Source organism: Neorhizobium vignae (assembly GCF_000732195.1).
GTDB classification, from domain to species: Bacteria; Pseudomonadota; Alphaproteobacteria; order Rhizobiales; family Rhizobiaceae; genus Neorhizobium; species Neorhizobium vignae.
Window position 1 is genome coordinate 284,242 of the sequence record NZ_JNNU01000006.1, and the last position, 56,438, is coordinate 340,679.

Here is a 56,438-nt window from a genome sequence, read left to right on the forward strand (position 1 = left end):
CAACACGATGAAGTTCGGCTCCCTCTGCGCGCTCGGCGGGTTTACGCCCTATCCGGTGATGAGTGCGATGAACCATTTCCCGGAGGATTTTTCTCCGGCACCCCTTATCGAAGCGGCGGAGTAACATCATGTCCCTCGTTCATGAAATCGACTACGGCACACCGGCCTCGCGTTCCGAAGCCCAGGTAACGCTTACCATCGACGGCCGCGCCATCACCGTGCCGGAGGGTACCTCGATCATGCGCGCCTCGATGGAGGCCGGCATCAAGGTACCAAAACTCTGCGCCACCGACATGGTCGACGCCTTCGGCTCCTGCCGCCTCTGTCTCGTCGAGATCGAGGGGCGCAACGGAACGCCGGCCTCATGCACCACGCCGGTCATGCCGGGCATGGTCGTGCACACCCAGACCGGGCGGCTGAAGGACATCCGCCGGGGCGTGATGGAGCTCTATATCTCCGACCACCCGCTCGACTGTCTCACCTGCGCCGCCAACGGGGATTGCGAATTGCAGGACATGGCGGGTGCCGTGGGCCTTCGCGACGTGCGTTACGGCTATGAGGGCGACAACCATGTCAGAGCCCGCAACGATGGCGCGATCAACGCCAAGTGGATGCCGAAGGACGAGTCGAACCCCTACTTCACCTACGATCCATCAAAATGCATCGTCTGCTCCCGTTGCGTGCGCGCCTGCGAAGAAGTGCAGGGCACGTTCGCGCTGACGATCGAGGGTCGCGGCTTCGGCAGCCGGGTCTCGCCCGGTGCCCACGAACTTTTCCTTGATTCCGAATGCGTTTCCTGCGGCGCCTGCGTGCAGGCCTGTCCGACCGCGACACTCACCGAAAAGTCGGTCATCGCGATCGGCCAGCCGGAACATTCGGAAGTCACCACCTGCGCCTATTGCGGCGTCGGCTGCTCCTTCAAGGCGGAAATGCGCGGCGAGGAGCTCGTGCGCATGGTGCCGTGGAAGGACGGCCAGGCAAACCGTGGCCATTCCTGCGTCAAGGGGCGTTTCGCCTATGGCTACGCGACCCACAAGGACCGCATCCTCAACCCGATGATCCGCGAGAATATCTCCGATCCGTGGCGGGAAGTGACCTGGGAAGAGGCCTTTTCGCACGTGGCTTCCGAGTTCCGCCGCATCCAGTATCAGTACGGTCGTGAATCGATCGGCGGCATCACCTCGTCGCGCTGCACCAACGAGGAGACTTTCCTCGTCCAGAAGCTGATCCGCGCCGGCTTCGGCAACAACAATGTCGATACCTGCGCCCGCGTCTGTCATTCGCCGACCGGCTACGGCCTCGGCCAGGCCTTCGGCACGTCTGCCGGCACACAGAATTTCGACTCGGTCGAGCATACCGACGTCGTCATCGTCATCGGCGCCAACCCGACCGATGGCCATCCGGTGTTCGGCTCGCGCCTCAAGAAGCGGCTGCGCCAGGGCGCAAAGCTGATCGTCATCGATCCGCGCCGCATCGATCTGGTGCGCACGCCGCATGTGGAGGCAGATTATCACCTGCCGCTGCAGCCCGGCACCAACGTCGCCGTGCTGACGGCGCTTGCGCATGTCATCGTCACGGAAGGCCTGTTCGACGAGAAGTTCATCCGCGAACGTTGCGATTGGTCTGAATTCGAGGACTGGGCCGGTTTCGTTTCGGAAGACGCACACAGCCCGGAAGCGACCGAGAAATATACCGGCGTACCTGCGGATCTCGTTCGCGGCGCGGCCCGGCTTTATGCCAAGGGCGGTAATGGCGCGATCTATTACGGCCTCGGTGTCACCGAGCACAGCCAGGGTTCGACGACCGTCATGGCGATCGCCAACCTGGCCATGGTCACCGGCAATATCGGTCGTCCGGGCGTCGGCGTGAACCCGCTGCGTGGCCAGAACAATGTCCAGGGCTCCTGCGACATGGGGTCCTTCCCGCACGAACTGCCGGGCTATCGTCACATTTCGGACGACGCGACCCGCGACACGTTCGAAAAACTGTGGGGCGTGACGCTCAACAACGAACCGGGCCTGCGCATTCCGAACATGCTGGATGCGGCCGTCGAAGGCACGTTCAAGGGCATCTACATCCAGGGCGAAGACATCCTGCAATCCGACCCGGACACCAAGCACGTTTCGGCCGGTCTCGCCGCGATGGAATGCGTCGTCGTCCATGACCTCTTTTTGAACGAGACCGCCAATTACGCGCATGTCTTCCTGCCGGGTTCGACCTTCCTCGAAAAGGACGGCACGTTCACCAATGCCGAGCGCCGCATCAACCGGGTTCGCAAGGTGATGAGCCCGAAGAACGGTTATGCCGACTGGGAAGTCACCCAGAAGCTGGCGCAGGCCATGGGATTGAACTGGAACTACGCGCATCCGTCTCAGATCATGGACGAGATCGCCGTGTCGACGCCGAGCTTCGCGCTTGTTTCCTACGACTATCTCGACAAGATGGGCTCGGTTCAGTGGCCGTGCAACGAGGCGCATCCGGTCGGCTCGCCGATCATGCACGTCGATGGTTTCGTGCGCGGCAAGGGCAAGTTCATCCGCACCGAATATGTGGCGACCGACGAACGCACCGGTCCCCGCTTCCCGCTGCTGCTCACCACCGGCCGCATCCTCTCCCAGTACAATGTCGGTGCCCAGACGCGGCGTACCGAAAACGTCACCTGGCATGCGGAAGACCGGCTGGAGATCCATCCGCACGATGCCGAACAGCGCGGCATCAAGGAAGGCGACTGGATCAAGCTCGCCAGCCGTTCGGGCGATACGACGCTCAGGGCACTGATCACCGATCGCGTCGCGCCGGGCGTGGTCTATACGACGTTCCATCACCCGAACACGCAGGCGAACGTCATCACCACCGACTTCTCCGACTGGGCGACCAACTGCCCGGAATACAAGGTGACGGCGGTGCAGGTGTCGCCCTCCAACGGCCCGACCGAGTGGCAGGAGGATTACGACGAACTGTCGCGGCGGTCTCGGCGGATTGCGGGGAAGCTGGAGGCTGCTGAGTGATGGAAATGCCGGGCGTGCTCCGCGGTACCCCCCTCTGCCTGCCGGCATCTCCCCCACAAGGGGGGAGATCAGCAAGACGAGCCGTCGGCATTCTTCAGCATTGGGCACAAGTTTGCTCATTCGTCCCCGTCAATGGCGGGCGAGGCGTCGCTACATCCAATCTCCCCCCTTGTGGGGGAGATGCCCGGCAGGGCAGAGGGGGGTATTCCTGCCCCGACGTCCGATGACCTCCTTCAAAACCACCGCCACCGCCCCCGAGATCACCCGCCGTAACGGCGTGACCCGCGCCGGCTCGCGGGTGGTGCCGGAGGAGGTGCCGATCGCCTTTTCCTATGGCGGGTCGACCCATGCGGTGATGATGGGTTCTCCCGCTGACCTTGAGGATTTCGCGGTCGGCTTCAGTCTTACCGAGGGCATCATCACGTCGATGGCGGAGATCGAGAGCATTTCCGTGGTCGAGGAAGGTGCCGGTCTCGATGTCCAGGTGACGCTTGCCGAGGATAAGGAAGACGCGCTGCGCGCCCGCCGGCGGCATATGGCAGGGCCGGTCGGTTGCGGGCTTTGCGGTATTGAATCGATCGAGCAGGCCATGCGTCCGGTGCCGGATGTTTCCGCAGTGACCATGGTGCTCAGTGCCAAAGAAGTGAGTGAAGCTGTCGCGGCGCTCAACAGTGCGCAGCCGCTGCATCGGCAAACCCATGCGGTTCACGGCGCCGGCTTCGTCGTACCGGGCAAGGGACTGGTTGCCGTCCGCGAGGATGTCGGCCGCCACAATGCGCTCGACAAGCTTGCCGGAGCGGTCATCCGCGAGGGCGTCAAAGGATCAGATGGCGTCGTGGTCGTTACCAGCCGGATCTCGGTCGAGATGGTGCAGAAGACGGCGATCCTCGGAAGTGCCGTTCTGATCGCCATTTCCGCGCCGACCGCGCTCGCCATCCGCACGGCGGAAGCAGCGGGCATGACGCTGATCGCGCTGACCCGCGGCGAGGATTTCGAGATTTTCACGCGTACCGATCGCATAGTCACTGGAGTTGTCGCCGATGTCGCATGACCAAAGCCCCGAGCAACTGGTGCTCGACAAACTGGTCCGAATGGCCAACCAGATCGCCACCTTCTTCCTCTCGCAGCCGGAAAAGGTGCGCGCCGAGGGCGTCGCGACGCATATCAACAAGTTCTGGGAGCCCCGCATGCGGCGTCACCTCTTCGAGCATCTCGACAAGGGCGGGGCGGGGCTGCTGCCGCTCGTCGTCGAGGCCTCGACGCTGATCCGCCGGCCGGAAACCAAGGTCGGATCCGGCGTCGGGGTCGGCCAGGATGCGGCGGAAGGTGCACCGGGCGGCAAGGGGCCCGCCGAAGGAGAATCGCTTTCCGAACCAAGCATTCCGGAGAGCGCCGCATGAATTCATCCATCCGGCAGGTGAGGGGCCGGAGGGGGGATAGAGCCTAGCCATCATCCGAGGAGGATATTTTAAATGGCAATTGCAGGAACGACGGACGAGGGCCTGACAGGCAATGTCGGGCTCCTCGACAGGGAACGTATTATCGCAAAACCAGGTTTCAATCGCTGGCTCGTGCCGCCGGCAGCTTTGGCCATTCATCTTTGCATCGGCATGGCTTACGGCTTCAGCGTCTTCTGGCTGCCGCTCTCCCGCGCCTTGGGTACCGCGCAGGACCCGTCCTGCACCAGCCTCAACCTCATCTCGGCCCTGTTCACGACAAGCTGCAACTGGCGTGTCGCAGACCTCGGCTGGATCTACACGCTGTTCTTCGTCCTGCTCGGTTGCTCAGCGGCGATCTGGGGCGGCTGGCTGGAACGGGTCGGCCCGCGCAAGGCCGGTTTCGTCTCGGCCTGCTGCTGGTGCGGCGGCATTATCGTCGCCGCGATCGGCGTCATGACCCACCAGCTGTGGCTGATGTGGGTTGGCGCCGGCGTGATCGGCGGTGTCGGCCTCGGCCTCGGTTATATTTCGCCGGTATCGACGCTGATCAAGTGGTTCCCAGACCGTCGCGGCATGGCGACGGGCATGGCGATCATGGGCTTCGGCGGCGGTGCGATGATCGGTGCTCCGCTTGCCAACCTCTTGATGAACTATTTCAAGACCGATGTTTCGGTCGGCGTCTGGCAGACCTTCATCTGCATGGCGGTGATCTATTTCTGCTTCATGATGGGCGGGGCCTTCGGCTATCGCATCCCGCCGGCCGGCTGGCGTCCGGAAGGCTGGACGCCTCCGGTCTCCAAGACGACGATGATCACCACCAAGCACGTCCACCTGCGCGATGCGCACAAGACCAAGCAGTTCTGGCTGATCTGGGCAGTGCTTTGCCTGAACGTTTCGGCCGGTATCGGGGTTATCGGCATGGCGTCGCCGATGCTGCAGGAAATCTTCGCCGGATCGCTGATCGGTCTGCCGAACCTGACCTTCTCCCAGCTCGATGCGAGCCAGAAGGCACAGATCGCAACGATCGCCGCCGGCTTTGCGGGTCTCCTGTCGCTGTTCAATATCGGCGGGCGCTTCTTCTGGGCGTCGCTCTCCGACAAGATCGGCCGCAAGAACACATATTATACGTTCTTCGTGCTGGGCATCGTGCTTTATGCACTCGCTCCGACGCTTGCAGACATGGGCAACAAGGCACTCTTCGTGCTCGCCTTCGGCATCATACTGTCCATGTATGGCGGTGGTTTTGCGACCATCCCCGCCTATCTCGCGGATATCTTCGGCACCCAGTTCGTCGGCGCCATCCACGGCCGCCTGCTGACGGCCTGGGCGACCGCCGGCATTCTCGGTCCCGTCGTCGTCAACTATATCCGTGAAGCGCAGCTCACCGCAGGCGTGCCGGCCGGGCCGACGCTCTATACCGGCACGATGTACATTCTCGCAGGCATGCTGGTGCTGGGCCTGGTCGCCAACGCGCTGGTCCGTCCGCTTGCCGACAAATGGTTCATGTCTGACCACGAAGTCGCTTCGCTGCAGGCAAAGACCGCTGCCGCGAATGCGGGTCCGACCGGCTCATTCGGCATCGGCACCGGTGGTCTGGATGCCAAGGCGGCGATCGCCTGGGCCGTGGTCGGCATTCCGCTTCTCTGGGGTGTCTGGGTGACGCTGCGGAGCAGTCTGGTTCTGTTCGGGTGACATTCGTCGGCAGGAATGACCAAGGGAGGGCGGCCTATGCCGCCCTTTTTTGTTTCGCACGGAAATGTGAGGATAAAAACGGAGGCGGCTCCGATTGACGCGGTGGGAATTCGGACTAGATTGCGTTCCGGAGCCCGACGCCCCTTTTTCTTACGGGCAGCACGCGCCCGCGTGCGTATCCGGCTCCGAATGACTGCATATATCGCTTCATATCTTCAGTGCACACGGGAGCTCTCCATGCGCTACAATCAATTGGGCAATACCGGTCTTTTCGTCTCTGAACTCTGCCTCGGCACGATGACCTTCGGCGAAAACCAGACAGGCGCCGTCTGGAGTGCCGTCGCCGGTCTCGATCAGGACGCCGCCGACAAGATCGTCGAGCGCTCGCTGGCTGCCGGCGTCAACTTCATCGACACGGCGAATGTCTATTCTGAGGGCCGGTCAGAGATCATCCTCGGCCAGGCGATCAAAAACCTCGGCGTGCCGCGCAAGGACGTGGTCATCGCCACGAAATTCTATGGCCAGATGGGCGACAAGCCCAACGATCGCGGCGCCTCCCGCGGCCACATCATGGATTCGGTGGAGCAGAGCCTCGAACGGCTGCAGATGAACCATATCGATCTCTACCAGATCCATGGCACCGACACGGTAACGCCGATCGACGAGACGCTGCGGGCGCTCGACGATCTCGTATCGCGCGGCCTCGTGCGTTATATCGGGCTCTCCAACTGGGCTGCCTGGCGGATGGCGAAAGCGCTCGGTATTTCCGAACGCAAGGGTTATGCCCGTTTCGAGACGGTGCAGGCCTATTATTCCATCGCCGGCCGCGACCTGGAGCGCGATATCGTGCCGCTGATGCAGGAAGAGAAGCTCGGCCTGATGGTCTGGTCGCCGCTCGCCGGCGGGCTGCTCTCCGGCAAATACGGTCCGGGTGCTCCGGGCAACGGGGAAGGCCGCCGCGCCAACTTCGATTTCCCCCCGGTCGACAAGGATCGCGCCTGGGCTTGCGTCGCAGCCATGCGTGAGGTCGCCGCCCGGCACGGCGCGAGTGTCGCGGAAGTCGCGCTGGCCTATATCCTGGCCAAACCCTTCGTGACGAGCGTCATCATCGGCGCCAAGAGGTTGGAGCAGCTCGAGGAAAACTTGAAGGCCGTAAAGCTGAAGCTGGATGCGGAGGATATGGCAAAGCTCGACGAGGTCAGCGCGCTTGCTCCGGAATATCCGGGCTGGATGCTGGCCCGCCAGGGTGCCGGACGCCGTCCGGCGCCGTTCGAGCCGAAGGAATAGTCATGAAAAAAGCCCGCGGCGGTTCAACGCTGCGGGCTTCATAATCTTATAGCGGCTTAGAGGTCTTTCCAGCCAACCGCCTTGGCCTTGAGGTCGAATGCGCAGCCCTTTCCAGGCCCCGCTATCGCAATCAGGCAGCCAGATCTTCGGCTTCGGTGCCCTTGAACATCTTGGCGAGGTTCAGGAAGCAGATCATGCCGTTCTCGTTGGCGATGATGCCTTCGGAGAAAGACTTGTCGAAGGAGGCGGAGATTTCCGGAACCGGCTGAACCTGGCTCGATGGGATCGTCAGGATGTCCGAGACGCGGTCGACGAGCATGCCGATGACCATGTTGTGGACTTCGGCGACGACGATGGCGCTGCGCTCGTTGGCAACCGTGCTCTTCATGCCGAGCTTGTAGGCAAGGTCGATGATCGGGATTACGGAGCCGCGAAGGTTCATGACGCCGATGACGTCAGCCGGAGCGTGCGGGATCGGCGTCGAAGGCGCCCATCCGCGGATTTCGCGGATCGTCGTCGTCTTGACGCAGAACTCCTGGTCATGGAGACGAAAGGCGATGATTTCCAGCGTTTCGCCGCTGTAGCTTGTGGAGTTGATCGTCGTAGCCATCAGAATTCTTCCCAACTATCCGTTGCCTGAGCGGCAGCGGCGGCACCCGTTGTGGTCCGCGCGACCGTTGCCATGAGTTTGCGTGCCGGCGATGCAACGGGTCGTGCATCAGGTCGCGCTATCGCAATCTTATGCGAAGAATGTTGCGCAAATCTAAATCGTGACAGGAGATCGCGCAGTGTTTCGGCTTCGCGCGCCAGACTATGGCTGGCAGCGGTTGTTTCCTCGACCATGGCAGCATTCTGCTGCGTGTTCTGGTCCATGGAGTTCACGGCCTTGCTGATCTCCTTGATGCCCGTGGACTGTTCGCGGGCAGCCTCCACGATTGCGGAGACATTGCCGTTGATCTCGTCCACCTGGGACATGATCTCATCGAGGGCCTTGCCGGTTTCGCCGACGAGCGCGACGCCACGCTTGACCTGTTCGGAGGAGGTCGAGATCAGCGTCTTGATTTCCTTGGCGGCACTCGCGGAACGTTGAGCCAGTTCGCGGACTTCCTGGGCAACGACCGCAAAGCCCTTGCCCGCTTCGCCTGCGCGTGCCGCCTCGACACCCGCATTCAGCGCCAGCAGGTTTGTCTGGAAGGCGATCTCGTCGATCACGCCGATGATATTGGAGATTTCCCGGGACGAGGTCTCGATCTGGCCCATCGCGTTCACCGCGTTGCGTACCACGGCGCCGGAATGTTCGGCGCTTTTTTTGGCATGCGAGACCAGGCCGCCAGCTTCTTCCGCGCGCTTGGCGCTGTCGATGACGGTGCGGCTGATTTCTTCAAGCGCCGCGGCGGTCTCCTCGACTGCCGCCGCCTGTTGCTCGGTGCGTTTGGCAAGGCTGTCGGAAGCCTGGCGGATTTCGCTGGAACCTCCCGCGATCCCCTCGGCGTTCTCGCCGACGGTGCGCATGGCCTCCGCCAGTTTTCCGATGGCTTCGTTGAAATCGACGCGGATCTGTTCGAGCGTCGAAATGAAGGGTTTTTCGATCCGGAACGTCAGGTCGCCGTTTGAGAGAGACGTCAGGCCGACGGCGATGTCATCGACGGCGCGGACACGTTCGGTGATGTCGGTTGCAAACTTGACCACCTTGAAGACGCGGCCGTCGGCGTCGAAGATCGGATTGTAGGACGCCTGTATCCAGACCGCCTTGCCGCCCTTGCCGATACGCTTGAACTCGGCGGCAATCGCTTCGCCGCCGGCAAGCTTCTTCCAGAATTGCGGGTATTCGGCGCTGTCACGGAACGACGGCTCGCAGAACATGCTGTGATGTTTGCCGGTGATTTCCGAAAGCTGGTAGCCGACACAGGCGAGGAAATTTTCGTTGGCGGTCAGTATCTCTCCGGTAGAAGTGAACTCGATGATGGCCTGGGTCCGCGAGATGGCGTTGATCTTGCCTTCGTCCTCGGCGGATTTGAGCTTCGCGGCGGTGATATCGGTCGCGAACTTGACCACCTTGTAAGGCTTGCCGCCCGAGGTCACCGGATTGTAGGAGGCCTGGATCCAGATCTCGCGGCCACCCTTGCCGATGCGCTTGTAGGCGGCGGCATCAAACCTGCCGTTGCCGAGGTTCGCCCAAAAATCCTTGTAGGCCTGCGATTTCACGTAATCCGGTTCGCAGAACATGCTGTGATGCTTGCCGACGATTTCGGAAAGTGTGTAGCCAAGCGTCTTGCAGAAGTTCTCGTTGGCCGTGAGAACCTTTCCGGACAAATCAAATTCGATAATGGCCTGCGACTTGCTGAGGGCAGCAAGTACTGCCTTCGCGTCTGCGCCTGGAAGTGAAAGTATGGACATCTGGTTGTCTGCCCCCGTCTGTAGGTTCCCAAACTGGCTCAATTTGCCAGCAGCCTAACGAGATAACCATCTCGCCGCCGGGATACTGAGTCATGTAAAAAATAGCATTGATGAATTAACGGAAGGTCAATAGTTCCGTTTTCGCGAAATTGTGGAAAATACGTACCCACTTGTCTATCGTCAAATTTCTTAATGGGAGGTATAGATTAAGTACTATTTATAACCAGGAATTTGTATTGTAGTTTTTTGCGGAGAGCCGCAATCTTTATTTAAGATATGAGTTTTTGCCTCTGGTTATGCAGAGCGGGTTGGACGATCAAGAACGCGCCGGCCGAAAAGACTTGCCGCCAGCTCCACCATGATCCGGGCGCTCTTGCCGCGATCGTCGAGGAACGGATTGAGCTCGACGAGATCGAGTGACGCGACGAGCCCCGTATCGTGGAGCATCTCCATGATCAGGTGGGCCTCGCGGAAGGTCGCGCCTCCCGGCACGGTGGTACCGACGCCCGGCGCTATGTCCGGATCCAGGAAATCGACGTCCAGGCTGACATGCAGGAGGCCATTGGCGTCGTTCACTGCCGCGATCACCTGGCGCATGATCGCGGCAATCCCGTGCTCGTCGATGGCGCGCATGTCGAAGACGTTGACGCCATGATCGGCGATAAGTTTCCGCTCGATTTCATCGACGGATCGGATGCCGATCTGGAAGACGTTTTTGGGATCGACCTTGGGCCGGGTGCTGTCGAGAATCGGTGCAAATTCCGCCTGGCCGGTAAAGAAGGCGACCGGCATGCCATGGATGTTGCCGGAGGGCGATGTCTCGGGCGTGTTGAAATCCGTATGGGCATCGAGCCAGAGAACGAAAAGCGGCCGGCCGATCTCGGAAGCGTAACGCGCCATGCCCGGCACGCTGCCCATGGAAAGGGCATGGTCGCCGCCCATGATCACCGGAATGGTGCCGGCCCTGGCCATTTCATAGGTCCGGGTCTCGAGCGCGCGCGTGAACGCAGCGACGATCGGCAGGTTCTTCGCGTCTTTTCTCTCCGGCAGATCGGTTGCCGGTTCCGGACGCAGGTCGCCATTGTCGACTACCCGGAAGCCGAGGCCCTCCAGCGCCTTGACGATGCCGGCAAGCCTGAAGGCCGCAGGCCCCATGGCGCAGCCGCCGCGACCGGAGCCCTCTTCCAGAGGAACGCCGATCAATGTGATGTCTTTGGAGGTCATGCTTTTCTCCCAGCAAGCAGGAATGAAACGAAATATGCGAAATCAGTATTCGCGCTCATAAAAGATGCCGGCCTTGCCGCCTTCGGTGCCGGCGCCGGCCTTGAGCTTGACACCCCGGCCGACATCGAGATTGATCGTCGCTTCCGCGCCGCTCTCGCCGCCCTGCTCGACCTGGATATAGGTGCGGTTGTTGATGTAGCGGCCGACCGACACGGTGGTCTGGCCGGTTGCATCCGTGTTGATGTCGAGATCGTCGACGCCGAGATTGCTACGCAACGTTTCCAGCAGCGATGTGGAGCCACCGCCGGCAAGCTGGGTGACGGCGTCGGCCAGCTGGGCGATCTGCAGCGGCGACAGCCGCGACATCGACTGGCCGAAGATCAGGCGCGCCAGAACCTCGTCCTGGGGCAGGGCGGGCGAGGAGGAGAAGGCGATCGTCGGATCGTTGGCGACGCCGGTGACTTTCACCGTGATCGTCGTCGAGGCGGAGGTGGTGTTCGCCTCCATGTTGAGAACCGGGATCAGGCCGCCGCCGAAGGTTATGTCGCCATCGGTGAAATCCATCCGTTTGGCGAGGATCACGATACGGCCGCGGCGCATCTCGAAGCCGCCGGCGACGACCGGTGCGATCGCCGTGCCCGTCACGGTCAGCTCGCCGCCGAGTTCCGCGTCGATGCCGCGTCCGCGAACGAAGATGCCGTTTGGTGCGCTGATCTGAAGATTGAGCGCGATCGGGTTCGAGCTGCCGCTGGCGCTCTTTGGCCGCAGCTTTTCCATCTGCCGCAGCACGTCGGGCGGCGCGTTGCGGTGGCGGATGTCGATGGCGGAAAGCGAGGTCGGCAGGCGGGCTGGCACGGTGATCGCAGCCTTGGTCAGTGTCAGGCGGCCTCCGAGGACGGGGCCCGAGGTCAGAGGGCCGGTGATGGTCAGGGCGCCGTCGGCGGTAGCTGCAAAAAGCGCGCCATCGGCGTAGGATGCCTTAGCCAGAGTGATCCTGAGGTCTGCCGGGAAGCCGGAGCCCGGCGTGATGCCGACCGAGCCCTGGACCGAAACCGTGCCGCCACCCGAGAGCTTACCCGTGAGGCTGGAGATATTGGCGCTTTTGCCATCGAAGGCGATATTGGCGGCTAGATCCGTCAGGGCGAGATTACGCCGGACATCCACCAGCCTTGCGCCGGACGAGGATGCCGTGCCGGTGATCGCCGGCGCCGGAGCCGTGCCGGCGATCGCGAGGTCGACATTGCCGGTGCCTTCCAGGACGAAGCCTTGCGCCGCCATCTGTCCGGCGAGAATCGAGAAGGGCAGTTTCCCGCTGAATTTCAGATTGAGTGGCTTTTCGCCTGCAAGCGAGACGGTGCCGCCGCCCGATAGCGCGACGCCGCCGCCGCCCGAAAGGCGGGTGTCGAGGGTGACGGTGCCGTTCTGGAACGTGCCGCCGGCGGTGATGTTGAAAGCCGCGACCCCGGCGGATGTGGTCTGCGCAACGCCGGCATCGGCCCAGCGCAGATCATAACGGACGGCGGGGGCTTGTGGCGTCCCCGTCGCGGTAACCGTGCCGGAAATCGTGCCGCGGGCGCCGAGGCTCGGCGCAAACGCGTTGATCAGGCTGGCGGGCACGGCATTTGCGCGGGCGTTGATGTCGAGTGCGGGAATGCCGTCCTTCAGGATGACCTTGCCGGCAGCCGAGAGATCGAGGCCGCCGGAGCCCGTCAGGCGGGTCTTGTCTAACGTGACTGTTCCGTTGGCGAAGCTGCCGCTTGCTTGGACTCGAAACGGACTGATGCCAGCATCGCGCGACTGGCGAAGCTGTGCATCACTCCATTCTAAATCGTAACGTATGGCAGGGGCAGACGCGGCGCCGGTGGCGTTGATCGTGCCGGAAATCGTGCCGGCAGCGTTGATCGCGGGGACGAACGCGTTGATGAGATTGGCGGGCAGCGCCTTGATATTGGCGGTGAGGTCCAGCGCCGAGCCAGCCGTGCCGTTGACGGTGACGCTGCCCGACCCGGTTGCGATGGTGAGGTCGGCAAGACGCGCACCGCCGTTGGCGACCGCGACGCGGGTCGGGGCAGCAAGCCGGACCGGGATGCTGCGCGGCGCCGCTGCGAAGCTCTCGATGCCGACCGAGATATCGGCGCCGGTCTGGATATCGCCGACCGCGGTGAGGGGCGCGTTGTCATACTGGGCGGCGAGGTTGAAGTTGGTCCGGTTGCCGCCCTGGCTGACGCCGAGGTTGACGTCGTTGATGCCGACCGAGCCTGCGCCGATGCGCGTGGCGCGGACCGTGCCCTCGGCTGCAATCGCCTTGATGTCGGCAATGGCGAGATCGATATTCGGCTGGGCGATCTCGATCGTGCCGCGGCGAAGCGCCTTGCCGGAAGCGCGGATCACCGCGCCGGCCTTGCCGCCGGTATTGCTGAACATCACGGTTCCCTTCAGGTCGCCCTGGGCCTGCTGGGCCGCAAGTGCCGCAAGCAGGGAGACATCCGGGAAATCGAACGTGAGCTGGCCTTCCGGCAGGAACGCGGGGGAGAAGTTCAAGGCGCCGGTCAGCTTGTTCGGACCGATCTCGGCAGTGATTGCCGGCGCGCTGGTGCGGCCCTGGACGGACGCGAGGTCGGCATTGACGCGGATCGGCTGGCCGTCGAGCGAACCCGTGCCGGTCAGCTTGCCCTTGGGTGCGTTCGGATCCGCGGTGCCTTCCAGGATGAAGCTCATGTCCTGGAGCTTGCGGCCGACCAACCGGGCGTCGGCGGAATTGACCACCGCCCTGACGCCCATCGCGTTCAACGGCCCCTTGGCCGAGATGTCGAAACCGGCAGCCCCCTCGGCTTCCGGCAGCCAACGCTTCAGATCCGGGACGCGGCCGGCCAGGCGCCCGGTGACAGTCCGATTGTCGAGCAGCATATTGCCGTGCGCTTCGATGGCGTTCGAGCGCATCACGAAGTTCTCGAGGCTGACGCGACCGCCGTTCACCACATTGACGTAGCCCTCGGCGGAAAGCTTGCCCTCGAACTTCGAAACCAGTCCCGGCGGCAGGACGGCAGGATTGGCGAAAACCCGGAAATTGCCGGTGACCGCCTGTTTCGACATGTCATAGGCGCCGGAAAGCGTACCGTTCACGTTGGCGCTGTCGAAGGTCGCCGCATCCAGGCCGATCGCCGGTGGTGCGAGCCTGAGCGGCGCATCCAGTGTCACCGGCCCGCGGATCACCCGGTCGAGATCGTCGTTGGTGAAATCCGTGCGGGCGACAGTGAAGCGGCTGCGGATGCTGCCCGAACGGCTGATGAGGTTGAGGTCCTCGCTTTCCGCCTGCAGGCGGATCTGGCCGAAGCGGCCCTGCGGCAGCTCGGCGGCGCTGAGTGCAGCCGTCGCGTTGAAGCGGGCCGAGGCCGCCGCTCCGGTCAGCGTGAAATTGATGCTTTCGAAGGAGAAGCGGCTCTCCTGTCCGCTGATCGGCCAGACGAAATCGACCGGGCCCCTCACGCCGTTGAGGCTGGCGGTGAGGCTGTTGTCGCCCGTCGGGTCCCAGGCTCCCTTGGCGGAGATCTTCACAGCGCCGGAGGTGAGATCGCCGCGTTCGATATCCACCCGGCCAGAGGGCGCATAGATCGCGGCGATGTTGATATCGGTCGTGCCGCCGAACAGCGGACGAAAGGCGGGCGGAAGAAGCGTCGACAGCTGCCCGCCACCGGTCACCTCCACCCTGTGCCTGCCGTTTTCGACCAGCACATGTTTGCCGTCGACCGCGATGACGGGAGTACCGCCGACGCTGCCCTGCAGCTTGCCGGCCCAGTCGGAAAGGGGGCCTTCGCCATCGAGCGCCAGTTCGACTGCCGGGGTGCCGGGCAGACGCAGAAGGCGGGCGAGCAGGCCGCCCTGCGGCTCGGACACGGCCGCCTTGAGGGTCAGACGGTTTTCGGACGGCGCGTAGACCACGTCGGCAGATGCCCTGGCATCCGGCTCGTCCTTGCGGGTCGCCTGCAGGTCAAGCGAAATGTCAGGCCCGGTCGCGTCGATAGACCCCTTCACCGAAAGGGAGAAGTCCCGGCCCGAAAATGCCTGGGAAAGATTGATATCCGGCAGGTCGATCTGCGCAACGCGGATGCCGACCGGCAAGGGTGATCCGGAGGAGCCCGTCGATGTCGCTTGTGTCGCGGCGGCGACCTTCTGTGGCCGCGGCGCACGGATGAAATTGACAGTGTCGGCCGAAATGTGCTCGGCGCGGAAGACCCCGGTCACCAGGGATGTCGGCGACCAGTCGATCTTGATGCCGCCGATCTGGGCATAGGGCCCCATATCGTCGGACAGCGTAAGGGCATCGATACGCAGGTCGCCGGTCAGAAGGCCTTCCGGGCGCGTGAAGGAGATGCTGCGGTCAGGCGTGGAGACGATGGCGGAAATGCGGTCCGCGGCGACGCGCCCGCCGACCGGGGTGAGAGCGACGAAAAGGACGACACCCAGGGCCATGACGAACAGGATCGCGACCACGCCAAGCGCAGCCTTCAAGACCCATTTCAACAGGCGTATCATCAGCATCATGCCTTAAAAGCTACCCTTTACTGCCTTTCAGAATGCCTGTCCTATGCCCGCATAGATACCGTACTGGCTGCCGCCGTCATAGCGCTGCAAGGGAATTGCAACGTCCAATCTCAGCGGTCCAAAAGGCGTGGCATATCTCACGCCGATCCCTGCGCCAGCACGTATATCAGAAAAATCAGGCACGATTCCGGTCGATACCGTACCAATGTCGACAAAAGGTACAATGCCTATGTTTTCTGACAGTTTTACCCTCACTTCGAAAGAACCCAGCGTATAGGATCGCCCGCCCGTGGCGTCATCGGCGCTGTTATAGGGCGAAATTTCGCGGTAGGTGTAACCGCGCACCGATCCGCCGCCGCCGGCGAAGAATCTGCGTGTCGCGGGAATTCTTTCAAGGTCGCTTCCGCCGACCAGTGTTCCGGCCGCAAGACGGGCCGCCAGCACGACCTTGTCCTCCTGCCCGAGGCCGAGATAACCCGAGATCGAGCCCTCGAAGGACGAGAAGATCGTGCCGTCCATCAGCTCGTAGCTCGGCTTTGCGGAGAGCGTCGCGTAATAGCCCTTGGTCGGATCGAGCTTGTTGTCCCGCGCGTCGCGCTCGAAGCCGATCGGCAGGCTGAGGGTGAGATACTGGTTGTTGCCGAAGGCATCGTCGGCGTCGATATAGGCGATCTCGCCGCCGCCCTTGAGCTTGTCGGTATCGTTCAGCTCGTAGGTAATGCCGGCCGAGTAGATGATGGTCTGCGCCTCGTAGACGTCGGGCGTTTCGCTCTTGGCTTCCAGGCGGGATTCGAAGGTCGCTTCGGGCACGAAAGCACCAGGCTTCGTGAAGATGATGCCCGCGGAATAGTCGAAGGTGGTGACGTCGGTGGTGGCGCCGATACCGGACACCTTGCCCTCGATGCGAAGCGATTCGGCTTCCCCGAAGAGGTTGCGGTGGCCCCAGTATCCCTCAAGGCCGGCGCCGTCGATCGAGGAATATTCGGCGCCGACGCCGAAATAACGATGCTTGCCTTCCGACACCTCTATCGTCAGCGGCAACGAACCGTCCGGCGCCAGCTTGTCCGCCTCGTGGATCGTCACGCTCGAGAAGACGCCGAGCTCGCGCAGGCGGTCGTTGGCCTTCTTCAATTGCACGGGAGAATACTGCCCGTGTTTGTCGAGCCGCGAATACCGGCTGATGAAGGCGGCATCGACGGTGCGCGATCCCTTGACCGCTACGGCTCCGAACGGGGCAACAGGGCCGCTGATCGCACCGAGCACCACGTTGATCGTGTTGGTGCGGTGATCGGCCGTCACCTGCCGTTCCGTCAGCTTCGCGAGCGGGCGGCCCTCGTCCTTCAAATCGACGAGAAGCTGCTCGCCGGCCTTGAGGATCAGGCGCGAACCCGCCGCGCCGCCAGGAATAAGATCGTATTTTTCCGGATCGTGGCCGACGGCGTCCCCCTCGAAGCGGACCGAGCCAAGCTTGAAGACCGGGCCTGGATCGACGCGGACCGTGACCGGCACGGGGGCCGCGTGGTCGAATGCAGGGTTGGGCGGCAGGCGGTCGATATCGGTTCCGGCGACGGAGATATGCACCGTGCCGCCGTAACGGGCCTCTTCGTAGAGTACGGCGATGAGCCGGTCGCGGTCTTCGCGCGCCTTGATGATGACGCCGAGGTCCCCGGAGACCGGCTGCTTTTCGTCGGTAATCAGGGAGGCGGCCGATTCGAGGCGCTTCTTGAGGTTCTTGTCGGCGTTGCCGGCTTCGAGCGTCGCGTCGTAACGGACGGGGTCGATCACCTCGACCGTGTCGTCATTGTCGCCGAACAGCGTGATGCCGAAGAGTTTGAACGCGTAGGCGTTGCCGGAAAGCGGCGGGGAAACGAGCAGGGCAGCGGCGAGCATCGCGGCGGTGCCTGCTCCCCTCAGCTTCCGTTTTTCTGTCCGCCCAGTGTTTTCGTTCCGCATACGCAAACTGACTGTGGATTCCCCCGGCTGGAAGCCCTCATAGCATCCGACGAAGCGAACTATCTAACTGCAAAAGGTGAAGCCGGGTACCCCTTGGCAATGATTTCATGAAAGAAAAAGCCCCGGAGTGTGCTCCGGGGCCACAGTTTTTCCTGCAATCCACGCGTTAATCAGTAACGGCGCGGGCAGCTGTCGATATAGCGGCGGCCATAACGGTCGCGGTAGTAGCACTGTCCCGGCTGTTCGGCGACGGAGCCGATCAAGGCGCCGGAAACGCCGCCGATCGCAGCGCCAACGGCCGCGCCGCGGACGTTGCCGGTAGCCAGACCGCCGATCACGGCGCCGGATGCTGCGCCGATGCCGGCGCCCTGTTCAGTTGCCGTGCAGCTCGCGAGCGAGGCGCCGACCATCAAAAGCACCAAGGCTTTCTTCATGAGATCCTCCTGTTTTTTCTTCATTTTGCCCGGCCGCCTCGGACTCCGAGGGTTTCCGCGGGTCAATTCAAGCAGCCATCACAGGGAACAATAGGTCGCGGGGTTAAAGAGTCCATATGACCTCAATATTTTGCGCACCGATTTTTGTTTTGGTTGCGGATAGTTACTCCGCATTGACGGAAGCGAAGGGCGGTTCGCCCGTCAGGCCGCCGACCAAAATATTGCCGTTTCCGTAGAAAGTAGCGGTTGATCCCTTAGGTAAAAAAGCAAATGATGCCGGGCGTGTCCGGGAGGGACACGAGGAGGACACTATGACGAAAGTGACGCTGACCGTGAACGGGCGCGCGATGAGCGGCGAGTGTGAGGATCGCACCCTGCTCGTGCATTTTATCCGCGAAAAACTTGGTCTGACCGGAACGCATGTGGGCTGCGACACGACTCAGTGCGGCGCCTGCGTCGTTCATATGGACGGCCATTCGGTGAAGAGCTGTTCGATCCTGGCTGTGCAGGCATCCGGCTCGACGATCACGACGATCGAGGGCCTCGCCGGCCAGGGCGAATTGCATCCGGTTCAAGCCGCTTTCAAGGAGCATCATGGCCTGCAATGCGGCTTCTGCACGCCCGGCATGGTGATGACAGCGGTCGACCTGATCAACCGGGAAGGCGGGACGCTCACCGAAGAGACGGTCCGCGCCGGGCTCGAAGGCAATATCTGTCGTTGCACCGGCTACCACAACATCGTCAAGGCGATCCTTGCCGCCGATGCCGAAATGGCAACGGGCCGGCAGGCCGCCGAGTGAGGGGCGGGTAGTCGGTAGTGAGCAGCGGTTCAGGCGGCGTTTCCGCTCTTGAACCCCTCGCTACCAGCTAATTCCTGCTCGCGAACCAAAACCAATCACCATCTCGGGAGGAGATGAACATGGGTGTTGAAGGAATCGGTGCACGCGTTACCCGCAAGGAAGACAAGCGTTTTCTGACCGGCAAGGGCCGCTATACGGACGATATGACCGTCCCGGGCATGAAATATGCCTATTTCGTCCGCAGTCCCTACGGGCATGCGAAGATCAGAAACATCGACGCGACCGCAGCGAAAGCCATGCCTGGTGTCATCGACGTGCTCGACGGCAAGCAGCTGCAGGCGGACGGCATCGGCAATCTCATCTGCGGCTGGATGATCCATTCGAAGGATGGAACGCCTATGAAGATGGGCGCATGGCATCCGCTCGCCGTCGATACCGTGCGCTATGTGGGCGACGCGATCGCGATCGTGGTAGCCGATAGCTCCGGCGAAGCCCGCGATGCTGCGGAAGCCGTGGTCATCGACTACGAGCAGTTGCCGACAGTGGTCGAGGCTGTTGCAGCACTTGCCCCCGGTGCGCCGCAGATCCATCCGGAAGCGCCGGGCAATCTGATCTTCGACTGGCAGATCGGCGAGTCCGATGCGGTCGACAAGGCGATTGCGGCAGCGGCGCATGTCACCGAGATCGAGATCCTCAACAACCGCCTGTCGCCGAACCCGATGGAGCCGCGCGCCACGCTCGGCATCTACGACACGGCGGAGGATCACTACACCTGCTATACGACCAGCCAGAACCCGCATGTGGCGCGGCTGGTGATGAGCGCCTTCTACAATGTGGCGCCGGAAAACAAGCTGCGCGTCATCGCGCCGGATGTCGGCGGCGGTTTCGGCTCGAAGATCTATATCTACCCGGAAGAGATCATCTGTCTCTGGGCGTCCAAGAAGACCGGCGTGCCGGTGAAATGGACCTCGGATCGCACCGAGGCCTTCCTGACCGACGCGCATGGCCGCGATCACGTCTCGAAGGTAAAGATGGCCTTCGATGCCAACAACCGGATCACGGCGCTGAAGGTCGATACGATCGCCAATCTCGGCGCCTATATGTCGCTGTTCTCCTCGGCCGTGCCGACCTATCTCTATGCGACGCTGCTTTCCGGCCAGTATGCAATCCCGGCGATCCACGCCAATGTCCGCACCGTCTATACCAATACGGTGCCGGTCGATGCCTATCGCGGCGCCGGCCGCCCGGAAGCGACCTATCTGCTCGAACGGACCATGGAGACGGCGGCCCGCGAACTCGGTGTCTCGCCCGCGGAACTGCGCCGGACGAACTTCATCCGAACCTTCCCCTACCAGACGCCTGTCATCATGAACTATGACGCGGGCGACTACGAAGCCTCGCTGAATGCGGCGATGCAGGCCGCCGACTGGAACGGTTTTGCCGCCCGCCGCACACAATCCGAAGCGAAGGGCAAGAAGCGCGGCATCGGCATGAGTTGCTATATCGAGGCCTGCGGCATTGCGCCGTCCGCCGCGGTCGGATCGCTCGGTGCCGGCGTGGGTCTGTGGGAATCGGCGGAAGTGCGGGTCAATGCGGTCGGCACGATCGAGGTGCTGACCGGCTCGCATAGCCACGGCCAGGGCCATGAAACCACCTTTGCGCAGCTGGTCGCCGGCCGTCTCGGCGTGCCGATCGAGAGCATCAACATCGTCCATGGCGATACCGACAAGGTGCAGATGGGCATGGGCACTTACGGCTCGCGTTCAGGCGCGGTCGGCATGTCGGCGGTCGTCAAGGCGCTCGACAAGGTCGAGGCCAAGGCGAAGAAGATCGCCGCGCATCTGATGGAAGCGTCCGAAGAGGATATCGTCATCGAGAACGGCGAACTGAAGGTCGCAGGCACCGACAAGTCGGTGCCGTGGTTCCAGGTGGCGCTCGCCTCCTATACCGCCCACAACCTGCCTTCGGGCATGGAGCCGGGCTTGAAGGAAACCGCCTTCTACGACCCTTCCAACTTCACTTTCCCGGCCGGCTGCTACATTGCCGAGGTAGAAATCGATCCGGATACCGGCGAGACGGATATCGTCCAGTTCGTCGCGGCCGACGATTTCGGCAATATCATCAACCCGATGATCGTCGAGGGCCAGGTGCATGGCGGCATTGCCCAGGGTGTCGGCCAGGCGCTGCTCGAGAACGTGCAGTATGACGCGAACGGCCAGCTTCTGACGGCAAGTTATATGGACTATGCCATGCCGCGCGCCGACGACCTGCCGTCGTTCACGTTGTCGCACCAGAACACGCCTTGCCCGAGCAATCCGCTCGGCATCAAGGGCTGCGGCGAGGCGGGTGCGATCGGTTCGCCGCCGGCGCTCATCAACGCCATCACCGATGCGATCGGCCACAACAAGCTCACCATGCCGGCGACCCCGATGAAGGTCTGGCAGGCATTGCAGACGGCTCACTGAGGAGAACAGATATGTACGCTACCAGCTACCATCGTGCATCCTCGGTGGAAGATGCCGTCAGGCTCAAGTCCGCCAATGAGGAGGGCAAATACCTGTCCGGCGGCATGACGCTGATTTCGACCATGAAACAGCGGCTCGCCGCGCCGAGCGACCTGATCGACCTTCGCCATATCCCGACGCTTCGCGGGATTTCGATCGATGGCCGCAAGGTGACGATCGGCGCCGCCACCCCGCATGCGGACGTGGCCGCTTCGCGGGAGCTTGCTGCCATCTGTCCGGCGATCTGCAAGCTTGCCGGCCATATCGGCGATCCGCATGTGCGCCACATGGGCACGATCGGCGGTTCGATCGCCAACAACGATCCGGCGGCGGATTATCCCGCCGGCCTGCTCGGGCTTGGCGCGACCATCGTCACCGACCGTCGCTCGCTCTCGGCCGACGATTTCTTCACTGGTCTTTTCGAGACCGCGCTGGAGGAGGGCGAGATGGTGACGTCCGTCACCTTCGAGGCGCCGGAAAAGGCGGGTTACGCGAAGTTCAACAACCCGGCCTCGCGTTTTGCGATGACCGGCGTGTTCGCGGCGAAAACCGCCGGCGGCATCCGCGTTGCGGTTACCGGCGCCGGCGCATCCGGAGTCTTCCGTCATCCGGGCTTCGAACAGGCGCTGGCGTCCAACTGGTCGGCGGACGCGCTGAGCAATGTGGCGGTCGACGCCTCCAACCTGATGGCGGACATGCACGCGAACGCGGAATACCGCGCCAACCTGGTGAAGGTCATGGCGAAAAGGGCGGTGGCGTCTGCCGGTTGAGGCGAATCGAGAGCAGCGTTAAAAGCCTGGAAGAGCGGGGAGCGCCGCTCTTCTTTTTGCTGCTTGACGTGGATCAATTCTCACATTTTCGAAATCGCTTACCTTTTTATTGGAATAATTCAAAAAAAGCGGGCCTTTTGCCGCAGGTTGGTTCTATTCGCGCGGTGCGGGGTTGACGAAAAGCGCGGCTGAAACCAAAACCGAGGCAGGTTCTGGAGTGTGAGCATGGACTTCGAGGCATTTTTCAAGAGCGAACTGGACGGCCTTCACGGGGAAGGCCGTTACCGTGTGTTCGCCGATCTGGAGAGGCACCGCGGCAATTTTCCCCGCGCCACGCGCCATACTCCCGATGGCCCGAAGGAAGTGACCGTCTGGTGTTCCAACGATTATCTCGGCATGGGCCAGCACCCCGCCGTGATCGAGGCGATGAAGGAAGCCATCGATCACTGTGGCGCGGGTGCGGGAGGCACCCGGAATATTTCTGGCACCACGCACTACCACGTCATGCTCGAGCGTGAACTGGCGGATCTGCACGGCAAGGAAGCCGGGCTGATCTTCAATTCCGGTTATATGTCGAACTGGGCGACGCTCGGCACGCTCGGCCAGAAGATCCCCGGCCTGATCATTTTCTCCGATGCGCTGAACCACGCCTCGATGATCGAAGGCATCCGTTACGCCAAGTGCGAACGGGTGATCTGGAAGCACAACGATCTCAACGATCTCGAAGCCAAGCTGGCGGCCGCCGATCCGAACGCGCCGAAGCTGATCGCCTTCGAAAGCGTCTATTCGATGGACGGCGATATCTCGCCGATCAAGGAAATCTGCGATCTTGCCGACAAGTACGGCGCGATGACCTATCTCGACGAAGTGCATGCGGTCGGCATGTACGGTCCGCGCGGCGGCGGCATTGCCGAACGCGAAGGCCTGATGGACCGCCTGACGGTCATCGAAGGCACGCTCGGCAAGGCTTTTGGCGTGATGGGCGGTTATATCGCCGCCTCTACCGCGCTCTGCGACTTCATCCGGTCCTTCGCTTCGGGCTTCATCTTCACGACGGCGCTGCCGCCGACGCTGGCAGCCGGGGCGATCGCCTCGATCCGGCATCTGAAGGCAAGCCCGTTCGAACGCGTCCGCCATCAGGACCGCGTCAAGAAGCTACGCACGATGCTCGATCAGCAGGGCATTCCGCACATGCACAACCCCAGCCATATCGTGCCGGTCATCGTCGGCGATGCGGCCAAGTGCAAGTGGATCTCGGATATCCTGCTCGACACCTGCAACGTCTATGTGCAGCCGATCAACTATCCGACCGTGCCGCGCAAGACCGAACGCCTGCGCATCACCCCGACGCCGCTGCACAGCGATGCGGATATCGAGCACCTGGTCGGCTCGCTGCACCAGCTCTGGTCGCGCTGCGCGCTTGCGCGGCACGTGGCTTGAACGATCGACAAAGATCCGGATCACGAATGGCCGCTCACGCGGCCATTTCTTTTTGCGCGATGATCTCGCCAGCGCGGCGTCGTGCTTCGGCGTCTGACGCAAACACTTCGTCCATCGTCGTCGCGGCGCCATAGCCCGCCATGTCGTCCATCACCTGCTCGGCGATATCCGCCATGTTGAGGAAGCCGATGCGGCCGGCGCAGAAGGCGTGAAAGGCGATTTCCTCCGCGGCGTTCATCACCGCGCCCTGCACGCCGCCGCGTTCAAGCGCCGTGCGTGCCAGCCGGAGCGCCGGGAAACGGACCTCGTCCGGCGCTTCGAAATCGAGCCTTGCGAGCTTGGCGAAATCCAGGCGTTCGACATCGAGCCTGGTGCGGTTGGGGTAGGTCAGCGCATAACCGATCGCGGTGCGCATGTCCGGACAGCCGAGCTGGGCCAGCACCGAGCCGTCGGCATAACCGACCATGGAATGGATGACCGACTGGGGATGAACTATCACCTCGATCTGGTCCGGGCGCAGATCGAAGAGATGTTTCGCTTCGATCATCTCCAGCGCCTTGTTGAACATCGAGGCGCTGCCGATCGAGATTTTCAGGCCCATCGACCAGTTGGGGTGGGCGCGAGCGATATCCGCGGTGACGCCCGCCATCTGCTCGCGCGTCCAGGTGCGGAAGGGGCCGCCGGAGGCGGTGAGCACGATGCGTTCGACTGCGTGGTGCTGGTCGTCTTCGAGCGACTGGAAGATGGCGCTGTGCTCGCTGTCGACCGGGATCAGCCGTCCGCCGCCTTCCGCGACCGCCCTGACGAACAGTTCGCCGGCGGAGACGAGGCATTCCTTGTTGGCGAGCGCGATATCAGCGCCGCGCTCTGCGGCAGCCAGCGTCGGTGCAAGGCCGGCCGTGCCGACGATTGCCGCCATCACCCAGTCGGACGGGCGCGCGCCCGCCTCGATCAGCGCCTCGCGGCCGGCGGCGACCTCTATACTGGTGCCAGCGAGCGCATCCTTCAGCGCCGCATACTGACGGTCGTCGGCCGTCACGGCCAGTTCGGCACCACATGCCTTTGCCTGGTTTGCCAGCAGGGTAATATTGCTGTTGCCGGTAATTGCCACGACCTCGAAGGTCTCGCGGCCACCAAGCTGGTTCACCACATCCAACGTATTGACGCCGATCGAGCCGGTGGAACCGAGGATGCTGATGCGGCGCTTGCCGGTGTCGGCCATGCTGTCTTCCATTTCCTAAAGCTGCCTTCGGTCTACAAGCGAAAGCCGCGGCTCACAAGAGCGGGCTTGAATTCGGCCCGCCTGCGACCAAGTGCAGCTTGCACAAAGGGTGCTCTTGGCGCGAAGTGGGATGATGAGCGAACACAGTGAAATCCAGACGACTTGCGTAATCGCCGGCGCCGGTCCAGCAGGCCTGATGCTCGGCCTCCTGCTGGCGCGGGCCGGCGTCGATGTCACGGTGGTCGAAAAGCACGCGGATTTCCTGCGCGATTTTCGCGGCGATACGATCCATCCCTCGACGCTGGAGGTGATCCACGAGCTCGGCCTGATCGACGAATTTTTGCAGTTGCAGCACACGCGGGCGCCAAAATTGTCCGCAGAGATGGGCGGGAAGACGATCACGATCGCGGATTTTTCGCGGCTGCCGGTCAGGAACCGCTTCATCGCCTTCATGCCGCAATGGGACTTTTTGAGTTTTCTCGCCGCCAAGGCACGGGGCTATCCGAATTTCCGGCTGATCATGCAGGCGAAGGTGGCGGACGTGCTGGAGGAGCAGGGGGCGATCTCCGGCCTTATCCTGGAGACGCCCGAAGGAGAGCTCACCATCCGCTCGGCGCTCGTCGTCGGTGCCGACGGTCGCAATTCGGTCGTCCGCGAAAAGGCTGGCCTCGATGTGGAGAGTTTCGGCATTCCGAGCGAGGTCGTCTGGATGAAGCTGTCGAAGCAGAAGGACGATCCGAACGAGGTGATGGGTCATGCCGGCCCGCGCCAGGGTTTCGTGCTGATCGACCGCGGCGACTATTGGCAGTGCGGGTATGTGATCCGCCGCACCACATTTGCGGAGATCCGCGAGAAGGGCATCGAGGCCTTCCGGCGGATGGTCGCCGATGTCTCGCCTCTGCCGACCGAGCGGATGCAGGAAATCCGCAGTTTCGAGGATACCAGCCTGCTGACGGTGCGCATCGACCGTCTGAAGCAATGGTGGCGGACCGGGCTGATCTGCATCGGCGACGCGGCGCATGCGATGTCGCCGATCGGCGGCGTGGGGGTCAACCTGGCGATCCAGGATGCGGTGGCGGCCGCCAATATCCTGGCTGCCCCTTTGCGCGAAAACCGTCTCGCCGATGCCGATCTCGCCGCCGTCGAAAAGCGGCGCAGTTTCCCGACCAGGGCGACGCAGAAGCTGCAGTTGATGATGAGGAGCAGTCGGCGAACGGATCAGGTGGACGATCGCAAAAGCAAGGGTCCGCCGGCCTTCATCCGGGGCATCGCCCGCTTTCCGCTGCTCGCCCATCTCGCCGGCCGGCTGATCGGCCTCGGCTTCCGCATGGAGCATGTGCGGGTGAAACAAGGCAACCTTTGACCCTCCCGCGCCGTTGATCGGCAAAACAACCGAGGTTTTGCCATGCTCATGCTCGGAAGAATGCTCACGATGGCGATGGCGCTGCTGGGCGGAATCTTTTTCTCGCAGGCGCCGGAATTCGCGCAGCAATACCGCCAGCGGATCGGCGGGGCGCTCGACGAGTTGAAGATCCTGATCTCGGAATTCGACGCCCAGGCCAATCACAACGGCCTCGACCGCCAGGAGGCGCTCAACATCTATTCCGTCTCGCCGCAGACCTTCCTGCGCAATCAGGGCGAAGCGATGCGGCGCACTTTTTCGCGTTATGAGATGCTTGCCGAGCAGCAGAAAGAGCTGACCCTGGCGCCCCCTTTCACCAAGCCGTTCGTCGTGATGCGCAATCCTGATTCGACGACGTTTGCGAATGCCTGGCGCGATTTCGTGCCCGGCGTGCCGGTGGATTTCGCGGGCCTCACCTGGGCGGCGGGCGGGTTTTTCTGCGGCTGGCTGATTGCAGCCCTGCTGGGCGCTGCCCGTCGCGGCGTCGTTCGCTCGGTAAGGCGGCCGAAACGGATGGACCAGACGCCGACGATTGCCCGATAAACGGAAGTGGTGATCCCAGATGGATTCGAACCATCGGCCTCAGGATTAGGAATCCTGCGCTCTATCCTGCTGAGCTATGGGACCACATGAGGAATTCCATACAAAAGGCGAGGCGTTTAGCCAAGCCTTTTGTCTCGTCATTCCGTCAACCGCTGTTCGGCCAGCCGAACCCAGTAGGAAATGCCGTAGGAAATCGCCTCGTCGTCGAAATCGTAATGCGGGTTGTGGAGGGCGGCCGTATCGCCGTTGCCGATGAAGATGAAGGCGCCGGGGCGGCGTTTCAGCATGAAGGCGAAGTCCTCGCCGGCCATGGTCGGCTCGACATTGGTGTCGACGTTGGAAGCACCCACCACCTCTGCCGCGACGCCGATCGCGTGATCGGTTTCGAGGTCATGGTTGAAGGTGACCGGGCACTGGCGGTAATAATCGATCTCAGACGTGGCGCCATGGGCGCTGACGATGCCCTCGACGATCTGGCGGATGCGGTTTTCGGCAAGATCGCGGGTCTCTTCGCTGAGCGTCCGGACCGTGCCCCACAGCGTCGCCTGGTCGGGAATGATGTTATACGCCGTGCCGGCGTCGAAGCGGGTCACGGAAATGACGATCGAGTGAACCGGGTCGGCGTTGCGGGCGGCGATCGCCTGCAGGCTGCCGACCAGCTGCGAACCGATGAAGATCGGGTCGATGGTCTTGTGCGGCTGGGCGGCATGGCCGCCGCGGCCCTTGATGGTGATGGTGAAGCGGTCGGGCGCCGCCATGATGCCGCCCTTGCGGATGGCAAACTGGCCGAGCGGAATGCCCGGCATGTTGTGCATGCCGTAGACTTCGTCGATGCCGAACCGCTCCATCATGCCGTCCTCGACCATCGCCAGAGCCCCGGCGCCACCCTCCTCGGCGGGCTGGAAGATCAGCGCCACGGTGCCGTTGAAATTGCGGGTTTCCGCGAGGTATTTCGCCGCACCCAGGAGCATGGATGTGTGACCGTCGTGGCCGCAGGCGTGCATCTTGCCGGGGGCTTTCGACGCCCAGGGTTTGCCGGTGATTTCGGTGAGCGGCAGGGCGTCCATATCGGCGCGGAGCCCGATCGTGCGGCCGCCCGGTCCCTTGCCGCGGATGATTCCGACGACGCCGGTACGGCCGATGCCGGGCACGACTTCGTCGACGCCGAATTCCTTCAGCTTCTGTTCCACGAAGGAGGCGGTGTTCTCAACCTCGTAAAGAATCTCGGGATTTTCATGAAGATATCGTCGCCACTCGCTGACTTCGACCTGAAGTTCGGCGGCCCGGTTCAAAATCGGCATACTGTTCCCTGTTGCTGGCTGGTCACGCGGTTATGACAAGTCCTCCCGGCCGGAGTGTGCCTGTCATGATTGACGTAATCAATCTTCTTTGCCATTGGTTGGCCACATAGGCCGCATATGCGCCACACTCGTTAAAGCCGCAACAACGAGGGACACCCTTGCCGACTTCAAGCCTCCGATCCGTGTCCGCAACCCGGCTGATTTCTGCCGTTACGGCCATTGGGCTTTTCGTATCCGCAGGAAGCGCCGCCGCCAATCCCAAGATGGTGATCGACGCCAGGACCGGCAAAGTGATCGCCCATGAGGACGCGTTCCTGAAGTGGTATCCGGCCTCGCTGACCAAGCTGATGACCGCATACGTGACCTTCAAGGCGTTGAAGTCCGGCAGGCTTACGCTCGATACGCCTGTCGTCATGAGCAAGAAGGCGACCGATCAGCCGGCGAGCAAGATGTATTTCAAGCCGGGCTCCAAGCTCACCATGGACAGCGCCTTGAAAATCCTGCTCGTCAAGTCGGCCAACGACGTGGCGGTCGCAGTCGCCGAGACCGTCGGCGGCTCGCTCGACCAGTTCGTGGCGATGATGAACAGTCAGGCCCAGTCGCTCGGCATGACCTCGACGCGCTATATCAATCCCCATGGCCTGCCCGGCAAGGGCCAGTATTCGACGGCGCGCGATCTTGCGCTGCTGACGCTGCGCCTCAAGCAGGATTTTCCGGAATACCAGAGCTATTTTTCGCTCGAGGGCATCGATACCGGCGCCAAGCAATATCCGAACTTCAATACGCTGATCGGCCGTTTCGATGGCGCCGACGGGATGAAGACCGGCTTCATCTGCGCCTCCGGCTTCAATCAGGTCGGTTCGGCGACGCGCGACGGCCGCACGGTGATCTCCGTGGTGCTGGGTTCCGACAGCCTTGCCGGCCGCGCCGACGACACGGCCAACCTTCTGCAGCAGGGACTGACCTCGCCGTGGAACCAGGGCGTGCCGCTGACATCGCTGCAGCCTTATGGAGATATGGCCGAGGTCAACGACGTCAGCGCCACGATCTGCAATCCGCAGGCGGCCAAGGTGCGCAGCGAAACCCGTGACGATGCCGGCCGTACTGTCCAGCATTCGCCCTATATCCACGAGATGGACCGCCCGCCGGTCTACAGCTTCGCCGGCCTTATTCCCGGCAGCGAGCAGATCGCTTCAACCAAGGGCAAGAACGAGATCGCCAACGTGCCGATCCCGCAGCCGCGCCCGACATTCTGAACGGGAACAGGTCATGTCTTCTCCTCGCAGCCGGATTCCGGTCTCCATCCTCACCGGTTTTCTCGGCGCAGGAAAGTCAACCCTGCTGAACCGCATCCTCAAGGATCCGGGCACCAGCGATACGGCCGTGATCATCAACGAGTTCGGCGAGGTCGGGATCGACAATTTCCTGGTCGAAGCGTCGGGCGACGCGTTGCTAGAGATCGCCAATGGCTGCCTCTGCTGCACGGTGCGCGGCGAGCTGGTGGATTCGCTCGCTTCCATCATGGACGGCATCCAGACCGGCCGGCTGAGGCCGATCCGCCGCATCGTCATCGAAACCACGGGCCTTGCAGACCCGGCACCGGTCATGCAGTCGGTGATGGGCAATCCGGTCATCGCGCAAAATTTCGAGCTCGACGGCGTCATCACCGTGGTCGATGCGGTGAACGGCGTCTCCACGCTCGACCGTCACCAGGAGGCCGTGAAGCAGGTGGCGGTGGCCGACCGGCTGATCATCTCCAAGCTGTCGATGGCGGATGCGCCGCAGCTTGCGGCGCTGAAAAGCCGGCTTGCCGCGCTCAATCCGCGGGCGCTGGTCGTCGATGGAGACAGCGAGGAGGCCGGCACGGCTGGCATTCTGGTGAACGGCCTCTACGACCCCGCGACGAAGATCGCCGACGTGGATCGCTGGCTGCATGACGAGCTCGCGAACGATGCCGAAGCGCATCACCACCACGGTCATGGTCATGACCACGATCATCACCATGGCCATGAGCACCACGGGCATGGCCATCACCATCATGACGTAAACCGTCACGGCGACGACATCCGCTCCTTCTCGATCATCCACGACAAGCCGATCGATCCGATGGCGATCGAGATGTTCATCGACCTGCTGCGCTCGGCCCATGGCGAGAAGCTGCTCAGGATGAAGGCGATCGTGGCGCTTTCCGACAACCCGGACCGGCCGCTGGTGCTGCATGGGGTGCAAAGCGTCTTCCATCCGCCGCAGCGGCTGCCGAAATGGCCTGACGGCTCCGACCGGCGCACCCGCATGGTGCTGATCACCCAGGGGCTGGAGGAAGCCTTCGTCACGGATCTTTTCGCGGCGTTTACGGGCCAGCCGCGTGTCGACCGGCCGGATCGCGCGGCGCTGGAAGACAATCCGCTCGCCGTTCCCGGTCTTCGGATGTAGGTCCGCTCAACCCTTGCGGATCAAAAAACGGTGGCCCGTCTCGGTCTTTTCCGAGCGCACCAGTTCGTGGCCTTCCTGATTGCAGAAATGCGGGATGTCGATGCCGGCCAGAGGATCGGTGGTTTCGATCGCAAGTTCCGTGCCGCTCTCCATGGCTTTCAGCCGGCGGCGCGTCTTCAGGACGGGCAGGGGACACTTCAGGCCTCTCAAGTCGTAGAGGCCATCGGTGGTCGGGGTCATTCCTGGCTCCAGAACTTCCAGAACGGCTTCTTCTTTTCTTCGCTGATCGGCGGAGCAGCATAGGCGAGCGGGTTCTGGGCGGGGATCGGAACCGTGGTGGTCGTGCCCTGGGCCGTGGCGACGGTCGGGACCGTACCGGTGCTCTGCGCGACATTGCCTTGCGCGACGGGGGCGGCGGTCGCGGCAGCCGGCAAGCGGTCCTGCTTCATGCGGTCGGCGGCGGTGCCGGGACGAAACGTGACGGGGCCTGCAGAGGCGAGCACGGTGTTGGCCGGCTTGTTCTGGGAGGCCATCCGCTTTTCCATCATGTCGCGGAATTCGGACTGGCTGAGCAGCTTGCCGGCCTCGAGCGAGGTTCCCGTCGGCGCATAGGCGATATCGCGGCCCTTGCGCTTGTCGGCGACCACGGCCTTGCGCTCGGCTTCGGTCGGCTCATACCAGACCTTGCCGTCGAATTTCTCCAAGGCCTTCTCGTAGGCGACCTTATAGGTCTTTTCGTAGGAGGTCAGGGCCGATACGAGCGCGGGAGGCGTCGACATGGGCGGGCAGGCGCTGGCAGGCGCAAATGTGCCGTTGCTATCGACCTGCTGGTTGAAGACATACTTCTTTTCGCAGACGTTGACTTCCGGCGGGCGCTTGGTGACTTCGAAATGATCGAAGCCGGTCTTCAGCATCTTCCAGAAATCATAATTCTGGCTGTCGCGGTGGCGCGCCATGTTGTCCGCCGTCATGCGGAAGGGGAGAGCCTGGAGCTGCACGGAGGTCTGGCCGCCCTTGAAGGCGTCGCGGGCGAAGGCGTAGATTTCCAGAACCTGTTCGTCGGTCATCGAATAACAGCCGGACGACGAGCAGGCGCCGTGGATCATCAGGTTGGAGCCGGTACGGCCGTTTGCGGCATCGTAGCGGTTCGGGAAACCGGTATTGATGGCAAGGTAGTATTTCGAATTCGGGTTCAGGTGCGCCGGCGTCAGGTTGTAGAAACCTTCCGGGGCCTGGCGGTCGCCTTCCTTGATCTTCGGGCCGAGCTTTCCGGACCAGGCGCAGATGTCGTAGCTCTTGATCACCTCGAAGCGGTTGTCGGCCCTGGCCTTCCAGACTTCCAGCTTGCCCTCTTCCTTGAGGATGCGGATCATGATCGGCGAATTGCGCGGCATGTTCTTCTTCTGCATCTCGGCGAGAATGCTCGAAGGCAGCGGCTGCTCGACCTTGTTCTTGACGCTCTTCAGGTCGATGCTAGCGGAATCGAGCGTATCGTTACAGCCTGTCAGGGCCGTTGCGACGAGGAGAGCGAAAGCGATGTGTTTCAGGCGCATCGGTACGGACCACATAGACTTGGAACGACGAACGAATTCGGTACAGGACTTCTATGAATAAAGCGGTAATCTTTACATATTCTTAACCGCTTGCGCAGGCCTGTCCAGCAAAACCGCCCGGCACCCAATGTTATCAGCAATATGGCCAAATTTGGCTATTGGCGTGGCGGAGGCCCGAAGATCAGAGATTGCGGCCGATATCGAGGAATTTCTGCCGGCGTGCAGCCCGCACTTCGTCGCCCGAAAGCCTGCCGAGATCTTCCAGCGCCGAAGCGATGACCTTGCCCGTCGCGGCGATGACGGCCTCGGGTTCGCGATGTGCGCCGCCGACCGGCTCCGGAATGATGTCGTCGATGATGCCGAGGCCCTTCAGGTCTTCGGCGGTGATCTTCATGTTGGTTGCTGCTTCGCGGGCGCGGGTCGAATCGCGCCAGAGGATCGAAGCCGCGCCTTCCGGCGAGATCACCGAATAGATCGAATGCTCGAGCATGTAGACGCGGTTGCCGGTGGCGATCGCGATTGCGCCGCCGGAGCCGCCTTCGCCGATCACGACGGAAACCATCGGAACCTTCAGGCCCAGGCACATTTCCGTCGAGCGGGCGATGGCTTCCGCCTGGCCGCGTTCCTCGGCGCCGACGCCCGGATAGGCGCCTGCCGTATCGATGAGGGTGATGACAGGCAGGTGGAAACGATCGGCCATCTCCATGATCCGGATCGCCTTGCGATAGCCTTCCGGACGCGGACTGCCGAAATTGTGCTTCAGGCGGGTCTTGGTGTCATGGCCCTTTTCCTGGCCGATAACGGCAACGGCCATGCCGTTGAAGCGGGCAAGGCCGGCCTGGATGGCGGCGTCCTCGCCGAAATTGCGGTCGCCGGCGAGCGGCGTGAAATCGGTGAAGAGATGGGCGGAATAATCGAGGAAATGCGGTCGCTGCGGATGGCGCGCGACCTGCGTTTTCTCCCAGGCGCCAAGCTTGGAATAGATTTCCCGGGTTGCTTCCCTGACCCGGGTCTCCAACCTGCCGATTTCCTCGGACGTATCGATGCTTTCGTCCTCGGAGGCGAGCTTTTTGAGCTCGTGAATCTTGCCTTCGAGGTCCGAGATTGGCTTTTCGAAATCGAGATAAGTCTGCATGAGAGCCGGTTTCCGGTTGTTTTATCTCAGGAACACGGAGTTCCCATTTTCTGTTTGGGGCCTCTAATCCCGGTTTTTGGCCTGTTTTGCAAGAGGGTGGTGTGTTTGAACCAGCTCTCGCAGCCTTTCTTCCAGTACATGCGTGTAGATTTGAGTGGTGGAAATGTCGGAATGGCCGAGCAGTTCCTGCACAACTCGAAGGTCTGCCCCATTCTGGAGGAGGTGGCTTGCGAAGGCATGGCGCATCACATGGGGAGAGATTGCGGCGGCTCTAAGTCCGGCGCGCGCCGCCAGACCCTTGAGGTCGCGGGCAAATACCTGCCTCGGCAAATACCCCTCCTTGCCGGCGGATGGGAAGAGCCAGGGACTGTCGCCCGTCTTGGCGAGCGAAGCCTGACGGGCCTGGCCATAGGGTCCGAGAGCCGCGATCGCCGACCTCGATAGCGGCACCAGCCGTTCCTTGTTGCCCTTGCCGCGGATGATCAGGAAACGTCCTTCCTGGTCAAGAACCTTGACCGGCAGCGACACGAGTTCGCTGACACGCATGCCGGTCGCATAGAGAAGTTCGAGCAGCGCCAGCATTCTGAGGCGCGCAAGCTGATCCGGGCCGGGTTCGGCGGCTTCCTTCGCGGCCAGGTCCAGGAGCCGCGTCACATCGTCCTCGCTCATGATCTTCGGCAGCGAGCGGCCTTTTTTCGGTGCGTCGAGGATGGCGGTCGGATCATCGCCGCGCAGTCCCTCGGCATAGAGGAATTTGTAGAACTGGCGCATGGCCGACAGTTTTCTCGCCTGGGACGAGGCAGCAAAACCCTGGGCGCCGAGATGGGCGAGATAGGCGGAGAGATTGGCGCTTTGCGCCGCCAGGGCCGACGTGTTGCCGGCGGCGAGGAAGGACTGCAGATCTTCTAGGTCGCGTTCGTAGGATATGAGCGTATTGCCGGCGGCACCCCGTTCGGCGCTCATCATTTCGAGAAAGGCTTCGATATGGGCTCGGGAAAGGTCGGCCATGTTCCCTGCCGTTATTGTTGCGGCGTTGCCGGGTTCAACCGCTCGGAAGGAATGCGCACGGTCACGTCGCGCTCGCGCGGATCCACCAGCATCACGAGAGCCACCATGCTTCCATAAACGATGCCTGCGATCGCCGCCAGCACGAAGAGGAAACGGAAAAGGGTGGGCATAAAGGACTCCCGGAGTTGCGCCGCAATATATCGATAAAGGTTTACACATCGGCAAGAACAAACAATCCCCCGCATTCTTTGAGGGTTGCGACGGCTTGACGCTGCCGACGCATTTGTCGATACCGTTTTTCGAAACGGACCTGACAATGACAGAAGTCGCAACCCCACTCAGCGAAAAGGCGCGCGCCGTCCTCGGCAAGCGCAACCTGATCTTCGTCGGTTTGATGGGGGCCGGCAAATCGGCGATCGGCCGCCTGGTGGCGCAGACCCTTTCCATTCCCTTCATCGATACCGATGCGGAGATCGAAAAGGTTTCGCGCATGACCATCAGCGAACTCTTCGCCACCTACGGCGAGGTGGAGTTCCGGGCGTTGGAAACCCGTGTCATCGAGCGCCTGCTCAGGGGCGGCCCGCGCGTGGTTTCGACCGGCGGCGGTGCCTTCATCAACGAGAACACCCGCCACCAGATCAAGATCGGCGGCATTTCCGTCTGGCTGAAGGCGGATCTCGACGTTTTGTGGGAACGGGTGAACAAACGCGACCACCGGCCCTTGCTGAAGACCGAGAATCCCAGGCAGACGCTCGAAAATCTGATGATCCAGCGTTATCCGATCTATGCCGAGGCCGATGTGACGGTACTGTCCGAAAATGTCCGCAAGGAGGTGATGGTCAACGAGGTGCTTTCCGCGGTGGCCAATCTGTCCGGCGAAGGTGAATTGCCCAGCGAAGGTGAATTGCAATGAACATGTCTTCCCGGTCCGAGGGCCGATCCGAGGAACGCGCCCCTGAGCGCCTGGTGCATGTGCCGCTCGGCGAACGGGCCTATGACATCCTGATCGGACCCGGCCTGATCACGCGCGCTGGCGGCGAGATCACCTCGCGGCTGAAAGGCCGCAAGGCGGCCATCGTCACCGACGAGCACGTCGCGCCGCTCTACCTCGAAGCGCTGATGGACGGCCTGCAGACGGACGGGATCGAAGCGGTTTCGCTGACGCTGCCGGCCGGTGAAAAGACCAAGAGTTTCGAACACCTGGCGACCGTCTGCGACATGGTGCTGTCGGCCCGTATCGAGCGCAACGACGCCGTGATCGCGCTCGGCGGCGGGGTGATCGGCGACCTAGCCGGTTTTGCGGCCGGCATCGTCCGGCGCGGCGTGCGTTTCGTGCAGATCCCGACCTCGCTTCTGGCGCAGGTCGATTCGTCGGTCGGCGGCAAGACCGGCGTCAACACCCGCCACGGCAAGAACCTGCTCGGCGTCTTCCACCAGCCGGACCTGGTTCTCGCCGACACCGCGGCGCTCGATTCGCTCTCCGAACGCGAATTCCGGGCCGGTTATGCGGAAGTGGCGAAATATGGTCTGATCGACCAGCCGGATTTCTTCGCCTGGCTCGAAAAGAACTGGAAAGCTGTATTTGCCGGCGGTTCGGAGCGGATCGAGGCGATTGCGATCAGCTGCCAGGCGAAATCGGACGTCGTCGTCGAGGACGAGCGCGAGACCGGCCGACGGGCGCTGCTCAATCTCGGCCACACGTTCGGCCATGCGCTGGAAGCGGCGACCGAATATGACAGCAGCCGCCTCGTCCATGGCGAAGGCGTTGCGATCGGCATGGTGCTGGCGCATCAGTTCTCGGCCCGTCTGAACCTTGCAAGCCCGGACGACGCGGCGCGGGTCACGGCCCATCTGAAGGCCGTCGGTCTGCCGACGTCGATGAGCGATATTCCCGGAAAGCTGCCGCCGACGGAGAAGCTGCTGGAGGCGATTGCGCAGGACAAGAAGGTACAGAGCGGCAAGCTCACCTTCATCCTGACCCACGGCATTGGCCAGTCTTTCGTCGCCAACGACGTTCCGTCGTCCGAGGTCCTGAGCTTCCTGGAGGAGAAGCGGCCGAAATGACATCCAAAGCAGGTCTGCTGTCGCGTGCTGTCAACGCGGTGATCCGCGGGCTTCTCCGCGTGTGCGGCGTTTCCCTGTCGGAACAGACACTCGCTCTTTCCAGTCATGACGACCTGCATGCCGCACTCGATCTCATTCATCGCGACGGAAATTTCGACAAGCAGGACCGCGACCGCCTGAGTGGCCTCTTCGAACTCGAGGAACTGGAAGTCTCCGACGTCATGAAGCACCGAACGGTGATGCGGGCGGTGAATGCCGACGATCCGCCGGAAGTGGCGGTCCGCGCCGTGCTCGAAAGCCCCTATACGCGCATGCCGCTGTGGCGCCATTCGACCGAGAACATCATCGGCGTCGTGCACGCCAAGGACCTGCTCCGAGCGCTTGCCGAGCCGAATGTCGAGCCGGAAAACCTCGATATCGTCAAGATCGCGCAAAAACCCTGGTTCGTGCCCGACAGCACCAGCCTCAAGGACCAGCTCAGCGCCTTCCTGCGGCGCAAGGGCCATTTCGCCGTCGTCGTCGACGAATATGGCGAGGTGCAGGGCATAGTCACTCTGGAAGACATCCTGGAAGAGATCGTCGGCGACATTGCCGACGAGCACGATATCGAGATCCAGGGCGTGCGGCAGGAAGCGGACGGGTCGATCGTCGTCGACGGTTCCGTGCCGATCCGCGATCTGAACCGCGCGCTCGACTGGAGCCTGCCGGATGCGGAAGCAACGACGATCGCCGGCCTCGTCATCCACGAATCAAAGCTCATTCCGCAGGAAAGGCAGGCGTTTACGTTCTACGGCAAGCGATTCGTCGTGTTGAAGCGGGAGAAAAACCGCATTACGCGGCTGAGGATACGGTCGGCGGATGATGTGACGCTGCCGGCGGGGTGATACATGCATGATCCGCAATGCCGTTTTTGTCTCGCAAACGCTATGCTGATAGACGAGCCTATTGCCCGGCTGTCGAATTTTTATTTGCTCGGAAGCATTGAGCCCGATCGCCCTGCTCAAAGCTTGGTCGTATCCTTCCGGCACGTTGCCACACCTTTCGAGTTGAATTCAGCCGAATGGAGTGACCTTGGCAATGCTCTCCATGCTGCAAAGTCCTTTCTTGATCCTTTTTGTCCCTCGGGATGGACCATTGGCTGGAATGTCGGTGCAATCGCAGGGCAGGAAGTCTTTCATGCTCATCTGCACGTCATTGCCCGCTTTGCGGCCGAGCCAGCTGTCGGGCGCGGAATTCACGCACTCTTCCGCACCCCGTGATGTACAGTCTCGCAAGCTATGGCCGAGTATGGCATTGTCCAGCTGCTATCATCATAGAGGCATTGAGAAGTTATGATGCCGACGCCGGATGAAAGCGGCCACACCATGGGGACCTTGGCCTCTCACCCCGCCATCCCTATCTAAGTCCTGCTACCAGCGCGTCGGCTCACCCGGTGCAGAGGCTTCCACCGCCAGCGCGTGAAGTCCGGCGTCGAGTTCGGGCTTCAGCAGGGCATTCACCGTCCGATGCCGGTCGAGCCGGCTCATTCCGGAAAACTTTTTCGAAACGATGCGGACCCGCATGTGGGTTTCGCCGGTTCCGGTGATGTCGGGCTGATGGCCGGCGTGCTGATGGCTTTCATCGATGACGACCAGCCGTTCCGGCTCGAGATTATCGGTGAGCGTGATTTCGATCCGGGATTTGACGGACATTTCGGTCTCCGTTGCGACGCAAAAGGGGCATCTCACAAACCAGTAAGAAAGGACTTTGTCAATTCTTGCCGCGCCCTGTTCGTCGCCCCATAATGAGGGCCTTATGAAACTAGATTCCAAATATTTCGACCGCATCCGGACGCGCAAGAACAGGCAGCAGGAAGCTGTGCCTGAAGCGCCCACCTGCCAATGGGACGGGTGCGACAAGCCGGGTGCCCATCGCGCGCCCGTGGGCCGCAACGCGGAAGGCCAGTTCTTTCTGTTCTGTTTCGAGCACGTCCGGGAATACAACAAGGGCTATAATTATTTCTCCGGCCTGTCGGACGGTGAGATCGCCCGGTACCAGAAAGAGGCGATCACCGGCCATCGTCCGACCTGGACCGTCGGCGTCAACAAGGCTGCCAAGGATGCGCCGCTTCATTCCACGGCGCGCTCAGGTGCTGCGGGCGCTACCGGCGCCCAGCAGCGCTTCAGGGATCCGTTCGGCTTCGTGTCGAGTGCGCGGGCTGCCGGCCCCCGTTTCCAGACGCAGGGGCGCAAGCTGAAGACATTGGAAGCCAAAGCCTTCGATACGATGGAGTTGGCGGCCAATGCGTCCGCTGCGGAGATCAAGACTCGCTACAAGGAACTGGTCAAGAAACATCATCCGGATGCGAATGGCGGCGACCGCGGTTCGGAAGAACGTTTTCGTGCCGTCATTCAAGCATATCAGTTGTTGAAGCAGGCGGGTTTCTGCTAAGCCGTAAAAATTATGGCAGTGAGGATGACGGCCGGGCGGCGGCTCGCGCCTTGGAGAGACGATGAGTAAGATTGATCTAGATATTTCCAACCTTCCCGATACCACCGTTTCGGTCAGGGAAGTCTTCGGCATCGACAGCGATATCAGGGTTCCGGCATATAGCAGCGGCGACCCTTACGTTCCGGATCTCGACCCGGACTATCTTTTCGACCGCGACACGACGCTCGCCATTCTCGCAGGCTTTGCGCATAACCGACGCGTCATGGTGTCCGGCTTCCACGGCACCGGCAAGTCCACCCATATCGAGCAGGTCGCAGCCCGCCTCAACTGGCCGTGCGTGCGTATCAACCTCGACAGCCATGTCAGCCGCATCGATCTCGTCGGCAAGGACGCGATCGTGCTGAAGGATGGCAAGCAGGTCACCGAATTCAAGGACGGCATCCTGCCCTGGGCCTACCAGCACAATGTCGCGCTCGTTTTCGACGAATACGATGCCGGTCGCCCGGACGTCATGTTCGTCATCCAGCGCGTGCTCGAATCCTCCGGCCGGCTGACCCTGCTCGACCAGAGCCGCGTCATCCGTCCTCACCCGGCATTCCGCATCTTCGCGACCGCCAATACGATAGGCCTTGGTGACACGACCGGCCTTTATCACGGCACGCAGCAGATCAACCAGGCGCAGATGGACCGGTGGTCGATTGTGACGACGCTGAACTATCTGCCGCACCAGAAGGAAGTCGATATCGTCGCCGCCAAGGTCAAGTCCTTCGGCAGCACGGCCGAGGGCCGTGAAACGGTGTCCAAGATGGTGCGCGTCGCGGATCTCACCCGTTCGGCCTTCATCAACGGCGATCTCTCGACCGTCATGAGCCCGCGTACCGTCATCACCTGGGCGGAAAACGCCGAGATCTTCGGTGATGTCGCGTTCGCCTTCCGCATCACCTTCCTCAACAAGTGCGACGAACTGGAACGCACGCTGGTCGCCGAACAATACCAGCGAGCCTTCGGCGTCGAGCTGAAGGAAAGTGCCGCCAACATCGTTCTCGGAGCGTAAGCGGAGACGAGATCATGGCAGGTCGCGGAGACAATTCGAAAGCCAAATCCGGCGGTCCGGTTGATACCGAACCGTTGCGGCGGGCGATTACCGGTTGCGTGCGTTCCATCGCCGGTGACGCGGAAGTCGAGGTCACGTTCGCCAACGAACGTCCGGGCCTTGCCGGCGAGCGCATCCGCCTGCCGGAAATCTCCAAGCGGCCGACGGCCCATGAGCTCGCGGTAACCCGCGGGCTCGGCGATTCCATGGCGCTGCGCATCGCCTGCCACGATACGAACGTGCATGCCAGCATGTCGCCGCAGGGTGCTGACGCACGCGTCGTCTTCGATGCCGTCGAGCAGGCACGCGTCGAGTCGATCGGCGCATTGAGGATGGCCGGCGTGGCGTCGAACCTCAATTCGATGCATGCGGAAAAATATTCGAAGGCCAATTTCTCCGGCGTCGAACGGCAGGAAGACGCACCGATCGGCGAGGCGGTCGCCATGCTGGTTCGCGAGAAGCTGACCGGCATCAAACCGCCGGCGAGCGCCGGCAAGGTGCTCGATCTCTGGCGTCCGTTCATCGAGGACAAGGCGGCCGGCGATCTCGACAACCTCCGCAACGTGATCGAAGACCAGCAGGCGTTCGCCAAGCTGGTGCGGCACATGCTCACCTCCATGCAGATGGCGGAGGAGTTTGCCGACGACGATACCGAGCCGGAGGAGATGGAGAACCCGGACCAGGAAGACCAGCCGCGCAGCAACGAGACCGAGAACGACGAGGTCGAGGAAGAAGCCGGCTCCGACGCCGCACCTGCCGAGCAGAGCGACGCTTCCGACGAGGAAATGGACGACGGCGAGATGGACGGCGCGGAAATGTCCGACGACGACATGTCGGACGACAGCGACGAACATTCCGAGACGCCCGGCGAGACCCGCCGGCCGAACAGCCCGTTCGACGATTTCAACGAGAAGGTCGACTACAAGATCTTCACCCAGGAATTCGACGAGGAAATCACGGCCGAGGAGCTTTGCGACGAAGCAGAGCTCGACCGGCTGCGGGCCTTCCTCGACAAGCAGCTCGCCCATCTCCAGGGCGCGGTAGGCCGGCTTGCGAACCGCCTGCAGCGCCGCCTGATGGCGCAGCAGAACCGCTCCTGGGACTTCGATTTGGAAGAGGGTTATCTCGATCCGGCCCGCCTCGTGCGCCTGATCATCGATCCGATGCAGCCGCTCTCCTTCAAGAAGGAGCGCGACACGCAGTTCCGGGACACCGTCGTCACCCTGGTCATCGACAATTCCGGCTCGATGCGCGGCCGGCCGATCACGGTCGCCGCCACCTGCGCCGATATCCTCGCCCGCACGCTGGAGCGCTGCGGCGTCAAGGTCGAGATCCTCGGCTTCACCACCAAGGCCTGGAAGGGCGGGCAGGCGCGCGAAAAGTGGCTGGCAAGCGGCAAGCCGCCGACGCCCGGCCGTCTCAACGACCTGCGCCATATCGTCTACAAGTCCGCCGATGCACCGTGGCGCCGCTCGCGCCGCAATCTCGGCCTGATGATGCGCGAAGGCCTGCTCAAGGAAAACATCGACGGCGAAGCGCTGATGTGGGCGCATAACCGCCTGATCGCCCGCCGCGAACAGCGCAAGATCCTGATGATGATCTCGGACGGCGCGCCGGTCGACGATTCGACGCTGTCGGTCAATCCGGGCAATTATCTCGAGCGGCACCTGCGCGCCGTGATCGAACAGATCGAGACGCGCTCGCCGGTAGAACTCCTGGCGATCGGCATCGGCCATGACGTGACGCGCTATTACCGCAAGGCCGTGACGATCGTCGATGCGGACGAGCTTGCCGGCGCGATGACCGAGCAGCTTGCCGAGCTGTTTGCGGAAAATGGCGGGCGACAGGGCCGCATGCGACGGGCCAGCTGAGGTCCGCCCGCTTGAAACTTTCCCGCCTCGTCGTCTGGGCCGGCTTATTCGGTGCCATCGCCTCCCCGGTGGCGCCTGCGACCGATGAAGTTTCGGTCCGGGCGCGCATCATCACCGAATTCAAGTTCGGTTCGGCGGAAACGCGCTTCGGCGCGCTCGAATTTCTCGGCGGCATCGAATTTTCGTCGTCCGATAGCCGGCTACAGTCGCTGTCGAGCATCCGCTTTCGCCCCGATGGGGAACGTTTCGTGTCCGTGCTCGATACCGGCTCCTGGTTGACCGGCCGGATTCAGCGCGATGCCAAGGGGCGTCTCGCCAACCTCACCGATCTCGCCATCAACCCGATCCTCATCCGTGGCGGTCGGGTCGGCTCGAAATACAATTCGGACGCCGAAGGACTGGCGCTGCGGGACGGCCAGGCGCTCGTCAGCTTCGAGCAGTTGCACCGCGTCGATGCCTATCCCGATCCGGGGTTCGAGACGTCGGCTCCCCTGAAGAGCCTCGATCTACCCATTCCCCGCCACGAGTTCCGGATGAATGCGGGCATGGAGACGGTGGCGGTGTCGCCTCCGACCGGTCCGCTCAAGGGGGCGCCGGTCGCGGTCACCGAGCATAGCCTCGATGATCAGGGCAATCTTTTCGCCGCGATCCTGGAAGGGCCGCTCAAGGGCGTGTTCACGGTGGTGCGGCATGATCCCTTCGACGCAACCGATGGGGCCTTTCTGCCGAACGGCGATTTCCTGCTGCTCGAACGGCGTTTCAGCTTCCTCGGCGGCCTCGGCATGCGCATTCGCCTGATCAGGGGCGACAGCATCCGTCCCGGCGCTGCGGTGGATGGGGAGGTGCTCCTTGAAGCCGACATGGGCTATGCGATCGACAACATGGAAGGGCTCGACGTCATCACCGGGCCGGAGGGCAAGCCGCATCTGATCCTGATTTCGGATGACAACGGCAATCTGCTGCAGCGGAACGTGATGCTGGAATTCCGCCTGACGCAGTGATGCCAGGCGGAATACCCAGGTTGAGCTCAGCGGGCCGGGGCGACCTGCGGCATCGGCTTCAGCACGTTCATCAGCGCGCCATAGGGCAGCAGCAGCACGACGCCGACCAGGATCTTGACCACGAGGTCGCCGAGCGCCCAGGAGATCCAGCGCGGGGCCTCGGTGGCAAGGGCGCCGAGGATCGGTGCGGACTGGATCGCGAAGTCCTCGTTCGGGCCGATGAAGGCGAAGAGCGGAGCGAAGGCGAGCGAGAAGAACAGCAGCGTGTCGAGTGCCGAACCGAGCAGGGAGCCGGCGAGCGGCGCGCGCCACCAGGTCTGGCGGCGGAGCCGATTGAACACGGAGATGTCGAGAAGCTGGCCTACCAGATAGGCGGTGCCCGAGGCGACGGCGATGCGCGGGGAGGAGGCCAGGAACGACAGCGTCACGCCGACGACGAAGCCTGCGAGAACGACGCGTCGGGCAATCGAAGGCCCGAACTGCCGGTTGGCGAGATCGGTCACCAGGAAGGCAAAGGGATAGATAAAGGCGCCCCAGGTCAGAAGATCGCCGAGGGCGATGCCCCAGAACGTGCCGACGACCGGGAACTGGACCAGGAAGTTCGACGCGACAACAACGGCCGCCATCAGCAGGGCATAGATGAAAGTATAGCGTGAGCTCAGCATTTTTTTATCCTGGGTGATGCCACCAGTTGGAGTTTTATGAAGGCCAAGAGAAAAGGCCTGGCCGGTATTACCCGTTCAAGCCTTGTTCAAAGCCGGATGATTTGTCGTCAGGCCAATTAAGCCGCAGCAGCGACTTCGGCGGTCTTCTTGACGATCTGGCGGCGCAGCAGGCGAGCGCGCATCGACAGTTCGGTCTCGTCGGACTTCAACAGGAAGGCATCGAGGCCGCCACGATGTTCGACGGAGCGCAGAGCGTGTGCCGAGACGCGCAGGCGGTAACGCTGACCGAGAGCGTCGGAGATCAACGTAACCTGGCACAGGTTCGGCAGGAACCGACGGCGGGTCTTGTTGTTGGCATGGCTTACGTTGTTGCCGGTCTGAACGCCCTTGCCGGTCAGTTCGCACACACGAGACATGGATACACCTTTGTTCTTCTGCAATCGGATGGTACTTCCGGACAATGCCGGTGCGCCGATCCAACTGGTCCTGAGTGGAAAGTTGCGGTTCTATAGTCAGTGGGGCTCGTCGCGTCAAGCCAAAACCTTGGCCTCACCCTAAGAGAATCCGCCGCCCGTGCCGTGAAGCCGCTATTTTCTTGCCATGATGCACCGTCTATATGTCTGCGGGAAGGCGCTTTTCGGCGTCCTCATCGGTCAGGGCAAAATCATGAACCTTCGCGGCAGTTTCGTCAGTGCCTTCGTGCTCGTCTTCGGGTTCACGGCCAATCCGCTCGGCTCGGCGGAAATCCGGCATGTCAGCGAATACGATATCTCGCTCGGGATCCTGCCGATCGCCAAGGCGTCTTTTGCCAGCGAATTCAACAGCAGCGACTACAAGATCACCGGGACGTTCAAATCGGCCGGGATCGTCAACATCATCAGCCGTATCTCCGCCGAGACCAGCGTCAGCGGGCGCATGCAGGCCGACAAGCTGCAGGCTGATCGCTATAACCTCGTCTACAGCGCCGGCCGTCGAACGCGTGTCTACGACGTCGAGTACCGCAACGGCAATGTCACCGAGACGACGGTCAAGCCCGAGCCGACCCGTAATCCGGAGACCTGGATTCCGGTGACCGAAAAGGACCTGCGTGCCGTACTGGACCCGTTGAGCGGCCTCATCTTCCCGGGCGACGCCAAGGTCTGCCCCAGCCGGCTGCCGATCTACGATGGTGAGTCGCGCATGGACCTGGTGTTGACGCCGAAGGGCACCAGGACGTTCTCGACCGATGGTTTCAAGGGCGAGGCGATCGTCTGTTCGATCCGCTACCTTCCAAGATCTGGCTTCAAGCGCGGGCGCAGCGATATCGAATACCTGCGCAAGACGCCGATGGAAATCTGGTTTGCCAAGGCCCAGTCGGTAAATGTATATGCTCCGGTCTATGCCGTCATCCCGACCAGGATGGGGCAGGTTTACGTGACGGCCGTCAAATATGGCGGCTGACTAAAGCGCCCGTCGGGGCGCCCAAGGGGGCAGGGGTGAAAATCCGGGGGACGTTGATCGGTTTTACGGCGATCCTGATGTGGTCGTTGCTTGCCCTGATGACGGCTGCATCCGGAAAAGTGCCGCCCTTCCAGATGAGCGCGATAACGTTCGCGATCGGTAGCCTGCCGGGCATCGTGCTGTTCATCGTCAAACCGGAACGGATCGCCCTCCTGAAACAGCCGCCGAACGTTTGGATCACCGGCATCGGCGGCCTGTTCGGCTATCATTTTCTCTATTTCACCGCGCTCCGGAACGCGCCGGCGGTCGAGGCGGGGCTGATCGCTTATCTCTGGCCGCTGTTCATCGTCGTTGGCTCGGCCCTGCTGCCGGGCGAAAGGCTGCGATGGTATCATGTGGCTGGTGCCGTCGCCGGGCTCTGCGGCACGATCGCCATCGTGTCGCGCAACGGACTTGCCTTCGACGACGCCTATCTCTTGGGTTACGGTGCCGCCTTTCTCTGCGCCTTCACCTGGTCCGGTTATTCCCTGCTGACACGGCGGTTCGACCGGGTTTCGACCGATGTCGTCACCGGTTTCTGCCTCGCGACCTCGCTGCTCTCGCTGATCTGCCATCTGGCGCTCGAGACGACCGTCTGGCCGGCCGATGGCGGCGAGTGGGCGGCGGTCGTCGGGCTTGGCCTGCTGCCGGTCGGCGCGGCCTTTTATGCCTGGGACTACGGTGTCAAGAACGGCGATATCCAGATCATCGGCGCGGCCAGCTATGCGGCGCCGCTGCTGTCGACGCTGATCCTGGTCGCATCGGGCTTTGCCGAGCCGGACTGGCGCATTCTGCTTGCCTGCCTGCTGATCACCGGAGGGGCGGTGCTGGCAGCGCGGGATATGTTCCGGCCGAAGCCAATTGTGGAAGCCGTGGCCGAATAGGCGTTCCTGAAAGGGTCAGGGACGTGGGGGAAGAAATGTATCTGTTGTTATGGGCGGTGCTTGCCGCCTCGATCGCGCTTGCGATCCATTATTTCCGCTGGCTAAAAAAGCCGGCAAGCCATCTTCGCGCGGTGCTGAAGACCTTACCGGTCCTGCTGCTTCTGTTCTATGCCGGTCTTGCCGGCGCGCCGGTGCTGTTTATCGCAGCGCTGGCGCTCGGTGCACTCGGAGACGCCTGCCTCGCCTACGAGGGAGAGCCAGCCTTCGTCGCCGGGCTTGCGGCCTTTCTCGCTTCGCATATTGCCTATGCGGCGCTGTTCTGGCCGTCGATAGAACCGAGCCTGGTCGTCGCCTCCGCCTGGCGTTATACGGCGGCATGGATCTTCGTGGTGCTGATGGGCATGACGCTTTTCATGCTGTGGCGGCCTGCCGGACGGCTCGCCATCCCCGTTGCCGTCTGTGGGATCGCGCTTGTCGCCATGGCGCTTTCGGCGCTGGCGGTGAAGCCCATCCTGCCCGCGGCCGGTGCTGCGCTGTTCGTCATGTCCGATACGGCGCTGGCGATCCAGAAGTTCCTGGTCAAGCCGGATGCGCCTGTCATGGCGAGGCTGAAGCCGTTCGTGTGGGGCGCCTATTTCGCAGCGCAGCTTGTCTTTACGTTGGCGATTGCCGGGCTGCCTTCGGCCTAAGTTGACGGCTCCCAGTCGGGCGGCGCCATCTCGAAGCTCGAAAACTGGAAGCCGGGTGCGACCGTGCAACCCACCAGCGTGAAGCGGCCAAGCGGTTCCGCTGCCTGCCAGGCATCGGCCGGGACCACGGCCTGCGGCCGTTCTCCTGTGGCGAGGTCTGTTCCGAGCCTCACCTCTTCGACCGTCTCGCCGTTGGAAATCCGCAGCAGCAGCGCATCGCCGGCATAGAAGTGCCAGATCTCCGCCGCGTCGCGAACCCGATGCCAGTGGGAGCGCTCGCCCGCTTCCAGCAGATAGTAAATCGCCGTCGAATGGCCGCGCGTGCCGCCTTCGACATCCCGGAATGTCTCGACATACCAGCCGCCCTCCGGATGCCGCTGCATTCCGAGCGTGGTGATGATTTCCTCCGGCGTCATTCAGAAATTGTCCTTGCGCTTGCGGATTTCGGCAAACACGTCCTCGTTGGATTTGCTCTCCATCAAAAGGTTTCGGCGGATGGCCGGGTCTGATGCGCGCAGGAAGGGATTGGTTTCCTTCTCCAGCCCGATCGTCGTCGGAATGGTGAACCGGCCGGCCGCGCGCTGCGCCTCGATCTCGCTCGCGCGAGCCTGCAGACGTTCGTTGTCCGGGTCGACGCTCAACGCGAACTTGGCATTCGCAAGCGTATATTCGTGGCCGAAATAGACGGCCGTCTCGTCCGGCAGAACGGCGAGCTTCTGCAGCGAATGCCACATGTCGGCAGCCGGGCGTTCGAACAGCCGGCCGCAGCCGAGCGCAAACAGCGTATCTGCCGCGAACAGGATCTTGTCGTCGGGGAAGTGGTAGCAGATATGGCCGGCGGTGTGGCCAGGCGTCTCGATGACGCGCACGAGATGCTCGCCGAACTGGAATTCGTCACCGTCCGCCATGGTCTTGTCGAGGCCGGGGATCGCCACCGCTTCGTTGAACGGGCCAATGATCTCCAGCCCGAACTTTTCCTTGAGCGCGAGGTTGGCTTCGACGTGATCGCCATGGTGATGGGTGGTGAAGATATGGGTGATCTTCCAGCCGCGGCGGGCCGCCGCTTCGAGGATAGGCTTTTCCTCAGGCGCATCGATCGTAGCCGTCAGCCCGCTTTCTGGATCGTGCACGAGAACGCCGTAATTATCGCTGCGGCATGAAAAAACTTCGAGTTCCAGTGGTCTCATAACATAACCCCATTGCTGAAAGTGTTTTGCATCACAATGTAGAGACTGGTCCCTTGAAGTCCAACCGCCGTCTGGTACCAAATTACGCATGCATGCAGATATCGTCGATCTCCGCGAATTCTATCACTCGCCCCTCGGCCACCTTGCCGAGCAGTCGATCACGTTCGCGCTGTCTTCGCTCTGGGCGCGGCTGCCGGAAGAGCGGCTGGTGGGCCTTGGTTATGCGGTACCCTATCTCGACCGTTTCCGCGCCGATACGGAACGCACCTTCGCCTTCATGCCGGCGGGCCAGGGGGCGGTGAACTGGCCGGTCAGCGAGCTTTCCTCGACCGCTCTCGTCTTCGACGAGGAACTGCCGCTGCCGGACTCTTCCGTCGACCGCGTGCTGATGGTGCATTCGCTGGAATTTGCCGAAAATCCGCGGGAGACGCTGAAAGAACTCTGGCGGGTGCTGGCGCCCGGGGGGCGGCTGGTCATCGTCGTGCCCAACCGGCGCGGCGTCTGGGCCCGAATGGAACATACGCCGTTCGGTTCCGGCCGGCCCTATTCGCGCGGCCAGCTCACCTCGCTGCTGCGCGAGACCAACTTTACGCCGGGCGCCAGTGCCGAGGCGCTGTTCTTTCCGCCGTCGAAGATCCGCGCCGTGCTGAAGCTGCGCCAGGCCTTCGAGCGCTTGGGACGTCGCTTCTGGCCGGTCTTTTCCGGGGTCATCGTGCTGGAGGCCCAGAAGCGGCTCTACCAGGGCCTGCCGGTCGCCGCTCGTGCTTCCCGGCGCGTCTTCGTGCCGGTGCTGGCGCCGCAGGGCGTGCCGACGACGCGGACTCGGTGAACGGGCTTCGCCGGTGCCCCTCATCCGCCCTGCCGGGCACCTTCTCCCCGTTTTGACGGGGAGAAGGGATATGCCGCACCCGCCCAGTCCCTCTCTGGCGACGATCGAGGCAAGTCCCCTCGCCCCGCTTGCGGGGAGAGGGTTAGGGTGAGGGGCACCCGTCAAGCACACCCTCGACAAAGGCGTTTTTCGGCATTAATCCCACTGGATCACACCCGCCATTCAGGCTTTCCAAAAAGGTTGATCCGATGAGCATCGTCACGAGTGAGCCCGTTCCGCGTCCAGGCATCCTGGATATCGCCGCCTATGTGCCCGGCAAGGAACATGCTCCGGGTGTGGCGCGCGTCTTCAAGCTTTCCTCCAACGAGACGCCGCTCGGCGCGAGTCCCAGGGCGATCGAGGCCTTCAAGCAGGCGGCCGGCCATCTCGAACTTTATCCGGACGGCCAAGCGATAGCGCTGCGCGAGGCGATCGCGTCGGTGCATGGCCTCAATATCGCGAACATCATGTGCGGCAACGGCTCGGATGAGCTGCTCGGCCTGCTCTGCCACGTCTATCTCGGCGCCGGCGACGAGGCCATCATCACCGAACACGGCTTCCTCGTCTACAAGATCCAGATCATGGGCGCCGGCGCCAAAGCGGTCGAGGTGAAGGAGAAGGATTGCACCGTCGATGTCGATGCGATCCTCGCTGCCGTCACCGACAAGACGAAGATGGTGTTCATCGCCAATCCGGGCAATCCGACTGGTACATACGTCCCGGTCGCCGATATCCGCCGTCTGCATGCCGGTCTGCCGAAGAGCGTCATCCTCGTGCTCGACGCTGCCTACGCGGAATATGTGCGCAAGAACGATTACGAAGCCGGCCTTGAACTGGTATCTTCCAACAAGAATGTCGTGATGACCCGCACCTTCTCCAAGGTCTACGGGCTTGCGGCCTTGCGCATCGGCTGGATGTACGGCCCGGCCGGCATTCTCGATGCGCTCAACCGCGTGCGCGGCCCGTTCAACATGAACGCTCCGGCGATTGCCGCGGGTGCGGCCGCGATCCGCGACCAGGCCTTTGTCGAAAAGGCCGTCGAGCACAACAATCTCTGGCAGAGCAAGCTCATCCATGCGCTGGAGGCGATCGGCCTCAAGGTGACGCCGTCGGTCGCCAATTTTGTGCTCATCCATTTCCCGGATGTCGATGGCAAGCGGGCGCCGGAAGCGGATGCCTTCCTCACCAGCCGCGGTTACATCCTTCGCGCCGTCAAAGGTTACGGTTTCCCGAACGCGTTGCGCATGACGATCGGCTCGGAAGAGGCCAATCGCGGTGTCATCGAGACGCTTGGCGAATTCATGGGCAAAAGCGCATGAGCACGCCGCATTTCGACCGGATCGCGTTGATCGGCATCGGCCTGATCGGCTCGTCGATCGCCCGCGACGTCAAGGAACTGGGCCTGGCCGGCGAGGTGGTGATTTCCACGCGCAGCGCCGAAACGCTCAAGCGTGCCGAAGAACTGGCGCTGGGCACGCATTACGTTTCCTCAGCCGCGGACGCGGTGAAGGATGCCGATCTTGTCATCGTCTCGGTGCCGGTCGGCGCATCGGAAGCGGTTGCAAAGCAGATCGCCGGCAGCCTGAAGCCCGGCGCCATCGTCACGGATGTCGGCTCCACCAAGGCCTCCGTCATCGCGCAGATGGCGCCGCATATGCCGGAAGGCGTGCATTTCATTCCGGGCCACCCGTTGGCGGGCACCGAAAAATCGGGTCCGGATGCCGGTTTTGTCGGTCTGTTCCGGGATCGCTGGTGCATCTTCACGCCGCTGCCGGATACGGATCAGGCCGCACTCGACACGCTGAAATCCTTCTGGATGGCGCTCGGCTCGCGGATCGACGAGATGGATCCGCAGCACCATGACAAGGTTCTGGCGATCGTCTCCCACCTGCCGCATATCATCGCCTACAACATCGTCGGCACGGCGGACGATCTGGAGACGGTGACCGACGCGGAAGTGATCAAATATTCCGCCTCGGGTTTTCGCGATTTCACGCGCCTTGCCGCGTCAGACCCCACGATGTGGCGGGATGTCTGCCTGCACAACAAGGATGCGATCCTGGAAATGCTGGCGCGGTTTTCGGAGGACCTCGCCTATCTGCAGCGGGCGATCCGCTGGGGCGAGGGCGACAAGCTGTTCGAACTTTTCACCCGCACCCGCGCCATCCGCCGCTCGATCGTGCAGGCCGGCCAGGACGTCGATGCGCCGGACTTCGGCCGCCACGCGCTCGACGTCAAGAAGTGATCCCGGTCAGATCGGCGGGATTTCGCCGATCTGGATGAAGCCGCCGGCGAACACCTTGCCGCGGTTGATGGTGAGATCGAGCGACGCGCTCTTGCCGCGGCCGAGTGCGGACAGCATGTTGGCGGCGGTTTTCAGCGTCGGCGCGATCTGCGGAAAAGCCTGGCTCAGGCTGTCGCGCCAGGCATCGATCTGTTCGACCCGGAGTTTCAGCTTGCCCGACAGGTAGCCTTGCTCGTCGAAGGAGAAGGGACCGGAAACGGTGATCAGCTTGCCTTCGCCGAGATCGGCCGAAAGGCTGCGCATCTGGCCCTGCGTGCCGTAGAGAGCGGTGCCGTTCGGATCGCTTCCGTCGATCATGCCGGCGCGGCCGGTCAAGGTCAGGTCGAGATTGGCAGTAAACCGCGGCAGAAGCTGCGGCAGGTCCTTCATCACCATGTCGGTGTTCTGCAGTGTCAGGGCCGCGTCGAGGTCAGGACCGTTCTGGCGCAAATGGATTTCGGTGTGGCCGGCGCTGACGTTGAAAGCCTGACCGGTGGCCGACGACAGGATGTTTGTCCTGGCGTTCTCGATCACGGTGGAGGTGCGCTCCACCCCGCGAAACCGGGTGGTCAGGCTCGACTGGAAATTTTCCCAGGTGGTCGAGACCGAAAGTCCGTGGCCGGTGCGGATCTCGATCGGCGAATCGAGTTCCCAGACAATATGGCCGGGATTGTAGACCTGGGCGGCGGATCGCAGGGATCCGAACATTGCGGAAATGCCGTTGGTGCGGTCGTCGACCGAGACCTTCGAGCAGAACAGGCCGATCCGGAACGGGTAGCCGCGATAGTCCGCGTCAGTACATTCGGCCGAGATGCCGCGCTTTTCCTGGCTGCCGAGCAGGCTCAGCGTCCGCTCCTTCAGCACCGAGGCGCCGTAGAACCATCCGGCGGTGTAAAGTGCGATCACCAGCACCACCCCGCAGGCGAGTAGCCATAATTTGCCGCTGACGCCAGTTCGGCTTGACGCTGCCATGATGTTCTCCAATGGTGCTGAAAACTTGGGGCGGGATGCTTCAATTGGAATGGTGTGGCGCGGGATATGGACGAATTTTGGGTGTTTGGCTACGGGTCCCTGATGTGGAATCCGGGTTTTGCGTTTGAGGAAAGACTGACTGCACGTGCCTTCGGCTTCCGCCGCTCCCTCTGCGTCTGGTCTCACGTGCATCGCGGCACCCCGGATCGCCCCGGCCTTGTCCTCGGTCTCGACCGCGGCGGTTCATGCCGTGGCGTCGCCTTTCGGGTGAGCGAGGAGAACCGGGAGGACGTGCTCGACTATCTGCGCCGCCGCGAACTCGTCACGAATGTCTATCTGGAAAAGATCCTGCCCGTCTCGCTCGGCGACGGGCGGCAGGTGAAGGCCGTCGGTTATATCGTTGATCGCAATCACGTCCAGTATGCCGGGGCGCTCGAGATCGAGCAGGCGGCCGAGATCGTCCGCGTTTCCTCCGGTCAATCGGGGCCGAACGATACCTACGTGTTCAATACGCTGGCGCATCTGAAGGACATGGGTATCCGCGATCACTGGCTGGAAGAGGTCGGCGCTACCGTGGCCACTTTCACTCAGGCGGCGGTCTGAGCCTTCAGCTCTGCAAGTCGCTTCACCGCCGACGGCGGCAGCGGCAGGTGCGGATTGGCGGCTACGGTCTCGACCAGCAGCTTGTCGCTTTCCCGTTCCAGCGTCTCGACCAGAAGGGCGTAGAAGGCATCCGGATCCATGCCCGGAGCGATCGGCGGCAGGATGCGGACCTTGAAATGGCCGGGATATTTGATGAGCTTGCGGCGGCCCCAGAACAGGCCCCAATGGGCGACGATCGGCACGACGGGCACTTCCACGTCGCGATAGATGCGGGCGATGCCGTAGCGGTATTGCGGCTCGGCGCCTGGCGGACGGCGCGTGCCTTCGGGGTAGATGATGAGCTGGCGGTTGTTGGCCATCTCCTCCTTCGTCCGGTTCATGACGTCGACCATGACCTTGCCGCGGGCGCCGCGGTTGACCGGGATCATCTTCTGCTTGGCGGCGTACCAGCCGAACAGCGGGATCCACATCAGTTCGCGCTTGAGGATATAGACCGGGTCCCGCTGCCAGGGCAGGAGGGCGACGGTATCCCAGGCGGATTGATGTTTGGGCGCAAAGATGCAGCCGCCCTCGGGCACGTTTTCCAGTCCCTCGATCTCGAACGTGGCGCCGACGATCTTTGCCATCAGCCAGTTGCAGGATGCGGCCCAGGCTTTGGGGATGCGGTATGCCGCCTTGCGCGGCATCAGGAAATAGATCGGGCTCAGCACGATCATGCGGACGATCAGGTTTGTGTAGAAGGCGATATTGAAAAGAACCGAACGCACCAGCAGCATGAAAGGCTTCCTCTTGGACAGGCGTTGCCTACACGAGATCGCGCCGCGAAAAAAGCGCCACGGCGTCATGCGGAGGGAAAAGTGTCAGGGCGCGGGCTTTGAGGCGGTCTTCGGCGGGTCATCGTTGCGCAATCCGCTGCCGCGCTCGATGCCGAACCAGTCGCGGCCGGTGGCCAGCACGACCTTGCCGTATTCCGAAAGCATGGTGCGCAACACGTCCGGCTCGGCAAACCAGGCTTTTCGGGTGAGATCGGAACTGACCACGGGATAGGGAATGAACACCGTCACCGGATCGGCACGGCGCAGTTCGTGCAGGCTGCGCAGCATGTGGTAGTTGTTGGTGACGACCAGCACGGACCTGTATCCGTGGTCGTGGATCCAGCGGGTGATCTCGTTGGCATTGCCGATCGTGTCGATCGCATCGTAGCCGATATCGACGCAGCAGGCGAAGAGGTCCGGCGAGGCCTGCGTGACCTTGCGGATCTGGGTTGGGCTCGTGGACGGATGCGCGCCCGAGATCAGCAGGCGCTGGCCGGCCCCGTCCCGCAAGAGCCCGAGCGCCTGCTCTATCCGCAGATACCCGCCGGTCAGGACGACGATCGCATCGGCCTTGACGCCATCAGGCGCTTTCAGCGAGGTCACGGCATTCGCAAACCATAAAAAACCGCCGAAAAGCAGGGCCAAACCGAGCACGCAGGCCATGATGATGCGGCGTGCGGCCCAGCGCAGCCGGCTGTTGCGTGAAAACACGCCACCGAACCACCGCCGCGGGTGGCGCTCCGTTCCATTTTCGGGTGTGGTCGGGGCCGGTGTCATGATTGTCCATAGCCGGAGATTCGTGGCGAGAACAGGGCCAACCTACAGAGGGACGGGACCCGATTCAAGAAGCTGATAATCCGTCGGAACGTGCCGGATCGGAGCGGATCAGGTCGATTTCGTCGATTGTGCGCATGACCGTGAACCGGGCCGTCAGTGTCGTCAGCAGCGCGATCACGATCATCGTCGCGAAAATGCCGAGATAGCCGCCGACACCGATGGTGAAGGAGCCGAACAGGGCGCTCGCCTGGTCGCTTTCCGGCGTCGCCAGCGAATTGGCCTGCCACATGTTGGCGATGGCGAATATCGCGGCCGCAAGCGCCCCACCGGCAGCCGAGCCCTTGATGCTGATCTTCAGGAAATGCTTCTGGAATTCACCGGCTACGAAAGAGCTTTCGGCGCCGACGAAGTGCAGCACCTCGACGATATGGCGATTGCCGGACAGCGCCCCGCGCGTCGCGAAGATCACCGTCAGGATCATCGCCGTGAAAACCAGGACGAGGACGCCCATGCCGATCAGCACCGTCGTATGGGCCATGGACACCAGGCGGTCCACCCAAGTCCGGTGATCGTCGAGGAAGGCCTGCGGGATTTCGGTCTTCAGGAGATCGCGCATCCCGGCGAAATCGGGCGGGTTCTGCTCGTCTATGGTGACGATGACGAGGCGCGGAACGGGCAGATCGGAGAGGTTCAGCCCGGTGCCGAGCCACGGCTCCAGAAGCCTTGCGGTCGCGCTTTCGTCCATGATCGTGCCTTCGCGGGTGCCGACGAAGGTGAGCGCCAGGTCGCGGGCCTTCTTCAAGGCCGCATCCATGTCCAGTCCGTCGTCGGGTTTGATCTGGATGGTGATCTCGCGGGAGATCTGGCTCTGCCAGCTCGATGCCGTCGCCCTGACCATGCTCACCGCGCCGAGCGTCAGGCAGGCGAGGAAGGCCATGATGGCGATCACCACCATCAGCGCGTTGCCCTGGATGTTGGAGGGCGGCAGGATCGGCGCGGTCGGCCGCACCCGCATCTCGACGCGGCGCGCCTGCTTCTGGCCTGCCGATTGAGCCTGCTGCTCGCTTTCGGGCTTCTGCGATTGGGCGCTCTTGGTTGCTTTCGGGCGGCTCAGCTCATTCATAGATGTCGAGCCGCCCTTCGGTGAGGATCATCCGTCGGGCGTCCACCTGGTCCATCAAAGCCAGGTCGTGGGTGGCGATGACGACGGCGGTGCCGAGCCGGTTGAGTTCGAGGAAGAGATTGAGGAGCCGGCGCGCCATCGGCGGATCGACATTGCCGGTCGGCTCGTCGGCGAGCAGGATTTCCGGCTGGTCCATTAGGGCGCGGGCAATCGCGGCACGCTGCTTCTCGCCGCCAGACAGAACGGCCGGCAGGACGTTGATGCGCTCGCCGAGCCCGACCCATTTCAGAAGTTCGATGACGTCGTTGCGGTAGGAGCTCTCCTCCTTGCCGCGCACGCGCAGCGGCAGCGCGACGTTCTCGTAGGTCGTGAGATGGTCGAGCAGGCGAAAATCCTGGAAGACGATGCCGACCCGCCGGCGCAGCATTGGCAGTTCGGCGCGGGGGATCTGCGACAAGTCGCGGCCGAACATGTGGATGATGCCGCGGGTCGGGTGCAGCGACATGAACAGCAGGCGCAGCAGAGTGGTCTTCCCAGCGCCCGATGGACCCGTGAGGAACTGGAACGAGCGCTTGGGGATGTCGAAGGTCATATCCCGGAGGATCTCCGGCCCCATCCCATAACGCAGACCAACATTTTCGAAATGAATCAACGGATGACCCAGTCCTCGCTCTTTCGACTCTCTGGTGCCCGTCTATCTCTTAACGACCCGGGTAAACGAACGGTAAATCACGCGCGGAAAAGGGCTAATTTCAGGCCGTATTTGCCAAACGTTAACCATTTCAATTTACGACTGAGCAGGATTCGATTCAATGCCCGCAATCCCGAACAAAGGGGAAAACGGGCCGAAGAGGGCCCCATGAGCACGTTTGGCAGCCATCAGGGCAAGACAGTCATCCGGATGGACATCCTGCCGCCGGAACCTTCTGCACGCGCGACCCGGGTGAGCCAGCGGCGCGGCGAGGTGATCGACGCCCAATTCGTCCCGGTTGGCGAGACTTTGCACCGCGGGCCGACGCCGCGCTCCCACAACGACAATCGCGCCAGGCGCCCGGAAACCACGGTCGCCGTACCGCCGTTCGCCGAGCGGATCCTTGCCGGTATCGAGCGCGGCCTGATGCGTCTTTCCGCGGATTTCTTCTCGGCGGTGGTGGCTGTCGTGTTCGTCATCGTTTTCAGCCTCGCGGGTGGCTTCACGTTCCTGTTCGCCGGTTCGGCGACGGCGGAGGCCGGGCCGACGCTCGACATCACCCATGTGACGATGACGCCGCAGGATGCCAATGGCATGCGCGTGCTGCTGATCAACGGTATCGTCGAGAACCGTAGCGGCGACAATCGGGCCATGCCGCAGATTCGCGCCGATCTGATGTCTGGCAGCAGCGTGACGGCGACGACGCTGATCTCGCCGCCGGCGTCGTCCATCGAAGGCGGTCAGAGCCGGGGTTTTTCTGCGCGCGTACCCCACCCCGGTGGAAAACTGCCCGATCTGCGGCTTTCCTTTGCAGAACGGGGCGCCTAAAGCTTTCGCTTTCTCGGCTGATTGTGG

52 protein-coding genes, 1 tRNA gene and 1 pseudogene (1 of these 54 running past the window's edge) are annotated in these 56,438 nt (G+C 62.5%); 30 read left to right on the forward strand and 24 right to left on the reverse strand.

Going from position 1 to position 56,438, the window contains the following annotated elements:
- The 6 genes from GQ59_RS12500 to GQ59_RS12525 all read left to right on the forward strand — a co-directional run.
- Positions 1–124: the 3' portion of a formate dehydrogenase beta subunit gene (locus tag GQ59_RS12500; RefSeq protein WP_037081639.1), read on the forward strand. 1,433 nt of this gene lie to the left of the window's left edge; the window shows 124 of its 1,557 coding nt (coding positions 1,434–1,557); its start codon lies off the left edge, out of view; its stop codon occupies positions 122–124.
- 4 nt (positions 125–128) lie between these two features.
- Positions 129–3,008, forward strand: coding sequence for a formate dehydrogenase subunit alpha (gene fdhF, locus GQ59_RS12505; protein WP_037081641.1), 2,880 nt, complete (start codon positions 129–131; stop codon positions 3,006–3,008).
- Positions 3,009–3,231: 223 nt separating this feature from the next.
- Complete coding sequence (fdhD, locus tag GQ59_RS12510; RefSeq protein WP_037081643.1) at positions 3,232–4,059, forward strand: formate dehydrogenase accessory sulfurtransferase FdhD; 828 nt, start codon at positions 3,232–3,234, stop codon at positions 4,057–4,059.
- The gene (locus tag GQ59_RS12515) at positions 4,049–4,408 is read left to right on the forward strand and encodes a formate dehydrogenase subunit delta (protein WP_152564315.1); all 360 of its coding nucleotides are present in this window, start codon (positions 4,049–4,051) and stop codon (positions 4,406–4,408) included. The genes fdhD and GQ59_RS12515 overlap by 11 nt, the downstream gene beginning before the upstream one ends.
- 72 nt (positions 4,409–4,480) lie before the next feature.
- Positions 4,481–6,139, forward strand: a complete 1,659-nt coding sequence (locus GQ59_RS12520; RefSeq protein ID WP_037081646.1) for an OFA family MFS transporter — start codon at positions 4,481–4,483, stop codon at positions 6,137–6,139.
- Positions 6,140–6,376: 237 nt separating this feature from the next.
- Positions 6,377–7,426, forward strand: coding sequence for an aldo/keto reductase (locus GQ59_RS12525; RefSeq protein ID WP_037081648.1), 1,050 nt, complete (start codon positions 6,377–6,379; stop codon positions 7,424–7,426).
- 130 nt (positions 7,427–7,556) lie between these two features.
- On the opposite strand, the gene GQ59_RS12530 is transcribed toward GQ59_RS12525, so the two are convergent.
- The 6 genes from GQ59_RS12530 to GQ59_RS12555 all read right to left on the reverse strand — a co-directional run bounded on the left by GQ59_RS12530 (position 7,557) and on the right by GQ59_RS12555 (position 17,976).
- Complete coding sequence (locus GQ59_RS12530; protein ID WP_007769363.1) at positions 7,557–8,036, reverse strand: chemotaxis protein CheW; 480 nt, start codon at positions 8,034–8,036, stop codon at positions 7,557–7,559.
- Positions 8,036–9,823 (reverse strand): methyl-accepting chemotaxis protein, encoded by a 1,788-nt coding sequence (locus GQ59_RS12535; RefSeq protein WP_037081651.1) that lies wholly within the window; start codon positions 9,821–9,823, stop codon positions 8,036–8,038. The genes GQ59_RS12530 and GQ59_RS12535 overlap by 1 nt, the downstream gene beginning before the upstream one ends.
- A gap of 294 nt (positions 9,824–10,117) precedes the next feature.
- A complete protein-coding gene (gene rocF, locus GQ59_RS12540; protein WP_037081653.1) occupies positions 10,118–11,047 on the reverse strand; it encodes an arginase in 930 nt (309 codons plus the stop codon).
- Between the two features lie 42 nt (positions 11,048–11,089).
- Positions 11,090–15,589, reverse strand: a complete 4,500-nt coding sequence (locus GQ59_RS12545; RefSeq protein WP_037081655.1) for a translocation/assembly module TamB domain-containing protein — start codon at positions 15,587–15,589, stop codon at positions 11,090–11,092.
- Positions 15,590–15,616: 27 nt separating this feature from the next.
- Positions 15,617–17,542 (reverse strand): autotransporter assembly complex protein TamA, encoded by a 1,926-nt coding sequence (locus GQ59_RS12550; protein ID WP_432762584.1) that lies wholly within the window; start codon positions 17,540–17,542, stop codon positions 15,617–15,619.
- Between the two features lie 170 nt (positions 17,543–17,712).
- Positions 17,713–17,976 carry a YMGG-like glycine zipper-containing protein gene (locus GQ59_RS12555; protein ID WP_007759184.1) on the reverse strand — a complete coding sequence of 88 codons (264 nt, stop codon included), beginning with the start codon at positions 17,974–17,976 and terminating at the stop codon, positions 17,713–17,715.
- A 311-nt stretch (positions 17,977–18,287) separates the two neighbouring features.
- On the opposite strand from GQ59_RS12555, the gene GQ59_RS12560 reads away from it, so the two are divergent.
- The 4 genes from GQ59_RS12560 (at position 18,288) to hemA (ending at position 23,490) form a co-directional block, all read left to right on the forward strand.
- Positions 18,288–18,776, forward strand: coding sequence for a (2Fe-2S)-binding protein (locus GQ59_RS12560; protein WP_037081659.1), 489 nt, complete (start codon positions 18,288–18,290; stop codon positions 18,774–18,776).
- A 119-nt stretch (positions 18,777–18,895) separates the two neighbouring features.
- Positions 18,896–21,241: a xanthine dehydrogenase family protein molybdopterin-binding subunit gene (locus GQ59_RS12565; RefSeq protein ID WP_037081661.1), complete on the forward strand. Its 2,346-nt coding sequence runs from the start codon at positions 18,896–18,898 to the stop codon at positions 21,239–21,241.
- 11 nt (positions 21,242–21,252) lie between these two features.
- On the forward strand, positions 21,253–22,050 hold the full coding sequence (locus GQ59_RS12570; RefSeq protein WP_037081663.1) for an FAD binding domain-containing protein: 798 nt from the start codon (positions 21,253–21,255) through the stop codon (positions 22,048–22,050).
- A 225-nt stretch (positions 22,051–22,275) separates the two neighbouring features.
- The gene (gene hemA / locus GQ59_RS12575) at positions 22,276–23,490 is read left to right on the forward strand and encodes a 5-aminolevulinate synthase (RefSeq protein ID WP_037081664.1); all 1,215 of its coding nucleotides are present in this window, start codon (positions 22,276–22,278) and stop codon (positions 23,488–23,490) included.
- Between the two features lie 34 nt (positions 23,491–23,524).
- Here the strand turns inward: hemA and dxr are convergent, their stop codons facing one another.
- On the reverse strand, positions 23,525–24,712 hold the full coding sequence (dxr, locus tag GQ59_RS12580; RefSeq protein WP_037081666.1) for a 1-deoxy-D-xylulose-5-phosphate reductoisomerase: 1,188 nt from the start codon (positions 24,710–24,712) through the stop codon (positions 23,525–23,527).
- A 133-nt stretch (positions 24,713–24,845) separates the two neighbouring features.
- Between dxr and GQ59_RS12585 the strand changes: the two genes are divergently transcribed.
- Positions 24,846–26,075, forward strand: coding sequence for an FAD-dependent oxidoreductase (locus GQ59_RS12585; RefSeq protein ID WP_244447955.1), 1,230 nt, complete (start codon positions 24,846–24,848; stop codon positions 26,073–26,075).
- Between the two features lie 42 nt (positions 26,076–26,117).
- Positions 26,118–26,657, forward strand: a complete 540-nt coding sequence (locus GQ59_RS12590; protein WP_037081671.1) for a DUF2937 family protein — start codon at positions 26,118–26,120, stop codon at positions 26,655–26,657.
- Positions 26,658–26,664: 7 nt separating this feature from the next.
- Here the strand turns inward: GQ59_RS12590 and GQ59_RS12595 are convergent.
- Both GQ59_RS12595 and GQ59_RS12600 read right to left on the reverse strand, forming a co-directional pair.
- Positions 26,665–26,741, reverse strand: a tRNA-Arg gene (locus GQ59_RS12595).
- Between the two features lie 53 nt (positions 26,742–26,794).
- Positions 26,795–27,958 (reverse strand): M20 aminoacylase family protein, encoded by a 1,164-nt coding sequence (locus tag GQ59_RS12600; RefSeq protein ID WP_037081673.1) that lies wholly within the window; start codon positions 27,956–27,958, stop codon positions 26,795–26,797.
- Positions 27,959–28,116: 158 nt separating this feature from the next.
- Between GQ59_RS12600 and GQ59_RS12605 the strand changes: the two genes are divergently transcribed.
- On the forward strand, positions 28,117–29,214 hold the full coding sequence (locus GQ59_RS12605) for a D-alanyl-D-alanine carboxypeptidase family protein (RefSeq protein ID WP_037081674.1): 1,098 nt from the start codon (positions 28,117–28,119) through the stop codon (positions 29,212–29,214).
- A gap of 13 nt (positions 29,215–29,227) precedes the next feature.
- Positions 29,228–30,391 (forward strand): CobW family GTP-binding protein, encoded by a 1,164-nt coding sequence (locus GQ59_RS12610; RefSeq protein WP_037081675.1) that lies wholly within the window; start codon positions 29,228–29,230, stop codon positions 30,389–30,391.
- Positions 30,392–30,397: 6 nt separating this feature from the next.
- Here the strand turns inward: GQ59_RS12610 and GQ59_RS12615 are convergent, their stop codons facing one another.
- From GQ59_RS12615 to GQ59_RS32690, 5 genes are all read right to left on the reverse strand, one after another.
- On the reverse strand, positions 30,398–30,631 hold the full coding sequence (locus tag GQ59_RS12615; RefSeq protein WP_037081676.1) for a sulfurtransferase TusA family protein: 234 nt from the start codon (positions 30,629–30,631) through the stop codon (positions 30,398–30,400).
- Complete coding sequence (locus tag GQ59_RS12620) at positions 30,628–31,944, reverse strand: L,D-transpeptidase family protein (RefSeq protein ID WP_037081850.1); 1,317 nt, start codon at positions 31,942–31,944, stop codon at positions 30,628–30,630. Before GQ59_RS12620 ends, GQ59_RS12615 begins: the two co-directional genes overlap by 4 nt.
- A gap of 181 nt (positions 31,945–32,125) precedes the next feature.
- The gene (locus GQ59_RS12625; RefSeq protein WP_007753759.1) at positions 32,126–33,079 is read right to left on the reverse strand and encodes an acetyl-CoA carboxylase carboxyltransferase subunit alpha; all 954 of its coding nucleotides are present in this window, start codon (positions 33,077–33,079) and stop codon (positions 32,126–32,128) included.
- 63 nt (positions 33,080–33,142) lie between these two features.
- Entirely contained in the window at positions 33,143–34,087 is a 945-nt protein-coding gene (xerD, locus tag GQ59_RS12630) for a site-specific tyrosine recombinase XerD (protein WP_037081677.1), read from the reverse strand.
- An 11-nt stretch (positions 34,088–34,098) separates the two neighbouring features.
- Positions 34,099–34,257 (reverse strand): hypothetical protein, encoded by a 159-nt coding sequence (locus GQ59_RS32690; protein ID WP_037081678.1) that lies wholly within the window; start codon positions 34,255–34,257, stop codon positions 34,099–34,101.
- A 146-nt stretch (positions 34,258–34,403) separates the two neighbouring features.
- Here GQ59_RS32690 and GQ59_RS12640 point away from each other — a divergent pair, with 146 nt between their 5' ends.
- The 4 genes and pseudogenes from GQ59_RS12640 to GQ59_RS31065 all read left to right on the forward strand — a co-directional run bounded on the left by GQ59_RS12640 (position 34,404) and on the right by GQ59_RS31065 (position 37,410).
- Entirely contained in the window at positions 34,404–35,000 is a 597-nt protein-coding gene (locus GQ59_RS12640) for a shikimate kinase (protein WP_037081852.1), read from the forward strand.
- Positions 34,997–36,151, forward strand: coding sequence for a 3-dehydroquinate synthase (gene aroB / locus GQ59_RS12645; protein ID WP_174459615.1), 1,155 nt, complete (start codon positions 34,997–34,999; stop codon positions 36,149–36,151). Before GQ59_RS12640 ends, aroB begins: the two co-directional genes overlap by 4 nt.
- A gap of 11 nt (positions 36,152–36,162) precedes the next feature.
- A pseudogene (locus GQ59_RS12650) lies at positions 36,163–37,035 on the forward strand (HlyC/CorC family transporter); the annotation flags it as partial.
- A gap of 3 nt (positions 37,036–37,038) precedes the next feature.
- On the forward strand, positions 37,039–37,410 hold the full coding sequence (locus tag GQ59_RS31065; protein ID WP_084683134.1) for an HIT family protein: 372 nt from the start codon (positions 37,039–37,041) through the stop codon (positions 37,408–37,410).
- Positions 37,411–37,560: 150 nt separating this feature from the next.
- On the opposite strand, the gene GQ59_RS12655 is transcribed toward GQ59_RS31065, so the two are convergent.
- Positions 37,561–37,842, reverse strand: a complete 282-nt coding sequence (locus GQ59_RS12655; protein ID WP_007753730.1) for a BolA family protein — start codon at positions 37,840–37,842, stop codon at positions 37,561–37,563.
- A gap of 103 nt (positions 37,843–37,945) precedes the next feature.
- Here GQ59_RS12655 and GQ59_RS12660 point away from each other — a divergent pair, with 103 nt between their 5' ends.
- The 4 genes from GQ59_RS12660 (at position 37,946) to GQ59_RS12675 (ending at position 42,546) form a co-directional block, all read left to right on the forward strand.
- Positions 37,946–38,581 carry a J domain-containing protein gene (locus GQ59_RS12660; protein ID WP_037081680.1) on the forward strand — a complete coding sequence of 212 codons (636 nt, stop codon included), beginning with the start codon at positions 37,946–37,948 and terminating at the stop codon, positions 38,579–38,581.
- Positions 38,582–38,642: 61 nt separating this feature from the next.
- Positions 38,643–39,635 (forward strand): cobaltochelatase subunit CobS, encoded by a 993-nt coding sequence (cobS, locus tag GQ59_RS12665; protein WP_037081681.1) that lies wholly within the window; start codon positions 38,643–38,645, stop codon positions 39,633–39,635.
- Between the two features lie 14 nt (positions 39,636–39,649).
- Positions 39,650–41,545, forward strand: a complete 1,896-nt coding sequence (cobT, locus tag GQ59_RS12670; protein ID WP_037081682.1) for a cobaltochelatase subunit CobT — start codon at positions 39,650–39,652, stop codon at positions 41,543–41,545.
- Positions 41,546–41,556: 11 nt separating this feature from the next.
- A complete protein-coding gene (locus GQ59_RS12675) occupies positions 41,557–42,546 on the forward strand; it encodes an esterase-like activity of phytase family protein (RefSeq protein ID WP_051903923.1) in 990 nt (329 codons plus the stop codon).
- Between the two features lie 26 nt (positions 42,547–42,572).
- Here the strand turns inward: GQ59_RS12675 and GQ59_RS12680 are convergent, their stop codons facing one another.
- Both GQ59_RS12680 and rpmB read right to left on the reverse strand, forming a co-directional pair.
- Positions 42,573–43,211, reverse strand: coding sequence for a queuosine precursor transporter (locus GQ59_RS12680; RefSeq protein ID WP_037081684.1), 639 nt, complete (start codon positions 43,209–43,211; stop codon positions 42,573–42,575).
- Between the two features lie 116 nt (positions 43,212–43,327).
- Positions 43,328–43,627, reverse strand: coding sequence for a 50S ribosomal protein L28 (gene rpmB / locus GQ59_RS12685; protein WP_037081685.1), 300 nt, complete (start codon positions 43,625–43,627; stop codon positions 43,328–43,330).
- Between the two features lie 250 nt (positions 43,628–43,877).
- Between rpmB and GQ59_RS12690 the strand changes: the two genes are divergently transcribed.
- From GQ59_RS12690 to GQ59_RS12700, 3 genes are read left to right on the forward strand one after another with little or no spacing between them, the layout of a single operon-like run.
- Positions 43,878–44,651 (forward strand): DUF3108 domain-containing protein, encoded by a 774-nt coding sequence (locus GQ59_RS12690; RefSeq protein WP_037081855.1) that lies wholly within the window; start codon positions 43,878–43,880, stop codon positions 44,649–44,651.
- A 35-nt stretch (positions 44,652–44,686) separates the two neighbouring features.
- Positions 44,687–45,574 (forward strand): aromatic amino acid exporter YddG, encoded by an 888-nt coding sequence (gene yddG, locus GQ59_RS12695; protein WP_037081686.1) that lies wholly within the window; start codon positions 44,687–44,689, stop codon positions 45,572–45,574.
- 35 nt (positions 45,575–45,609) lie between these two features.
- A complete protein-coding gene (locus GQ59_RS12700; RefSeq protein WP_037081687.1) occupies positions 45,610–46,263 on the forward strand; it encodes a lysoplasmalogenase family protein in 654 nt (217 codons plus the stop codon).
- Here the strand turns inward: GQ59_RS12700 and GQ59_RS12705 are convergent.
- Together GQ59_RS12705 and gloB are read right to left on the reverse strand one after the other, a co-directional pair.
- Positions 46,260–46,679: a cupin domain-containing protein gene (locus GQ59_RS12705; protein WP_037081688.1), complete on the reverse strand. Its 420-nt coding sequence runs from the start codon at positions 46,677–46,679 to the stop codon at positions 46,260–46,262. The genes GQ59_RS12700 and GQ59_RS12705 overlap by 4 nt on opposite strands.
- On the reverse strand, positions 46,680–47,450 hold the full coding sequence (gene gloB / locus GQ59_RS12710) for a hydroxyacylglutathione hydrolase (RefSeq protein ID WP_037081690.1): 771 nt from the start codon (positions 47,448–47,450) through the stop codon (positions 46,680–46,682). It abuts the gene before it with no gap.
- Between the two features lie 88 nt (positions 47,451–47,538).
- On the opposite strand from gloB, the gene GQ59_RS12715 reads away from it, so the two are divergent.
- From GQ59_RS12715 to GQ59_RS12725, 3 genes are all read left to right on the forward strand, one after another.
- The gene (locus tag GQ59_RS12715; RefSeq protein WP_037081691.1) at positions 47,539–48,279 is read left to right on the forward strand and encodes a class I SAM-dependent methyltransferase; all 741 of its coding nucleotides are present in this window, start codon (positions 47,539–47,541) and stop codon (positions 48,277–48,279) included.
- 248 nt (positions 48,280–48,527) lie between these two features.
- Entirely contained in the window at positions 48,528–49,637 is a 1,110-nt protein-coding gene (hisC, locus tag GQ59_RS12720) for a histidinol-phosphate transaminase (protein WP_037081693.1), read from the forward strand.
- Complete coding sequence (locus GQ59_RS12725) at positions 49,616–50,563, forward strand: prephenate/arogenate dehydrogenase family protein (protein WP_084683136.1); 948 nt, start codon at positions 49,616–49,618, stop codon at positions 50,561–50,563. The genes hisC and GQ59_RS12725 overlap by 22 nt, the downstream gene beginning before the upstream one ends.
- 6 nt (positions 50,564–50,569) lie before the next feature.
- Here GQ59_RS12725 and GQ59_RS12730 read toward each other — a convergent pair whose 3' ends face one another.
- The gene (locus tag GQ59_RS12730) at positions 50,570–51,574 is read right to left on the reverse strand and encodes a DUF2125 domain-containing protein (RefSeq protein WP_037081696.1); all 1,005 of its coding nucleotides are present in this window, start codon (positions 51,572–51,574) and stop codon (positions 50,570–50,572) included.
- Between the two features lie 54 nt (positions 51,575–51,628).
- Between GQ59_RS12730 and GQ59_RS12735 the strand changes: the two genes are divergently transcribed.
- The gene (locus GQ59_RS12735; RefSeq protein ID WP_037081697.1) at positions 51,629–52,177 is read left to right on the forward strand and encodes a gamma-glutamylcyclotransferase; all 549 of its coding nucleotides are present in this window, start codon (positions 51,629–51,631) and stop codon (positions 52,175–52,177) included.
- Here the strand turns inward: GQ59_RS12735 and GQ59_RS12740 are convergent.
- From GQ59_RS12740 to ftsE, 4 genes are all read right to left on the reverse strand, one after another.
- Complete coding sequence (locus GQ59_RS12740) at positions 52,162–52,953, reverse strand: lysophospholipid acyltransferase family protein (protein WP_037081699.1); 792 nt, start codon at positions 52,951–52,953, stop codon at positions 52,162–52,164. The two genes, GQ59_RS12735 and GQ59_RS12740, sit on opposite strands and share 16 nt — an antisense overlap.
- An 84-nt stretch (positions 52,954–53,037) precedes the next feature.
- A complete protein-coding gene (locus tag GQ59_RS12745) occupies positions 53,038–53,769 on the reverse strand; it encodes a YdcF family protein (protein ID WP_037081701.1) in 732 nt (243 codons plus the stop codon).
- A 64-nt stretch (positions 53,770–53,833) separates the two neighbouring features.
- Positions 53,834–54,892: a cell division protein FtsX gene (locus GQ59_RS12750; protein ID WP_037081703.1), complete on the reverse strand. Its 1,059-nt coding sequence runs from the start codon at positions 54,890–54,892 to the stop codon at positions 53,834–53,836.
- Positions 54,885–55,544 (reverse strand): cell division ATP-binding protein FtsE, encoded by a 660-nt coding sequence (ftsE, locus tag GQ59_RS12755; protein ID WP_007770735.1) that lies wholly within the window; start codon positions 55,542–55,544, stop codon positions 54,885–54,887. Before ftsE ends, GQ59_RS12750 begins: the two co-directional genes overlap by 8 nt.
- Positions 55,545–55,751: 207 nt before the next feature.
- On the opposite strand from ftsE, the gene GQ59_RS12760 reads away from it, so the two are divergent.
- Positions 55,752–56,411 carry a hypothetical protein gene (locus tag GQ59_RS12760; RefSeq protein WP_037081705.1) on the forward strand — a complete coding sequence of 220 codons (660 nt, stop codon included), beginning with the start codon at positions 55,752–55,754 and terminating at the stop codon, positions 56,409–56,411.
- Positions 56,412–56,438 lie beyond the last annotated feature (27 nt).

Excerpts from the sequence above, each read along its gene's own strand:
- GQ59_RS12555 (WP_007759184.1), bottom strand. The coding sequence starts at position 17,976 with ATGAAGAAAGCCTTGGTGCTTTTGATGGTCGGCGCCTCGCTCGCGAGC.
- GQ59_RS12565 (WP_037081661.1), top strand. The coding sequence starts at position 18,896 with ATGGGTGTTGAAGGAATCGGTGCACGCGTTACCCGCAAGGAAGACAAG.
- GQ59_RS12655 (WP_007753730.1), bottom strand. The coding sequence starts at position 37,842 with ATGTCCGTCAAATCCCGGATCGAAATCACGCTCACCGATAATCTCGAG.
- GQ59_RS12600 (WP_037081673.1), bottom strand. The coding sequence starts at position 27,958 with ATGCCGATTTTGAACCGGGCCGCCGAACTTCAGGTCGAAGTCAGCGAG.
- gloB (WP_037081690.1), bottom strand. The coding sequence starts at position 47,450 with ATGAGACCACTGGAACTCGAAGTTTTTTCATGCCGCAGCGATAATTAC.
- GQ59_RS12560 (WP_037081659.1), top strand. The coding sequence starts at position 18,288 with ATGACGAAAGTGACGCTGACCGTGAACGGGCGCGCGATGAGCGGCGAG.
- fdhD (WP_037081643.1), top strand. The coding sequence starts at position 3,232 with ATGACCTCCTTCAAAACCACCGCCACCGCCCCCGAGATCACCCGCCGT.
- GQ59_RS12750 (WP_037081703.1), bottom strand. The coding sequence starts at position 54,892 with ATGAATGAGCTGAGCCGCCCGAAAGCAACCAAGAGCGCCCAATCGCAG.
- GQ59_RS32690 (WP_037081678.1), bottom strand. The coding sequence starts at position 34,257 with ATGCCCACCCTTTTCCGTTTCCTCTTCGTGCTGGCGGCGATCGCAGGC.
- GQ59_RS31065 (WP_084683134.1), top strand. The coding sequence starts at position 37,039 with ATGCATGATCCGCAATGCCGTTTTTGTCTCGCAAACGCTATGCTGATA.
- GQ59_RS12680 (WP_037081684.1), bottom strand. The coding sequence starts at position 43,211 with ATGCTGAGCTCACGCTATACTTTCATCTATGCCCTGCTGATGGCGGCC.
- GQ59_RS12535 (WP_037081651.1), bottom strand. The coding sequence starts at position 9,823 with ATGTCCATACTTTCACTTCCAGGCGCAGACGCGAAGGCAGTACTTGCT.
- GQ59_RS12715 (WP_037081691.1), top strand. The coding sequence starts at position 47,539 with ATGCATGCAGATATCGTCGATCTCCGCGAATTCTATCACTCGCCCCTC.
- GQ59_RS12690 (WP_037081855.1), top strand. The coding sequence starts at position 43,878 with ATGAACCTTCGCGGCAGTTTCGTCAGTGCCTTCGTGCTCGTCTTCGGG.
- rocF (WP_037081653.1), bottom strand. The coding sequence starts at position 11,047 with ATGACCTCCAAAGACATCACATTGATCGGCGTTCCTCTGGAAGAGGGC.
- GQ59_RS12585 (WP_244447955.1), top strand. The coding sequence starts at position 24,846 with ATGAGCGAACACAGTGAAATCCAGACGACTTGCGTAATCGCCGGCGCC.
- hemA (WP_037081664.1), top strand. The coding sequence starts at position 22,276 with ATGGACTTCGAGGCATTTTTCAAGAGCGAACTGGACGGCCTTCACGGG.
- fdhF (WP_037081641.1), top strand. The coding sequence starts at position 129 with ATGTCCCTCGTTCATGAAATCGACTACGGCACACCGGCCTCGCGTTCC.
- GQ59_RS12745 (WP_037081701.1), bottom strand. The coding sequence starts at position 53,769 with ATGACACCGGCCCCGACCACACCCGAAAATGGAACGGAGCGCCACCCG.
- rpmB (WP_037081685.1), bottom strand. The coding sequence starts at position 43,627 with ATGTCTCGTGTGTGCGAACTGACCGGCAAGGGCGTTCAGACCGGCAAC.
- GQ59_RS12615 (WP_037081676.1), bottom strand. The coding sequence starts at position 30,631 with ATGACCCCGACCACCGATGGCCTCTACGACTTGAGAGGCCTGAAGTGT.
- GQ59_RS12545 (WP_037081655.1), bottom strand. The coding sequence starts at position 15,589 with ATGATGCTGATGATACGCCTGTTGAAATGGGTCTTGAAGGCTGCGCTT.
- GQ59_RS12570 (WP_037081663.1), top strand. The coding sequence starts at position 21,253 with ATGTACGCTACCAGCTACCATCGTGCATCCTCGGTGGAAGATGCCGTC.
- GQ59_RS12550 (WP_432762584.1), bottom strand. The coding sequence starts at position 17,542 with ATGCGGAACGAAAACACTGGGCGGACAGAAAAACGGAAGCTGAGGGGA.
- aroB (WP_174459615.1), top strand. The coding sequence starts at position 34,997 with ATGAACATGTCTTCCCGGTCCGAGGGCCGATCCGAGGAACGCGCCCCT.
- dxr (WP_037081666.1), bottom strand. The coding sequence starts at position 24,712 with ATGGCCGACACCGGCAAGCGCCGCATCAGCATCCTCGGTTCCACCGGC.
- GQ59_RS12705 (WP_037081688.1), bottom strand. The coding sequence starts at position 46,679 with ATGACGCCGGAGGAAATCATCACCACGCTCGGAATGCAGCGGCATCCG.
- GQ59_RS12700 (WP_037081687.1), top strand. The coding sequence starts at position 45,610 with ATGTATCTGTTGTTATGGGCGGTGCTTGCCGCCTCGATCGCGCTTGCG.
- hisC (WP_037081693.1), top strand. The coding sequence starts at position 48,528 with ATGAGCATCGTCACGAGTGAGCCCGTTCCGCGTCCAGGCATCCTGGAT.
- GQ59_RS12730 (WP_037081696.1), bottom strand. The coding sequence starts at position 51,574 with ATGGCAGCGTCAAGCCGAACTGGCGTCAGCGGCAAATTATGGCTACTC.
- GQ59_RS12620 (WP_037081850.1), bottom strand. The coding sequence starts at position 31,944 with ATGCGCCTGAAACACATCGCTTTCGCTCTCCTCGTCGCAACGGCCCTG.
- GQ59_RS12760 (WP_037081705.1), top strand. The coding sequence starts at position 55,752 with ATGAGCACGTTTGGCAGCCATCAGGGCAAGACAGTCATCCGGATGGAC.
- GQ59_RS12590 (WP_037081671.1), top strand. The coding sequence starts at position 26,118 with ATGCTCATGCTCGGAAGAATGCTCACGATGGCGATGGCGCTGCTGGGC.
- GQ59_RS12740 (WP_037081699.1), bottom strand. The coding sequence starts at position 52,953 with ATGCTGCTGGTGCGTTCGGTTCTTTTCAATATCGCCTTCTACACAAAC.
- GQ59_RS12530 (WP_007769363.1), bottom strand. The coding sequence starts at position 8,036 with ATGGCTACGACGATCAACTCCACAAGCTACAGCGGCGAAACGCTGGAA.
- GQ59_RS12520 (WP_037081646.1), top strand. The coding sequence starts at position 4,481 with ATGGCAATTGCAGGAACGACGGACGAGGGCCTGACAGGCAATGTCGGG.
- GQ59_RS12640 (WP_037081852.1), top strand. The coding sequence starts at position 34,404 with ATGACAGAAGTCGCAACCCCACTCAGCGAAAAGGCGCGCGCCGTCCTC.
- GQ59_RS12625 (WP_007753759.1), bottom strand. The coding sequence starts at position 33,079 with ATGCAGACTTATCTCGATTTCGAAAAGCCAATCTCGGACCTCGAAGGC.
- GQ59_RS12610 (WP_037081675.1), top strand. The coding sequence starts at position 29,228 with ATGTCTTCTCCTCGCAGCCGGATTCCGGTCTCCATCCTCACCGGTTTT.
- GQ59_RS12525 (WP_037081648.1), top strand. The coding sequence starts at position 6,377 with ATGCGCTACAATCAATTGGGCAATACCGGTCTTTTCGTCTCTGAACTC.
- cobT (WP_037081682.1), top strand. The coding sequence starts at position 39,650 with ATGGCAGGTCGCGGAGACAATTCGAAAGCCAAATCCGGCGGTCCGGTT.
- xerD (WP_037081677.1), bottom strand. The coding sequence starts at position 34,087 with ATGGCCGACCTTTCCCGAGCCCATATCGAAGCCTTTCTCGAAATGATG.
- GQ59_RS12660 (WP_037081680.1), top strand. The coding sequence starts at position 37,946 with ATGAAACTAGATTCCAAATATTTCGACCGCATCCGGACGCGCAAGAAC.
- GQ59_RS12515 (WP_152564315.1), top strand. The coding sequence starts at position 4,049 with ATGTCGCATGACCAAAGCCCCGAGCAACTGGTGCTCGACAAACTGGTC.
- cobS (WP_037081681.1), top strand. The coding sequence starts at position 38,643 with ATGAGTAAGATTGATCTAGATATTTCCAACCTTCCCGATACCACCGTT.